The organism is Streptomyces sp. HUAS 31 (genome assembly GCF_028198125.1).
GTDB classification, from domain to species: Bacteria; Actinomycetota; Actinomycetes; order Streptomycetales; family Streptomycetaceae; genus Streptomyces; species Streptomyces chartreusis.
The window spans coordinates 2448102-2505027 of the sequence record NZ_CP116353.1; the positions used below are offsets into that span (position 1 = coordinate 2448102).

Here is a 56926-nt window from a genome sequence, read left to right on the forward strand (position 1 = left end):
CGGGTGCGTCATGAGAACCGGGAGCGGATCGTCGTCGTCAAGCGCCTCATCCGCAAGCGGGTCGGCGCCCCGGTCGCGGCCCAGTGCTACGCCGACAACTCGCCCCCTCCGCCGCCGCGCGAGGCCGTCGCCCCGGCCGGCATCCGCGACCGCGGCACCGGCCGCCCCACCAAGCGGGACCGCCGCGACATGGAACGCCTGCGCGGGATGATCGGCGGCGGCGCGGAACGGCCACGCGAACGCTGACGTGCGTCGATGGCGTCGCGTGAGAGCTCGGGGCTCCGGGTTTCGGCGGCGGGTGCGGGCCGCACGTGGCTGATCGCGCAGTTCCCCGCGCCCCTGGGGTGGCCTGAGGACCGCCGTTCCAGGGGCGCGGGGAACTGCGCGAACGGCTCACGCGCGTCGTCGCACCAGCCGCAGCAGATCCGCGTTCGAACTGCGCCGGGCCCAGGCGATCAGGGCGAGCGGGACGATGAGGATGAGCGGTGTCGCCGCGTTCTCGCCGCCGAAGGCGGTGATCGTGACGATGAACGCGCCGACCATCAGGGCGCTCAGCGCCATCGCCGCAACCGACTGGAGCACCGGGATCAACAGCGCGATCGCACCGGCCAGTTCGAGCGCGCCGATGGTGTACATCCCGGCGCTGCCCCAGCCGAGCTCGTCGAAGCCCTCGGCGGCCGAGGGGTGCGCGATCAGCTTGGGCAGCGCGCTGGCGATCGCGTAGAAGAGGGCGAGCAGGATCTGCAGGCCGCGCAGGGCGATCCGGGCGCGGCGGCCGCGCGGGGTCGCGGACTCGGCGATGACGGTGCGGGAGTTGCCGGTGGCTACGGAGGCGGTGGTCTCGGACATCAGGTTCTCCTGTGTTCAGCGGTCCGTGGTGCTGTCACAGGGGTAGACCGGCACTCGCTCCCGAACTCATCGGCGTACGAACGGAATTTCAGCCGTTCTTCTCGAACGGCAGCCACCCGTGCCCGATGTACCAGTGTCCGCCCGCCCGCAGATGGTCCCCGACGGCCCGCTCCACGGCCGTGCCGCGCGGCAGGCTCTCGATCGGCAACTCCGGGTCGCCGAAGACGAATTGGACGGGCTCGGTGTCAGCCGGCTCCCGGTCCTCACGGGCGATGCGGAACCGCTCCTGGAAGTGGACGATGTTGGAGTCGTCGGGAAGGTACTTCTTGAGCTGCTCGTCCAGCAGCCAGGAGTGACAGGTCGCCACCCGGTACCGCTCCAGCGGGAAGTGCAGCGCGAAGAACTCCCTGGCCAGCGCCAGCGAACGGTCCACCGCCGAGGGGGACATCGGGCCACGGAAGTCGGGGATGTGCACATTGAGGCAGAGGGAGTCAGGGCCCACGTCGAAGCCCGCCGCCGCGAGCCGCGTCCCGGCGCGCTGTCCGAGCCGTGCCCGTTCGAACTGCAACCGGCCCAGCTGGTACAGCTCGCCGCGGAAGTGATGGATGAGCCACCACGGCGCCTGCACGCCCGCCCGGCCGTGCCGCCTGCGGTGCACGGCCATGTTCCGCCCGAGGTCGGCGAGGGTGTGCCGGGAGACGTCGGCCGGTATGCCGCGCTCGCGGTGGTAGGCGCGGGTGTACGGCAGCGCGGCGACGAACACGTACACGGAGAAGCAGCGCTGCAGGGGGCCCGAGGCCCAGTCGAGGTCGGGCAGGTCGACCGGGCCGCCGACCTCGCCCATCCCCCGGACGAGCTCGTCGACGGACCGCTCCAGGAATCCCCGCAGCTCCGGGTCGTCCGTCACCCGGCGGCCCATCCGTACGAGGTCGTTGACGTCCTCATGGGGTACGGAAAGGTCGAGCAGCACTTCTGCGAGTTCATCGGTGTCCGGCAGCACTGAGCCCCCTGCGGCAAGAACGAGGAGTACGTTTCAAGAAGGAGTGGTGATCCGATGCGTACAGGCAGTGAGCCTACGACGGCACGCAGTGCACTGCGGGTCCGTTTCTGGCTGTGCGTGTGGGGTGTGCTCTGGGCGATCTTCGGCACCGCCGCGTTCGCCCTGGCGGGACGCCCCGGCTGGGCCGCCGCCTGTGGCGTGCTGTGGCTGGTGATCACGATCGACATGACCATGATCCTGCGGCACATCCGCCAGGGGCCCCACTACCAGCCGGGCCGCGACGTACCGCCGTACCTTCCGCCCGAGGACCGCCCCTATCGCCCGCCCCGGCAACCGCCCGGAACACCTCCTGCGCCGCCGACGCAGAGGCACCCGGACCGCCCGCCGCCGTAGACCTGCCGGAGTGGCTCCGCCCTCGGCCGCGCCGGAAGCCTCGCTCACGCGTCGAACCGCGCCGCCTTCAGATACTGCGGGTTCGGGTCGAGCGCGGCCGCCAGCCGGAAGTGCCGCTTGGCCTGGCCGGCCCGGCCCTGGCGCTCGTAGGTGCGGGCGAGTGCGAAGTGGGCGAACGCGTTGTCCGGTTCGCGCTCCAGGACGATCGTGAACTCCAGCTCGGCGGGCCGTAGTTGCGCGGCGGCGAAGAAGGCACGCGCCCGCAGCAGCCGGGCGGCGGTGTTCTCCGGGTGGGCGGCGATGACCTCGTCGAGCAGCTTCACCGCACCCCGCGGGTCCCGCGCGGCGAGCAGTTGCTCGGCGGCGCGGAAGTCGATGACATGCGTCTCCGGAGTACGTCCGGTCGAACCGCTGGTCTCGGGCACGGCAGAGTCCTTCCCTCACTGCGAGGGTTCAACGCGCGAACGCAGCAGGGCTATTCCTGTGCCGAACGGGACGACGGGTCCTCCTGGGCCCCGTGCGCCCGTCGCACGAGCTCGTCCCATACGTCCTTCACGCGCCGCTGAAGCTCCTCCAGTGGTACGTCGTTGTCGATGACGATGTCCGCGATCTCCAGGCGCTGTGCACGCGTCGCCTGCGCGGCCATGCGCGCGCGTGCGTCCTCCTCGGTCATGCCGCGCAGCCGGACCAGGCGGTCGAGCTGGGTGTCCGGGGCGGTGTCCACGACGACCACGAGGTCGTACAGCGCCGCCAGGCCGTTCTCCGTGAGGAGCGGGACGTCGTGGATCACGACCGCGTCCTCGGCGGCGGCTTCCTCCAGCTCGCGGGAGCGGGCGCCGACCAGGGGGTGCACGATCGAGTTGAGCACGCCGAGTCGTTCTGCGTCCGCGAAGACGATCGAGCCGAGCTTCGGCCGGTCCAGGCTGCCGTCCGCGGCGAGCACGTCCTCGCCGAACGCCTCCACGACGGCGGCGAGACCGGGTGTGCCGGGCGCGACGACCTCCCGGGCGATCCGGTCCGCGTCGATCAGCACGGCTCCGTGTTCCACGAGCAGCCGTGACACCTCGCTCTTACCGGCGCCGATACCGCCGGTCAGGCCCACCTTCAGCATGACCGACAGCTTAGGTCCTGCCACTGACCGCGCACCGGGCAGGACCGGTCCTCGCTGCCGGCCGTCCGCTCAGCCGTCGCCCTCGCGCTCGGCCAGGAACCGCTCGAACTCCCGGCCGATCTCGTCCGCCGACGGGATGTCCACCGGCTCGGCGAGCATGTTGCCTCGGCTCTCGGCACCGGCGACGGCGTCGTACTGGTGCTCCAGGCCCTCGACGAGGTTGGTGAGCTCCTCGTCGCCCTCACGGATCTGGCGGTCGATCTCGTTCTGTGTGCGGTGGGCGTCGGTGCGCAGGGAGTGCGCGATTCCGGGCAGCACCAGTCCGGTGGCCGCGGTGACGGCCTCCAGGACGGTCAGGGCGGCGTCCGGGTACGGGGAGCGGGCGATGTAGTGAGGCACGTGCGCGGCGACGCCCAGCACGTCGTGCCCGGCTTCCATGAGCCGGTACTCGATGAGGGACTCGGCGCTGCCGGGCACCTGCGCCTCGTCGAAGGGGCTGCTGTGGCCGGGGACGAGGTCGGTGCGGTTGCCGTGCGGGGTGAGGCCGACCGGGCGGGTGTGCGGGACGCCCATGGGGATGCCGTGGAAGTTCACCGACAGGCGCACCCCGAGCCGCTCCACGATCTCCTTGACGGCGGCGGCGAAGCGCTCCCACTCCACGTCCGGCTCGGGCCCGGACAGCAGCAGGAAGGGGGCTCCGGTGGCGTCCTGGACGAGTCGTACCTCGATGGAGGGCACCTCGTAGTCGGCCCAGCGGTCGCGCTTGAACGTCAGCAGCGGCCGGCGGGCGCGGTAGTCCACCAGCCGGTCGTGGTCGAATCGGGCGACGACCTGGTGGGGCAGTGAGTCGAGGAGCCCGTCGACGATCTGGTCGCCGGTCTCACCCGCGTCGATGTATCCGTCGAAGTGGTAGAGCATGACAAGACCGGCCGACTCCTGGGCGAGCGCCATGTCCACCACGGCGAGGCCCTTCGGCTCCCATGCGTACAAACCCTGCGGATCAAGCACTGTGACCGCTCCTCCTCGTGTCCATACGTGACAACACCCTTACGGGCGGCGGCATTCCCGGAGGAGGAGGCCAAGATCATGAGAAGGCGGGCGGCAACACCGCCCGTTTTTCAGGGGCGCGGGGAACTGCGCGACAAGCCACGACGGCGCCGCGGACGAACGACACAGGGGCCGTACCCCGAAAGGTACGGCCCCTGCATTAAGAGCTACTGCTCAGTGGGCGTTCAGCTCTGCCCACCCGCCAGCTTCTCCCGCAGCGCGGCCAGCGCCTCGTCCGAGGCAAGCGCACCGCTGTTGTCGGCGCCCTCGGAGGAGTACGAACCGCCACCGGACGCGGCCGGAGCCGCACCCGCGCTGTCGCCACCCTCGGCAGCGGCAGCAGCGTCGGCCTCGCGGCTCTTGATGACCTGCTGCTGGTGCTGCTCGAAGCGGGTCTGCGCCTCGGCGTACTGGTTCTCCCAGACCTCACGCTGCGACTCGAAGCCCTCGAGCCAGTCGTTGGTCTCGGGGTCGAAGCCCTCGGGGTAGATGTAGTTGCCCTGGTCGTCGTACGACGCGGCCATGCCGTACAGGGTCGGGTCGAACTCGACCGTCGCCGGGTCGGCACCGAAGGCCTCGTTGGCCTGCTTCAGCGAGAGGCTGATGCGACGGCGCTCGAGGTCGATGTCGATGACCTTGACGAAGATCTCGTCGTTGACCTGGACGACCTGCTCCGGGATCTCCACGTGGCGCTCGGCCAGCTCGGAGATGTGGACCAGACCCTCGATGCCCTCGTCCACGCGGACGAACGCACCGAACGGAACCAGCTTCGTGACCTTGCCGGGCACGACCTGGCCGATCTGGTGGGTGCGGGCGAACTGCTGCCACGGGTCTTCCTGCGTCGCCTTCAGCGACAGGGAGACACGCTCGCGGTCCATGTCGACGTCGAGGACCTCGACGGTGACTTCCTGGCCGACCTCGACAACCTCGGACGGGTGGTCGATGTGCTTCCAGGACAGTTCGGAGACGTGGACCAGACCGTCGACGCCACCCAGGTCCACGAAGGCACCGAAGTTGACGATCGAGGAGACGACGCCGGAACGGACCTGACCCTTCTGGAGGGTCGTGAGGAACGTCTGGCGGACCTCGGACTGGGTCTGCTCCAGCCAGGCACGGCGGGACAGGACCACGTTGTTGCGGTTCTTGTCCAGCTCGATGATCTTGGCCTCGAGCTCCTTGCCGACGTACGGCTGGAGGTCGCGAACACGGCGCATCTCGACCAGGGAGGCCGGGAGGAAGCCGCGGAGGCCGATGTCGAGGATGAGACCACCCTTGACGACCTCGATGACGGTACCGGTGACGATGCCGTCCTCTTCCTTGATCTTCTCGATGGTGCCCCAGGCACGCTCGTACTGGGCGCGCTTCTTCGAGAGGATCAGGCGGCCTTCCTTGTCCTCCTTCTGGAGAACAAGGGCTTCGATCTCGTCACCGACGGCGACGACCTCGTTGGGGTCGACGTCGTGCTTGATCGAGAGCTCACGGCTCGGGATGACACCTTCGGTCTTGTAACCGATGTCGAGCAGGACCTCGTCCCGGTCGACCTTCACGATGACGCCGTCGACGATGTCGCCGTCGTTGAAGTACTTGATCGTCTCGTCGATCGCGGCGAGGAAGGCTTCCTCGTTACCGATGTCGTTGACCGCAACCTGCGGGGTGGTGGCGGTGGTCTCGGTGCTGCTCGTCATGTGGGAAAGGGCTCCGGTACGGACATTGAGTCGTAGGTACTGCTACGCCGGGAGCCCGTATCGCTCTGAAGAAGCCGGACAGCCAAGGAAGCGCCACACAAATCGTGGGGCGCCTCGAAAACCGAGGGGACATACAACAGATGCGAGCGCAGCCTGCTACGTCTGAGGTGCGCAGGCCCGCAGCGCAACTTGTAGCATACGGGGGCAGCCGGACAGGGTCAATGCGCGAAGCCGCACACCCGGGGCGGATCGCCTCATACCCGGCACAAAACCTGTCTCTTGAGGCCACGCGGGCCTTGGGCAGTCCCTTTCGTGACACCGCCGGGAGGGGCCGCGCCATTCAGGTGACGGAAGAGTACGACGAGGGAGCCGATCATCCAAGAGTCCGTATCGCCCGAGATCGAGTCCGCCGAGCCGGAGGCCACTCGGCGTCAGGCCGACGTCGCCGAGAGTTCCCGCGCCAACCGCGGCTGGTGGGACCGCAACGCCGACGAGTACCAGATCGAGCACGGCACCTTCCTCGGCGACGACCGCTTCGTCTGGGGTCCCGAGGGCCTGGACGAGGTGGAGGCCGAGCTGCTCGGACCGCCGGAGGACCTCAAGGGCAAGGACGTCCTGGAGATCGGCGCCGGCGCCGCGCAGTGCTCGCGCTGGCTGGCCGAGCAGGGGGCCCGTCCGGTCGCCCTGGACATCTCGCACCGCCAGCTCCAGCACTCGTTGCGCATCGGGGGCGCGTTCCCTCTGGTGTGCGCCGACGCGGGCGCTCTTCCCTTCGCCGACGGCTCCTTCGACCTGGCGTGCTCGGCGTACGGCGCGCTGCCGTTCGTCGCGGACCCGGTGCGGGTGCTGCGCGAGGTGGGCCGGGTGCTGCGGCCGGGCGGCCGTTTCGTCTTCTCGGTCACCCACCCGATCCGCTGGGCCTTCCCCGACGAGCCCGGCCCGGAGGGCCTGTCCGTCGCCGCCTCCTACTTCGACCGCACCCCATATGTGGAGCAGGACGACGAGGGCCGCGCGGTCTACGTCGAGCACCACCGCACCATCGGCGACCGGGTGCGCGACATCGTGGCCGGAGGGTTCCGGCTGGTGGACCTGGTCGAGCCGGAGTGGCCGGCCTGGAACACCTCCGAGTGGGGCGGCTGGTCCCCGCTGCGCGGGAACCTGATCCCGGGGACTGCGATCTTCGTGTGCGAGCGAAGCCGGCCGGGGGCGTCCCCGGCCTGAGTCCGGGGGAGAGACTGAGCAGGTGATCCGTTACGACGCCCTGGACGCGCTGCCCGTACGCGGTGCCCTGCCCGGTCTGACCGACGCCCTGGACGGGCACGGCACGGCGGTACTCGTCGCGCCGCCCGGCACGGGCAAGACGACGCTGGTGCCGCCGGCTCTGGCGGGCCTGCTCGGCGAGGGGCCGGCGCGGCGGGTGGTCGTGGCGGAGCCGCGACGGATCGCCGCCCGGGCCGCCGCGCGGCGGATGGCTTGGCTACTGGGCGAGAAGGTCGGCGAGAGCGTCGGCTACACCGTGCGCGGGGAGCGGGTCGTCGGGCGGCACGCGCGCGTGGAGGTCGTCACGACCGGTGTGCTGCTCCAGCGGTTGCAGCGCGACCAGGAGCTCGCGGGTGTGGACGTCGTCGTCCTCGACGAGTGCCACGAGCGGCACCTGGACGCGGACACGGTGGCGGCGTTCCTGTGGGACGTGCGGCAGGCGTTGCGGCCGGAGCTGCGGCTGGTAGCCGCGTCGGCGACGACGGACGCGCAGGGGTGGGCGCGGCTGCTGGGCGACGCGCCGGTCGTCGAGGCCGAGGGCACGGCGCACCCCGTGGACGTGGTCTGGGCGCCGCCGACACGTCCTATACGGCCGCCGCACGGGATGCGGGTCGACCCGGCGCTGCTGACGCATGTGGCGTCGGTGGTACGGCGGGCGCTGGCCGAGCGGGCCGGCGACGTGCTGTGTTTCCTGCCGGGCACGGGCGAGATCGCTCGGGTGGCGGGGCAGCTGGGGGATCTCGGGGACGTCGAGGTGCTCCAGGTGCACGGGCGGGCGCCGGCGGCCGTGCAGGACGCGGTGCTGGCCGGCGGGGAGCGGCGGCGGGTGGTGCTGGCGACGTCCGTGGCGGAGTCGTCCCTGACGGTTCCCGGGGTGCGGGTGGTCGTCGACTCCGGGCTGGCACGGGAGCCCCGCGTGGATCACGCACGCGGGCTGAGCGCGCTGACGACGGTACGGGCCTCGCAGGCGGCCGGCCGGCAGCGGGCGGGGCGGGCCGGGCGTGAGGCCCCGGGCGCGGTGTACCGCTGCTGGGCGGAGGCCGAGGACGTCCGGCTCCCCCGCTTCCCGTCCCCGGAGATAAAGGTGGCCGACCTGACGGCCTTCGCCTTGCAGGCGGCGTGCTGGGGCGACCCGCAGGCGACGGGGCTGGCCCTGCTGGACCCGCCGCCGGGCGGTGCGATGGCGGCGGCGAGAAGCGTCCTCGCGGCCATCGGCGCCGTGGACACCGACGGCCGCGCCACACTGCGCGGCACCGCCCTGGCCCGCCTGGGGCTGCATCCCCGTCTGGGCCGGGCGCTCCTGGACACGTCCGGCTCGGGCGCCGAGGTGGTCGCGCTGCTGAGCGAGGAGCCCCCGAGAGAGTACGGCGACGACCTGGCCGCAGCGCTACGGACGGCCCGTCGCGGCGGCGACGCGTATGCGGCGCGCTGGCGCACGGAGGTGCGTCGGCTGCGGGCGAACGGCGGGGGCGCGCGGGCGCGGGGCGCGGGCGACAGCGCGGTGGGGCAGGGCGGGAGTGCCCGCACGACCGCGCGCAGCGGGGAGGAGCACACCTCGGCGCATGGCGGAGCCGCGCGCACCGCGGCAGAAGGTGGTGGCGAGCGGACCCCGGCGGCCGGCAGGAACGACCGTCCCGCCGCGCACGGCGGTGACGAGGGGACCGCCGGGATCGTCGCCGCCCTCGCCTTCCCCGAGCGGGTCGCCAAGGCCGACGGTGGTTCCTATCTGATGGCCTCCGGGACGCGGGCCGAGTTGCGGGACGGGAGTCCGTTGCGGGGTGCGCCGTGGATCGCGGTGGCCGTGGCGGACCGGCCCGTGGGCAAGGGGCATGCGCGGGTGCAGCTCGCCGCCGCGGTGGACGAGGACACGGCACGCTCGGCGGCGGCCCCGCTGTATCACTCGGGCCAGGAGGTGCACTGGGCCGACGGGGACGTCGTCGCCCGGCGGGTCGAGCGGCTCGGGGCGATCGAGCTGGCGGTGCGGCCCCTGAAGGACGCCGACCCCGTTCTCGTACGCGAGGCGCTGCTCGAAGGGCTGCGGCAGGAAGGGTTCGGTCTGTTGCGGTGGTCCGCCGACGCCGGCGTGCTGCGGCAGCGGCTCGCCTTTCTGCGGCTGCATCTGGGGGAGCCGTGGCCCGATGTCTGTGACGACGCGCTGCACGCGCGCGTGGACGAGTGGCTGGAGCCCGAGCTCGGGCGGGCGCGGCGGCGGGGCGACCTGGCGCGGATCGACGCCGGGGAGGCGCTCGCGCGGCTGCTGCCGTGGGCCTCGGGGGACGCGGGGCGACTGGACGAGCTGGCCCCGGAGCGGATCGCCGTGCCCAGTGGGTCCCGGATCAGGATCGACTACGGCAATCCGGAGCAGCCCGTCCTCGCCGTGAAGTTGCAGGAGATGTTCGGTCTGCACGAGTCGCCGGCGGTGGCCGGGGTGCCGCTCCTGGTCCATCTCCTCTCCCCCGCCGGGCGGCCCGCGGCAGTCACCGCCGACCTCGCCTCCTTCTGGAGGGACGGCTACAAGGGCGTACGGGCGGAGCTGCGCGGTCGCTATCCGAAGCACCCGTGGCCCGAGGACCCGGCCGGCGCCGAGCCGACCCGGCACACCAACGCCCGGCTCAGGCGGTGACCGGCTCCGGCTCGGTGTCCCTCGTCGGTTCCGGGTCGCCGGGGCGGCGGCCGCGCGCCTCCAGGTAGAGGGAGAGCGCGAGGAGGAGGACGCCCAGGGTCAAAAAGCCCCAGGGCAGGTACGACGTCAGCAGCAGGACCAGGGTGCGGTTGGAGCTGACGAGGTCGACGGTGTGCTCGATGTAGTCCTCGCGCATCTTCACGTGGCCCGCGAACGCCGTCACCTTGTCGCGGCCGCCGAGCAGGGTGCCGCCGCGCAGTTCCTCCTTGTGGATCTCCTCGCCGTAGACGGGGGCGCCGGTGAGGGGTTCGACCCAGAACTTGCGGACGGTGGTGTACCAGCGGGTGGTGCCGGTCTTGGCGACGGACTCCGGCGTGATGCCCTCGACCGGCATCGTCTTCGGGAACGCCACCTTAGTCCACGGGATGGTCTGCTCGAAGTAGTAGACCTCGACGCCGCGGAAGTCCTGGGTGCCCTTGTAATGGATGGGGGCGGTGATCCGTGCCTGGGCGTCGAAGTACTCGTAGTCCCGCTTCTCCGTGAGGAAGGGCCACTTGAACTCGATGCCCTGCCGTTTGACCGGATCGCCGTCGACCGCCTCGCCGGTGGCGTGCACGGGTTCCTGGCTGTGGGCGTCGAAGATGTAGCGCTCGGGGATCTTGGAGACCATCTTGCCGTCCGGTCCCACGACATAGGACAGGCCGTCCCAGACGACGACGTCCTTGCCGGCCGTCCGCTCGATCTTCTCCGACTCCTCGACGTTGCCCTTCAGCGTCTGCACGATGGTGACCTTGGGGACCTTGCGGGCCTTCATCGTGCCGTAGTCGAGGAGGGTCGCGTCCTTCGCCTCCAGGACCATGTCCTGGTACTGGTTCGCCGGGATCTTCGCCAGGCGCGGGAAGGCGTACCAGCGCAGCAGCGGGGACAGGGCCGCGAAGAACACGGCGAGGGCGAGCAGGATCAGACTGGCCTTGCGGCGCATCTCGGCCTCCCTCCCGGACGGGACGGTTACGGGTGTGCGGGCACCGTCGTCAGCAGTGGCTTCGGTGAGGTCTCGCCCGCCGGTGAGCCCATCGCGGTGAGCGCGAGGACCAGGGCGAGCGCGACGGCGAGACCGGTCGCGGCGGCGATCAGGGCGCGCATACGGGCCTCCCGGAACCCCGGAACTGATTCGGCATTCATCTGATACGGCGTCAGGTCCGGCACCGTAGCAACGCTCGGGCGAGATGAGAACACGTTGCACACACAGACGAAGGGCGCCCTGTCCGCCGGAGCGGAAGAGCGCCCTTCGTACGGGTGCCGGTGGTGCTACACGCTGGGGCTCGGGCTCGCCGAGTCCGTGCCGGACGCCGGCTCCGAGGGGGTCGGGCTGGGCGACGTGTCGGCCGCCGCCACCTTGAGCTCGACGGTCAGGGTCGCGCCGCCCGCGGTGTTGATGCGGAGCAGGAACGTGCCGGTGGTGTCGTCGGCGTACAGCTTGGGCAGCTTGAGCAGGCCCTTGGCGTCCGTCGTCAGACCGGTGAGGGTGCGCACCGGTTTGCCGTCGGCGTCCTTGAAGTAGGGACCCTTGTCGTTCTCGGTCGCGTCGTCAGCCGACTTGATGAGCGTGGCGGTGGCCGCCACCTTGTCCGCGACGGCGCCCTTGTAGGTCGCCTTCACCTCGACCTGGTCGGCGAACTCGCCGCCCGGGGTGCAGGTCAGGGCGTCCTCGCCGGTACGGGCGAGGGTGTCGGCGGCGCGCTCGGTGACGGTGGCCGTGTAGTCGAGTCCGCTGACGGTGCGGCCGACGACGGTGGTGCGTACGACGAACTCGCCGGTGTTCTCGCCCGCCTTGAGCGCGGGCGCCACCGCTTCACCGATGCTGTTGGTGAGGACCGTGGCGTACTTCTCGCCGGTGCTGAACGCGGCGTCGGTGGCGCCGATGATCGCGAAGCGGACGCGGACCTTCGGGACCGCCTTGCCGGCCTTGGTCTCGGCACGGGCGGTGATCTTCTCGGTGAAGGCGTCGCCCGCCATCGCGCTGAGCTTGGCGGTCCCCGCGTCCTCCAGGTGGTGGACGGTGTCGGTGGGGGTGGGCGTCGGCGTGGCGGGCGGCGTCGTGCTCGGCGGCGGGGTGGGCTTCGGGCTCGTGGAGCCGCCGTCGCCGCCGCCGGGCTTGGGGGTGCTCGGCGATGACGGTGCGGTCGGTGTGGTGGGGCTGCCGGGCGTCGTCGGCGTGGGGCTCGCGCCCGCCGTGTCGTCGCTGCGGTCGGAGGGGAGGGTGCCCGTGCCGTCCGGGATCTCGTGCGTGCCCTTGCGGTAGTACTCCAGCCACCTCAGGACGAGGTTCAGATAGTCCTGCGAGTTGTTGTAGCTGAGGATCGCGCTGTCGAGGTCGCCCTTGGTGGACAGGTCCCAGCCGAAGCGGCAGAGGTAGTGGCCGGCGGCGAGTGCGGCGTCGTAGACGTTGTTGGGGTCCTTCTTGCCGTCGCCGTTGCCGTCGCGGCCGGCCCACTCCCAGGTGGAGGGGATGAACTGCATCGGGCCGACGGCACGGTCGTAGGAGCTGTCGCCGTCGTAGGCGCCGCCGTCGGTGTCGCTGATGCTCGCGAAGCCGTTGCCGTTGAGCTGCGGGCCGAGAATCCTGGAGAGCGTGTCGCCGTTCGCGTCGACCCGGCCGCCGCGGGCCTGGCCCGACTCGACCTTGCCGATGGCGGCGAGCAGCTCCCAGGGGAGGTTGCAGCCGGGCTTGGACTCCTGGAGCGCGGTCGCGGCCTTCTTGTAGGCGTCGAGAACGGTCGCGGGTATGCCCGCCTCGCTCGTGCCCTGGGTGACCGGCGTGCCGGTGGTGGGCGAGGGGTTGGGGCTGTTGAGTGGAGGCAGGTCCGTGTAGTACGGGGAGTTGCCGGTCGCGCTGTTCTCGGCGGGCGTGTCCGGGGACGGCTGGGTGCCGGTGGTGACCTTTCTGCCGGCGTCGTCGGTCGTCACTCCCGGAGCCTGGGACGCGGCCAGTGCCGCGACCACTACCGCGGCGACCGTGGTGTTCACCGCGCCCTTGCGGAGCCTGCCGAATTGCGCCGCCATGAAATGGACCCCTCCCGCGGACGCCCGAGCGCCCATCTCTGTCTGCCGGGCAGCCGTGCCCGCCCTTGTAGTGACGATCGACCGGCCGCGACAGTTGCCCTCGCGGCACACCTTCGTCGCTGTTCATCTGTTCGACCGCATGACGCTGCCGCGGCAACCCAGGCGACCCTACGACAACTTCCTTTGCAGGGTCACCCGTTGGCGTCCGATTTTTACCCCTTGGCCATATGAGAGACGGCCGTCGTACGCCCCGCATACTGGCTACTCCGACGACCTGGGTGGGACCGGTCCCACAACACCCCGCACAAGGAGCCCCGTTGCCGTTCACGCTCAGCCACGCGGCCGCCGTACTGCCGGCTGTCCGCACCGATGGAACCGGCCGCGGCACGCTCGTACCGGCCATGCTGGTGGCGGGTTCGTTCTCTCCCGACATGACCTATTACGCGGCGAGTGTCCTGCCCCAGGCGATGGAATTCGGCGACGTCACGCACTCGTTCGCGGGCGTGTTCACCGTCGACGTGGTGGTCGCCCTGGCGCTGGTGGGCCTGTGGCTCCTGCTGCGCGAACCGCTCGTGGCGCTGCTGCCCGCGCGACGCCAGGCACGCGTGGCCACGCTGCTGCGCTGCGGGGCGCCACGCGCGCGGGTGCGGCCGTCGGTGGCGGCGCGCTGGTACGTCTCGGCCGTGCTCGGCTCGCTGACGCATGTCGTGTGGGACGCCTTCACCCATCTCGACCGCTGGGGGATGCGGCTGTTCCCCGTGCTGGGCGAGGAGATCGCGGGCTCCCCGCTGTACTGGTACCTCCAGTACGGCGGTTCGGCGGTGGCCGCGGTCGCCATCGCCGCGTTCGTGGTCGTGGCGCTGCGGCGGACTGCGCCGGCCACGCCGGTCGGGGTCGCGGCGCTCTCGGTACGGGACCGGTGGTGGGCCTGTGCCGTGATCGGCGGCCTGGCCGCGGTTGCCGCGGTGCAGCGGGCGTCGCGGTGGTGGGCGTACTGGGGGTCGACCGCCAAGTACTGGGAGCTGATTCCCACGCTGTGCTTCGGTGCGGGCGCGGGGCTCGTCCTCGGGCTGGTGCTGTACGCCCTCGGGGTCAGAGTGTGGCGTCCGGTTCCGCGCCCGGGCAGTGCGGGTGCCGGTGGGGCGGGGCGGGAGCCGAGCCGTCCAGCTGCTCGCTGAGGGCGCGGGCCGTCGCGACGAACAGCTTGACGGTGCGCAGGGGCTGCCGGCGCGCGAGTGCGGTGCGGGTGAGGGCGAGCCTGGCGCGGAGGGTGGCCGCCGTCGCCGCCGTCCGCCGCAGGGGGGCGATCAGGTCGGCCGGGATGCGGGCGGTGCTCGCGTCGGCGGCGAAGAACGGGACCTTGGGCGGCTTTGTGGAGGGGGTGTCCTGGCTGTCCACGTTCGCCGGTGCCGGGGCCGTCCGGCGGTGGAGCGTGCGTATACCCATGCCCGCATCCTTACGGGCGGGGGGTGGCGGGAGCGTGTTTGCGGGGGCCACGTGGGTGACGGGCCCTCCGGGGGTCGGGCCGGGGCCGGTGCGTCTGCCGGGTCACTGTTCGTCTGGGGCTGCGGGTCCGTCGTGGCTGGTCGCGCAGTTCCCCGCGCCCCTCAAAACTGCCGCCTCATCTGCCGGGTCGCGGTTCTTTCGGGGCTGCGGGTCCGTGGTGGCTGGTCGCGCAGTTCCCCGCGCCCCTGAAAAACGCCGCCTCGCCCCCCCGGGTCGCGGTTCGTCTGGAGCTGCCGGTCCGTCGTGGCCGAGCGCGCAGTTCCCCGCGCCCCTTCAGGGCGCTGACGCGCCCCTCGTGCGATGAGTACCGGGGCGGTGGAAGACCGGCCCGGCACTCATCCCGCTCGAACGCCGGAGGCGCTAGTGCGCTGCCGACTCCCAGTCCGAGCCGTCGCCGACCGAGACTCCCAGGGGGACGTTGAGGTGGACGGCGTCGGACATTTCGCGGCGGACCAGGGCCTCGGCCGCCTCGCGTTCGCCGGGGGCGATCTCCAGGACGATTTCGTCGTGGACCTGGAGGAGCATGCGGGAGGTGAGGTTCTCCTCGCGCAGGGCCCGGTCCACGTTCAGCATGGCGATCTTGACGATGTCCGCCGCCGTGCCCTGGATGGGGGCGTTGAGAGCCATGCGCTCGGCGGCCTCGCGCCGCTGGCGGTTGTCGCTGTTGAGGTCGGGCAGGTAGCGGCGGCGCCCGAAGAGCGTCGCCGTATAGCCGGTCGCCCGTGCCTCGTCGACCGCGCGGCGGAGGTAGTCCCGTACGCCTCCGAAGCGCTCGAAGTAGGCGTCCATCAGGGCACGGGCCTCACCCGCGTCGATGTTCAGCTGCTGCGAGAGGCCGAAGGCCGACAGACCGTACGCCAGGCCGTAGGACATGGCCTTGATCTTGCGGCGCATCTCCGCGTCCACCGCGGAAGGCTCCACGGCGAACACCTGTGAGGCGGCCGTGGTGTGCAGGTCCTCGCCCGAGGTGAACGCCTCGATCAGGCCCTCGTCCTCGGACAGGTGGGCCATCACGCGCAGCTCGATCTGGCTGTAGTCGGCGGTCATCAGGGACTCGAAGCCCTCGCCGACCACGAAGCCCCGGCGGATCGCCCGGCCCTCGTCGGTGCGGACCGGGATGTTCTGGAGGTTCGGGTCCGTGGAGGACAGCCGGCCGGTCGCCGCGACCGTCTGGTTGAAGGTGGTGTGGATCCGGCCGTCCGCGGCGATCGTCTTGATCAGGCCCTCGACGGTGACGCGCAGCTTCGCCTGCTCGCGGTGGCGCAGCATGATGACCGGCAGTTCGTTGTCGGTCTGGCCGGCCAGCCAGGCGAGGGCGTCGGCGTCCGTGGTGTAGCCGGTCTTCGTCTTCTTCGTCTTGGGCAGCGCCAGTTCGCCGAAGAGGACTTCCTGGAGCTGCTTGGGCGAGCCCAGGTTGAACTCGTGGCCGGCCGCAGCGTGCGCCTCCTTCACGGCCTGCTGCACGGCGCCCGCGAACATCTGCTCCATGGATTCCAGGTGCGCCCGGTCGGCCGCGATGCCGTGCCGCTCCATGCGGGCCAGCAGGGCGGAGGTGGGCAGCTCCATGTCCCGCAGCAGGTCCGCGGCGCCGACCTCCTCCAGGCGGGCGTCGAAGGCCTCGCCCAGGTCGAGGACCGCGCGGGCCTGGATCATCAGCGCCTCGGCCTCGGCGCCGTCGTCCGCGCCGAAGGCGAGCTGGCCGTCGGCCGCGGCGGCCGGGGCGAGCTCGCGGTGGAGGTATTCCAGGGACAGCGCGTCCAGGTCGAAGGAGCGCCGGCCCGGCTTGACGAGGTAGGCGGCGAGCGCGGTGTCCATGCGGACGCCGTCGATGCTCCAGCCGTGCTCGGCGAAGACGCGCATCGCGCCCTTGGCGTTGTGGAAGACCTTCGGTTTGGCGGCGTCGGCCAGCCAGGCCGCGAACGCCTTCTCGTCGGCCTCGTCCAGCTGCGCCGGGTCGAACCAGCCGGCCGCGCCGTCGCCCGCCGCGAGCGCCACCTCGGCGACCGAGCCGGTGCCCAGCGCCCAGGTGTCTACGGTGGCGACACCGAGGACGTCGCCCGCGTGCTCCGCCAGCCAGGGCGCCAGCTCGCCGGTGCCGAGCACCGCACCGTCGATCTCCACGCCCTCGGCGGTGATCGGGGTGGCCTCGGCCTCCTCGGCGCCGGGGTCGACGCCGAAGAGCCGCTCGCGCAGGGACGGGTTCCTGATCTCCAGGGTGTCCAGGACCAGGGAGACGGCCTTGCGGTCGTACGGCTCGCGCGCGAGCTCGGTGACGGTCTTGGGCAGCTCGACCTGGCGCTCCAGCTCGGTGAGGCGGCGGTTGAGCTTGACCGCGTCCAGGTGGTCGCGGAGGTTCTGGCCGGCCTTGCCCTTGACCTCCTCCACGCGCTCGACCAGCTCCGCGAACGAGCCGAACTGGTTGATCCACTTCGCGGCGGTCTTCTCGCCGACGCCCGGGATGCCCGGCAGGTTGTCGGACGGGTCGCCGCGCAGGGCCGCGAAGTCGGGGTACTGGGCGGGCGTCAGGCCGTACTTCTCGAAGACCTTCTCCGGGGTGAAGCGGGTCAGCTCGGAGACGCCCTTCGTCGGGTACAGGACCGTGGTGTGGTCGCTGACCAGCTGGAAGGAGTCGCGGTCGCCGGTGACGATCAGCACCTCGAAGCCGTCGGCCTCGGCCTGGGTGGCGAGGGTGGCGATCACGTCGTCGGCCTCGAAGCCGTCGACGGCGAAGCGCGAGACGTGCATCGCGTCGAGGAGCTCGCCGATCAGCTCGACCTGGCCCTTGAACTCGTCGGGGGTCTTGGAGCGGTTCGCCTTGTACTCCGTGAACTCCGCGGAGCGCCAGGTCTTGCGGGACACGTCGAAGGCCACGGCGAAGTGCGTGGGCGCCTCGTCGCGCAGTGTGTTGGCCAGCATCGACGCGAAGCCGTAGATCGCGTTCGTCGGCTGGCCCGTCGCGGTCGTGAAATTCTCCGCGGGGAGCGCGAAGAACGCGCGGTAGGCCAGCGAGTGCCCGTCCATGAGCATCAGGCGGGGCCGGCTGCCCCCGGGGTTGCTGTCGGTCTTCTTCGATGCTGTCTCTGCCACGCCCCCGATCCTGCCACGCCCCACTGACACTCGGTCCCCATCGGGGGTGCGGCCCTGTGGAGGGGATGTGCGGGCCCATGGGGCAACGGGTCCAGGTGCCGGGACCCCCCACCGCGTTGTCGGTACCGCATGCGAGGATCGGCGACGTAGCTCACACGTGTACGTGAAGAGGAGTGCGCGATGGCATCCAAGCCGCCCAAGGGTGATCCGGTTCAGGACGCGCCGCAGGTCGCCGAGCCGCAGCATGCGGCGGCGGGTCTGCCTGCCATCGGGCACACCCTGCGCATCGCGCAGCAGCAGATGGGCGTGAAGCGGACCATGTTGACGCTGCTCAGCGTCAACCAGAAGAACGGCTTCGACTGCCCCGGCTGCGCCTGGCCGGAGCCGGACCACAGGCACAAGGCGGAGTTCTGCGAGAACGGCGCGAAGGCGGTGGCCGAGGAGGCGACCCTTCGCCGGGTCACCCCGGAGTTCTTCGCCGCGCACTCCGTCGCCGACCTCGCGACCCGCAGTGGGTACTGGCTGGGGCAGCAGGGCCGGCTGACCAACCCCATGTACCTCCCGGAGGGCGGCACGCACTACGAGCCGGTCACCTGGGAGCGGGCCTTCGACATAGTCGCCGAGGACGTAGCCGCCCTCGACTCCCCCGACGAGGCCGTCTTCTACACCTCCGGGCGCACCAGCAACGAGGCCGCGTTCCTCTATCAGCTCTTCGCGCGCGAGCTCGGCACGAACAACCTGCCGGACTGCTCCAACATGTGCCACGAGTCGTCCGGCTCGGCGCTCTCCGAGACCATCGGCATCGGCAAGGGCAGCGTCCTGCTCGACGACCTGTACAAGGCCGAGCTGATCATCGTCGCCGGGCAGAACCCCGGGACGAACCACCCGCGCATGCTGTCCGCCCTGGAGAAGGCCAAGGCGAACGGCGCGCGGATCATCACCGTCAACCCGCTGCCCGAGGCGGGCCTGGAGCGCTTCAAGAACCCGCAGACCCCGCAGGGCATGCTCAAGGGCGCGGCCCTCACGGATCTGTTCCTCCAGATCCGCATCGGTGGCGACCAGGCCCTGTTCCGCCTCTTCAACAAGCTGATACTGGAGACCGAGGGCGCGGTCGACGAGGAGTTCGTGCGCGAGCACACCCACGGCTACGAGGAGTTCGCCGAGGCCGCGCGCGCCGCCGACTGGGACGAGACGCTGACGGCGACGGGCCTGGCGCGCGAGGACATCGACAGGGCCATGGAGATGGTCCTGGCCTCGCGGCGCACGATCGTGTGCTGGGCGATGGGCCTGACCCAGCACAAGCATTCGGTGCCGACGATCCGTGAGGTCGTCAACTTCCTTCTGCTGCGCGGCGACATCGGCCGCCCGGGCTCGGGCGTGTGCCCGGTGCGCGGTCACTCCAACGTGCAGGGCGACCGCACGATGGGCATCTTCGAGCGGCCGGCCCCGGCCTTCCTGGACGCCTTGGAGAAGGAGTTCGGCTTCGCGCCCCCGCGCGAGCACGGCTTCGACGTCGTGCGGGCGATCCGGGCGATGCGCGACGGCGAGGCGAAGGTCTTCTTCGCGATGGGCGGCAATTTCGTGGCCGCCACGCCCGACACCGACGTCACCGAGGCGGCCGTGCGGCGCGCCCGGCTGACCGTGCACGTGTCGACGAAGCTCAACCGCAGCCATGTCGTCACGGGCGCCCGCGCGCTGATCCTGCCGACGCTGGGCCGCACCGAGCGCGACCTCCAGGGCAGCGGCGAGCAGTTCGTGACCGTCGAGGACTCGATGGGCATGGTGCACGCCTCCCGCGGCCGTCTGGACCCGGCGAGCGGACACCTGCTGTCGGAGCCGGCGATCGTGTGCCGTCTGGCGCGGCGGGTGCTGGGCGAGGGCAGCCGCACGTCGTGGGAGGAGTTCGAGAAGGACTACGCGACGATCCGCGACCGCATCGCGCGCGTGATCCCCGGCTTCGAGGACTTCAACGCGCGCGTGGCCCGCCCCGGCGGCTTCACGCTCCCGCACGCCCCGCGTGACGAGCGCCGCTTCCCGACGGCGACGGGCAAGGCCAACTTCACGGCGGCCCCGGTCGAGTACCCGGAGGTCCCCGAGGGACGGCTGCTGCTTCAGACCCTGCGGTCGCACGACCAGTACAACACCACGATCTACGGCCTCGACGACCGTTACCGGGGCATCCGGAACGGCCGCCGGGTGGTCATGATCAACCCCGAGGACGCACAGCGCCTGAAGATCGCCGACGGCTCGTACGTCGACCTGGTCGGCGAGTGGAAGGACGGCGTCGAGCGGCGCGCGCCCGGCTTCCGGGTCGTGCACTATCCGACGGCCCGCGGCTGCGCGGCCGCGTACTACCCGGAGACCAATGTCCTGGTCCCGCTGGACGCCACCGCGGACACCAGCAACACCCCGGCCAGCAAGTCCGTGGTCGTCCGTCTGGAACAATCGGCGACCGACTGAGCGTTTGCTCAGTCGTCTTGACGCGACTGAGCACCACGAACGGAGCCGACCCCATGGGCGAGCAGCAGCACGTGAAGTTCCCGCAAGAGGTCATCGACGAGTACGCCGCGCTCGGCGTCGATCTGCCGGCCCTGTTCTCCGCCGGGCACCTCGGTACGCGGATGGGCGTGCAGATCCTGGAGGCGTCCGCGGAGCGGGTCGTCGGGACCATGCCGGTGGAGGGGAACACCCAGCCGTACGGGCTGCTGCACGGCGGCGCCTCGGCGGTGCTCGCCGAGACGCTGGGGTCGGTGGGGTCGATGCTGCACGGCGGGAGCTCCAAGATCGCGGTCGGTGTCGACCTCAACTGCACCCATCACCGGGGTGCGCGCTCCGGCCTCGTGACGGGCGTGGCCACGCCGCTGCACCAGGGCCGCTCGACGGCGACGTACGAGATCGTGATCAGTGACGAGCAGGGGCGGCGGGTGTGCACCGCGCGGCTCACCTGTCTGCTGCGGGACGTGAACCCGGGCGACGGGGAGCACCTCCGCCCGGCGAACTGACGCCGACTCCCTGACGACGACGATGTGACCACAAACCCCTTGCGCCCGCGGACCGTTGAAACCCCGGCGCCCGACGGCATAACGTCGGGGGCATGACGACGGGAGGGCCCCGCCGCAAGGGGGCCGCGCTCGGACTGGCGCTGCTGGCCGCCGTATCGGTGGCCGGCTGCGGCGACCCCGGCGCCGGGAGCGACGCTCCCGAGTCCAGGGCGGGCGCCAACTCCCCCTCCCCGTCGGCGACTCCGCCCGCGCGGCTGTGCGCGAACCTCATCGGATACTGGGCGCGCCGGTCGCTGACCGGCGACACCTACGGCGACTACCAGTCAATGGGCCTGTCCGACGGCCAGTACGAGATCCTGCGCAAGGTCGTGGACGGCGCGCGGGCCGAGCGGGAGCGCGCGGACGAGCGGTCGGCGGACCGCCTGATCGACCGCAGGGCACGGGAGTTGTGCACGGAGCGGTACCGCGAGGGCGAGCCGACCGGGGGTCCATGGGGCTGAGCGAGGCATTCGTAATTCCAATTTCGGTGCCCCATGCACGAAAAAACCGGAGCGCCGGACACCTTTCACATTCGTAACGCTGCGTAATACGGGTGCAATGCGAACCAACAGCTCCCCTGCGGTGATCACCTTTCGCACAAGGCACCCAAGACCCTCTGGTCGCCTCCAGCAACGACCCCGGTAATCACCAAAACGTGCGAACACTCGTGAAGAAGCTACGCGCGAACGCTGCGAGTTCTCACAATGTGGACAGGGCGAATCGGCCGGAAATCCGCTCTTCCCCCCACGGAGTACCGCTCTGTGTTACCCCGTGTCATAACAAGAGCGTCACAGCATTGGTCAGAGCCTCCTCCATGTTCCCCACCCCCGCTTAGAGTCACCGCCAGTCACCGCGCCATCGGATTCGAAGTCACTTCGGCCCAGCGCTCGACTCGGCGAGTTCCATGGGGAGCCGCCGTGCCAGGGAAAGGACCTGATTCGTGCGTCAACGTTCGATCATCGCCATAACCGCCGCGCTCGCGGCGGGATCGCTGACACTCACGGCTTGTGGGTCGCGTGACGACGACGGCGGCAGCAGCAACGGCGACAAGACCACGGTTGTGATCGGTGTCGACGCCCCGCTGACCGGCGACCTGTCGGCCCTCGGCCTCGGCATCAAGAACTCCGCCGACCTGGCCGCGAAGGTGGCCAACAAGAAGGAGTACGTCAAGGGCGTCGAGTTCAAGATCGAAGCCCTCGACGACCAGGCGCAGCCCACCGTCGGCCAGCAGAACGCCGTCAAGTTCATCAACAACAAGGACATCCTCGGCGTCGTCGGCCCGCTGAACTCCAGCGTCTCGCAGCAGATGCAGAAGCCGTTCAACGACGCCGGCCTCACCCAGATCTCCCCGGCCAACACCGGTACGGAGCTGACCCAGGGCGACGGCTGGAAGACCGGCGACTCGGTCCGCCAGTTCAAGACCTTCTTCCGTACGGCCACCACGGACGAGATCCAGGGCGCCTTCGCAGCGGACTACCTGTACAACCAGGCGAAGCTGAAGAAGGTCTACCTGATCGACGACCAGAAGACCTACGGCGCGGGCCTCGCCGCGTCCTTCAAGGCGAACTTCACCAAGTTCGGTGGTCAGATCGTGGGCACCGACCACGTGAACCCCGACGACCGTGACTTCAACGCCGTGGTCGCCAAGATCAAGAAGACCGGTGCCCAGGCCCTCTACTACGGCGGCGAGTACCCGGCCGCCGGTCCGCTGAGCCAGCAGCTCAAGGACAGCGGCCAGAACATCCCGCTCATGGGCGGCGACGGCATCTACTCCGGTGAGTTCCCGAAGCTGAACAAGAAGGCCGAGGGTGACCTCGCGACCTCCGTGGGCAAGCCGGTCGAGCAGCTCGACTCCGCCAAGACGTTCATCAAGGACTACGAGGCGGCGGGCTACGAGGACGCCTACGAGGCGTACGGCGGCCTCACCTACGACGCCACCTGGTCGATCATCGAGGCCGTGAAGCTGGCGGTCGAGGGCAACGACGGCAAGGTTCCGTCCGACGGCCGCAAGGCTGTCCTGGACGCCATGGCCAAGGTCAAGTTCGACGGCGTCACCGGCACCATCTCGTACGACGAGTTCGGCGACACCACGAACCACACCATGACCGCGTACAAGGTCAAGAGCAACGCCTGGGCGCCGGAGTTCAGCGGCGAACCCAAGCTCGGCTGACGAGGGACGAGTAGAGACTCCCCACTCACACATTGATCCAGGCCGCGCGGGAAGCGTCCATCGGCGCTCCCGCGCGGCGCCATATCCGAACCACTCCACGGAGGCCCTGCGGTGAACGAACTGCCGCAACAGCTGGCCAATGGACTCATCCTCGGCGCGATGTACGGACTCATCGCGATCGGCTACACGATGGTCTACGGCATCGTCCAGCTCATCAACTTCGCCCACGGCGAGATCTTCATGGTCGGGGGCTTCGGGGCCCTCACCGTCTGGTTGGTACTCCCCGAGGGCTTCGGCCTCGGGGCAGCAGTCCCCCTCATGATCATCGGTGGCGTCCTCGTCTCGGTCGCCGTCGGCACAGCGGCGGAACGGTTCGCCTACCGTCCGCTGCGCTCCGCGCCACGACTGGCGCCCCTCATCACCGCCATCGGTCTGTCCATCGTCCTCCAGCAGGCCGTGTGGATGTGGTACCCGGACGCGAAGAAGGACCACCCCTTCCCGCAGTTCCACGGCGGCCCCGTCGAGATCCTCGGCGCCAACATCCAGCGTGGTGACCTCTTCGTCCTCATAGCCGCCCCGCTGTGCATGCTCGCCCTCGGCTTCTTCGTCACGAAGACGCGCTCCGGTCGCGGCATGCAGGCCACCGCCCAGGACCCGGACACGGCCAAGCTGATGGGCATCAACACCGACCGCATCATCGTCATGGCGTTCGCCATCGGTGCCGCGTTCGCCGCCGTCGCCGCCGTCGCCTACGGGCTCAAGAACGGCCAGGTCGGCTTCCGTATGGGCTTCCTGATGGGCCTGAAGGCCTTCACTGCGGCCGTGCTCGGCGGTATCGGCAACATCTACGGCGCCATGCTCGGCGGCGTGGTCCTCGGCGTCGCCGAGTCCCTCGCCACCGGCTACATAGGCGACATCCCCGGCATGGACCTCTTCGGCGGCGGCGCCTGGAAGGACGTGTGGGCGTTCGCTCTGCTCATCCTCGTACTGCTGTTCAGGCCACAAGGTCTGCTCGGCGAACGCGTCGCGGATCGGGCGTGATACCCATGACCACCGAGATCCCCATGGACAAGACCTCCGACACCACCAAGGTGTCCAGCGTGGAGGCCACTCCCATCATCCCGCTGCCGCAAGCCGTGGCTCGCGGGCTGGCGGTCGGCGGCTCCGCCCTCGCCCTCATAGGCACCTTCCTCGCCTGGACCTGGACCGATGAGTTCCCGGGCAACCTGACCGTCACCGGCTACCCGGGCGGCCTTCAGGTCCTCACCCTCTTCGGTTCCCTGCTGACGCTGCTGTTCGCCCTCGCCGGCTACGGCATCCGCGGCCTGGGGTGGCTCACCCCCGGCGGCAAGAACAGCCCCGTCCTGCTCGCCGCCCTCGGCGTGTTCGCGACCACGGGCTACGCCATCGGCGCGATCACCCAGGAGCTCGGCGGCCTGGTCAACCTCGAGCCCGGCGCCTGGGTCTCCGGCATCGGCGCGCTCGTCGCCGTGATCGGCGCCCTCGGCCTCCCGGTCGACCAGCCCTACGACGCGTCGGACCCGACCCCGAACCTCTGGGGCCGTATCCGTCACTCGCTCACCGCGCCCGACCCCGGCCGCGCCAAGGAACTGCCCAACTGGGTCGAGATCCTCATCATCGCCGCCGGCTTCGGCGTCGGTCTGTACGTCTTCACCTACGGCATCGCCACCGAGTACTCCGAGCTGTTCATCGGCTTCCTGATCGTCGCGGCGTTCGGCTTCACCGCCGTCACCCGCGCCGGTCTGCTGAAGCGGCTGTCCGCGCTGACCGCCAAGCACCGCAACGTCACCCTCGGGGCGGCGTTCGCGGCGGCGATCTGCTTCCCCTTCACCCAGTCCAACGACCAGTTCGCCCTGATCGGCGCGAACATCCTGATCTTCGCCACGGTCGCCCTGGGTCTGAACGTCGTCGTCGGCCTCGCCGGTCTGCTCGACCTCGGTTACGTCGCCTTCCTCGGCGTCGGCGCCTACGCCGCCGCCCTGGTCTCCGGCTCCCCGTCGTCGACCATCGGCGTCCAATTCCCGTTCTGGGCAGCCGTTCTCACCGGCGCCGCCGCCTCGCTGATCTTCGGCGTGGTGATCGGTGCCCCGACCCTGCGACTGCGCGGCGACTACCTCGCCATCGTGACGCTCGGCTTCGGTGAGATCTTCCGCATCACCATGAACAACCTGAACGGCAACAGCGGCCCGGACGTCACCAACGGCTCCAACGGCATCCCGCAGATCCCCGACCTGGAGATCCTCGGGTTCAACCTCGGAGTCCCGCACGACGTCCTCGGCCACGAGCTGACCCGCTCGGCCAACTACTACCTGCTGATGCTGGTGTTCACGGCGATCGTCGTGATGGTCTTCCGCCGCTCGGCGGAGTCCCGCATCGGCCGTGCGTGGGTGGCCATCCGCGAGGACGAGACGGCCGCGACCGCGATGGGCATCAACGGCTTCCGTCTGAAGCTCCTCGCCTTCGCGCTCGGCGCTTCCCTCGCCGGTCTCGCCGGCACCGTCCAGGCGCACGTGTCCTACAGCGTCACCCCCGAGCAGTACCAGTTCGCCGGCTCCGTGCCGCCGAACTCGGCCTTCCTGCTCGCCGCCGTCATCCTCGGCGGCATGGGCACCATCAGCGGCCCGCTGATCGGCGCCGCGCTGCTCTACCTGATCCCGGCCAAGCTCCAGTTCATGGCGGAGTACCAGCTGCTGCTCTTCGGCTTCGCGCTGATGCTGCTGATGCGCTTCCGTCCCGAGGGCCTGGTCGCCGACCGCAGGAAGCAGCTCGAATTCCACGAGACCGGACAGCTCGACGTACCGGAGGACAAGCCATTGCCCGAAGGCGCGACCGGCGTCGCGAAGGCAGGGGCGTGACCGCCATGACGACCACCACGACAGCACCCAGCACGACCAAGGTGCTCGACGCGAGCGGTGTCACCATGCGCTTCGGCGGTCTGACCGCCGTCCGCGACGTGGACCTCACCGTGAACACCGGAGAGATCGTCGGACTGATCGGCCCCAACGGCGCCGGCAAGACGACCTTCTTCAACTGCCTCACCGGTCTGTACGTGCCGACCGAGGGCAAGGTCGCCTACAAGGGCACCGTCCTGCCGCCCAAGCCGCACCTGGTCACCCAGGCCGGCATCGCCCGTACGTTCCAGAACATCCGGCTCTTCGCCAACATGACCGTTCTGGAGAACGTGCTGGTCGGACGGCACACCCGGACCAAGGAGGGCCTCTGGTCGGCGCTCCTGCGCCTGCCCGGCTTCAAGAAGGCCGAGGACGCCTCCCGGGCCCGTGCCATGGAGCTCCTGGAGTTCACCGGTCTGGCCGCCAAGGCCGACCACCTCGCCCGCAACCTGCCCTACGGTGAGCAGCGCAAGCTGGAGATCGCCCGGGCGCTGGCGAGCGAGCCGGGTCTGCTCCTCCTCGACGAGCCGACCGCCGGTATGAACCCGCAGGAGACCCGGGCGGCCGAGGAGCTCATCTTCGCCATCCGGGACCAGGGCATCGCCGTCCTCGTCATCGAGCACGACATCCGGTTCATCATGAACCTCTGCGACCGGGTCGCCGTGCTGGTCCAGGGCGAGAAGATCGTCGAGGGCCCCGCCGAGGTCGTCCAGGCCGACGAGCGCGTCATCGCCGCCTACCTCGGCACCCCGTTCGAGGGTGCGCCGGGTGCGGCGGAAGCCGCCGAGGTCGAGGCTGCGGAGGCTGACGCGCAGAGCACCACGGAAGGGGACGACAAGTGACCGCACTGCTCGAGGTCGAGGACCTCAGGGTCGCTTACGGCAAGATCGAGGCCGTCAAGGGCATCTCGTTCAAGGTGGACGCGGGCGAGGTCGTCACCCTCATCGGCACCAACGGCGCCGGCAAGACCACGACCCTGCGCACCCTGTCGGGTCTGCTCCAGCCGCTGTCCGGCGAGATCAAGTTCGACGGCAAGTCGCTGAAGAAGGTCCCCGCGCACAAGGTCGTCTCGCTGGGGCTCGCCCACTCCCCCGAGGGGCGGCACATCTTCCCCCGCATGACGATCGAGGACAACCTCCGCCTCGGAGCGTTCCTGCGCTCCGACAAGGAGGGCATCGAGAAGGACATCCAGCGCGCCTACGACCTGTTCCCCATCCTCGGGGAGCGTCGTAAGCAGGCCGCGGGCACCCTGTCCGGCGGTGAGCAGCAGATGCTCGCCATGGGACGGGCGCTGATGTCCCGGCCGAAGCTGCTCATGCTCGACGAGCCCTCCATGGGTCTGTCGCCGATCATGATGCAGAAGATCATGGCCACCATCCAGGAGCTCAAGGCGGCGGGCACCACCATTCTGCTCATCGAGCAGAACGCCCAGGCCGCGCTCTCCCTGGCCGACCACGGCCATGTGATGGAGGTCGGCAAGATCGTCCTCTCCGGCTCCGGGCAGGACCTCCTGCACGACGAGTCGGTGCGCAAGGCGTACCTCGGCGAGGACTGATCACCCGGCTGATCAGCCGCACGAACGAGGCCCGTGCCCCCCGGTCAGGGGCACGGGCCTCGTTCGTGTTCGCGGGTGCGTCAGCCCTTGGCGGCCTTCTTCTCGTCGGCGTCCTGGATGACGGCCTCGGCGACCTGCTGCATCGACATGCGGCGGTCCATCGACGTCTTCTGGATCCACCGGAACGCGGCCGGCTCGGTCAGCCCGTACTCGGTCTGGAGGATGGACTTCGCGCGGTCGACCAGCTTGCGGGTCTCCAGGCGCAGGGTGAGGTCGGCGACCTCCTTCTCCAGTTCCTTCAGCTCCGTGAAGCGGGAGACGGCCATCTCGATGGCCGGCACGACGTCGCTCTTGCTGAACGGCTTGACCAGGTAGGCCATGGCGCCGGCGTCCCGGGCCCGCTCGACGAGGTCGCGCTGCGAGAACGCGGTCAGCATCAGCACCGGGGCGATGCTCTCCTCGGCGATCTTCTCGGCCGCCGAAATGCCGTCCAGCTTCGGCATCTTGACGTCCAGGATGACGAGGTCGGGCCGGTGCTCGCGGGCCAGCTCCACGGCCTGCTCGCCGTCACCGGCCTCGCCGACGACGGTGTACCCCTCTTCCTCGAGCATCTCTTTGAGATCGAGCCGGATCAGCGCCTCGTCCTCGGCGATGACGACGCGGGTCGTCAGCGGAGGCACGTGCGACTTGTCGTCGTCGGGCGCGTCTACGGGCTGGGGCGACTCGGGGGCGGTCACGAAGGCTCCTCGTTCAGGGGCATGGGTGCTGCTGACAAGAGCCTACCTAGCTACGGTAAGGTGGACGCGCGGAGGGTCGGGGGAAACCTTGGATTCTTCGAGCCCCGGTAGCCCAATTGGCAGCAGGCAACGGATTCAAAACCCGTACAGTGTCGGTTCGAGTCCGACCCGGGGCACTTTTCCTTCGATTTCAAGGTCGCATTTAGGGCCCCTCATGGATGAGGGGCCCTAAAGCTTTTCCGGGATTTTCTACTTGGGGCTGTCGTCCTCGCCGATGTGGTGGACGCGGACCAGGTTCGTCGAACCGGAAACCCCGGGCGGCGATCCGGCGGTGATGACGACGGTGTCGCCCTTCTGGCAGCGGCCGTATTTCAGGAGCAGTTCGTCGACCTGGTCGACCATCGCGTCAGTGGAGTCCACGTGCGGGCCAAGGAACGTCTCCACGCCCCACGTCAGATTGAGCTGCGAGCGGGTGGCCGGCTCCGGGGTGAAGGCCAGCAGCGGGATGGGCGAGCGGTAGCGGGACAGCCGGCGGGCCGTGTCGCCGGACTGGGTGAAGGCGACCAGGAACCGCGCGCCCAGGAAGTCGCCGATCTCGGCCGCGGCGCGGGCCACCGCGCCGGCCTGGGTGCGGGGCTTGTTGCGCTCGGTCAGCGGCGGCAGACCCTTGGCGAGCAGGTCCTCCTCGGCGGCCTCGACGATCTTCGCCATCGTGCGGACGGTCTCGATCGGGTACTTGCCGACGCTGGTCTCGCCGGACAGCATCACCGCGTCGGTGCCGTCGATGACCGCGTTGGCCACGTCGCTGGCCTCGGCGCGGGTCGGGCGGGAGTTGTCGATCATCGAGTCGAGCATCTGGGTGGCGACGATGACCGGCTTGGCGTTGCGCTTGGCGAGCTTGATGGCGCGCTTCTGGACGATCGGGACCTGCTCCAGCGGCATCTCCACACCGAGGTCGCCGCGGGCCACCATGATGCCGTCGAAGGCGGCCACGATGTCGTCGATCGCGTCGACGGCCTGCGGCTTCTCCACCTTGGCGATCACCGGGAGGCGGCGGCCCTCCTCGTCCATGATGCGGTGGACGTCCTCGATGTCGCGCCCGCTGCGCACGAAGGACAGGGCGATGACGTCGAAGCCGGTGCGCAGCGCCCAGCGCAGGTCCGCCTCGTCCTTCTCGGAGAGAGCGGGGACGGAGACGGCGACGCCGGGGAGGTTCAGGCCCTTGCTGTCGGAGACCATGCCGCCCTCGACGACGGCGGTGTGCACGCGGGGGCCGTCGACGGAGGTGACCTCCAGACAGACCTTGCCGTCGTCGACGAGGATGCGCTCACCGGGAGAGACGTCGGCGGCGAGGCCCGAGTAGGTGGTGCCGCACTGGTGGCGGTCGCCCTCCGCGCCCTCCTCGACGGTGATGACGAACGAGTCGCCGCGTTCAAGGAGTACAGGTCCTTCGGTGAAGCGGCCGAGCCGGATCTTCGGGCCTTGAAGGTCGGCGAGCACGCCGACGCTGCGGCCGGTCTCGTCGGAGGCCTTCCGCACGCGCTGGTAGCGCTCCTCGTGATCGGCGTGGTCGCCGTGGCTGAGGTTGAAGCGGGCGACGTCCATTCCGGCGTCGACCAGTGCCTTTATCTGGTCGTACGAGTCGGTGGCGGGGCCCAGGGTGCAGACGATCTTTGCTCGGCGCATGTTTCGACTCTATGACTTACCGGCGGGTAGAGAATTGGCCCGGCATGACTACTCAACAACCTTTACGTGAAGGGCTATTGACAAGTGTTGAATTGTGCGGCGGGGCGCTCCGATGAGCGTTCGAAAGGCCCGCCGGGCAATTCAGAGTTGCGGCGGCGTCATGGTGAAGCGGGCATTGACCTGGGCGTGGACGTGCTGGCGCTGGGGCTCCAGGTCGAGCGGGGCCGCCGCGTCCTCCGCCGCCCCGTAGGCCATGGAGCGCATCCGGCCGCCGGGCGCCTGTGGATAGGGCGGTGGGGCGTTCTCCGCTCCGATGTCGGCGAGCTCCACCAGCGCCGCCAGGGACGAACCGAGCGCCTCCGCGTACTCCCGCGCCCGCTGCACGGCCTCCCGCACCGCCTGCTGGCGCGCCTGACGGTGTGCCGGCGAGTCGGGGCGCAGGGCCCACCAGGGGCCGTCCACGCGTGTGAGATCCAAGTCGGCCAGACGAGTGGTCAGTTCGCCCAGCGCGGTGAAGTCCGTGAGGACGGCGGTGATGTGGACGCGGCCGTGGTAGGCGTGGACGCGCTCGCCGCGGCCCTTGTCCTTGAGCTCCGGGCTGATGGAGAAGGCGCCGGTCTCCAGGCGCTCGACCGCGTCGCCGTAGGTCTTGACGAGGTCGAGGACGGCGGTGTTGCGGCGGGTCAGGTCGTCGAGGGCGGCGCGCCGGTCCTTGCCGCGGGAGGCGACGGTGACGCCGATGCGGGCGATCTCGGGGTCGACCTCCAGACGGGCCTCACCGCGCACGGCGATGCGCGGGGCGTCGGGGGTGCCGTAGGGGACGGCCTGCGGAAGTTCCTCTGATGGCACGGTCATACGTCCCACTCTGTCATCGCTTGCTCGGGTACGGAGCCCCCGGGTCACCAGATCGAAACCTCACGGGTCTGTTGCCGCCCGCCATGAGCAGGTCAGAATCTACGCGCGTTGTCGACCATTCCCACGGGAGAAGCACTCATGCCGTTGAACCGCCGGAAGTTCCTGAAGAAGTCCGCCGTGACCGGAGCGGGGGTGGCACTGGCCGGGGCGGCGGCGCCGACGGCACAGGCGGCGGAGGCAGAGGCCATGACGGCGAAGAAGTGCGAGAAGCGGTACTCGCTGACGGTGATGGGCACGACCGACCTGCACGGTCACGTCTTCAACTGGGACTACTTCAAGAACGCGGACTACACCGACGCCAAGGGCAACGCGCAGGGCCTGGCCCGGGTGTCGACGCTGGTGGACCGGATCCGTGCGGAGCGGGGCCGGCGCAACACGCTGCTGATCGACGCGGGCGACACGATCCAGGGCACCCCGCTGACGTACTACTACGCCAAGGTCGACCCGATCACCGCCAAGGGCGGCCCGGTGCACCCGATGGCGCTGGCGATGAACGCCATCGGCTACGACGCGGTCGCGCTCGGCAACCACGAGTTCAACTACGGCATCGAGACGCTGCGCAAGTTCGAGGAACAGTGCCGCTTCCCGCTCCTCGGTGCCAACGCGCTGGACGCGAAGACGCTGAAGCCCGCCTTCCCGCCGTACTTCATCAAGAGCTTCCGGGTGCAGGGCGCCCCGCCGGTGAAGGTCGCCGTCCTCGGTCTGACCAACCCCGGCATCGCGATCTGGGACAAGGCCTATGTGCAGGGCAAGCTGACCTTCCCGGGCCTGGAGGAGCAGGCCGCCAAGTGGGTGCCCAAGCTGAAGGCGATGGGCGCGGACGTGGTGATCGTCTCGGCGCACTCCGGTTCCTCGGGCACCTCCTCCTACGGTGACCAGCTGCCGTACGTCGAGAACTCCGCGGCCCTCGTCGCGCAGCAGGTGCCGGGCATCGACGCGATCCTGGTCGGCCACGCGCACGTGGAGATCCCGGAGCTGCGGGTCACCAACGCCAAGACCGGCAAGGACGTCGTGCTGTCGGAGCCGCTGTGCTTCGCCGAGCGGCTGTCGCTGTTCGACATCGAGCTGACCTTCGCCAAGGGCCGCTGGACGGTCGAGAAGGTCGCCGCGTCGGTCCTCAACTCCAACACGGTCGCCGACGACCCGAAGATCACCAAGCTGCTCTCCGAAGAGCACGAGAAGGTCGTCGCGTACGTCAACCAGGTCGTCGGCACCGCCACCGCGACGCTGACCACGGTCGACGCCCGCTACAAGGACGCCCCGATCATCGACCTGATCACCAAGGTCCAGGAGGACGTCGTCAAGGCGGCCCTGGCGAGCACGGAGTACGCCGCGCTGCCCGTCATCGCCCAGGCGTCCCCGTTCTCGCGCACCTCGGAGATCCCGGCCGGCGAGGTGACGATCCGGGACCTGTCGAGCCTGTACGTGTACGACAACACGCTGGTCGCGAAGCTGATGACGGGCGCGCAGCTCAAGGCGTACCTGGAGTACTCGGCCGAGTACTTCGTGCAGACCGCCCCCGACGCCGCCGTCGACGTGGAGAAGCTGACGAACGCGGGCAACCGTCCCGACTACAACTACGACTACGTCTCCGGGCTTTCGTACGACATCGACATCGCGCAGGCGGCCGGTTCGCGGATCAAGAACGTCACCTACAACGGTGCCGCTCTCGACGACGCGCAGAAGTTCGTGTTCGCGGTGAACAACTACCGGGCCAACGGCGGTGGCGCGTTCCCGCATGTGGCGGCGGCGCAGGAGCTGTGGTCGGAGTCGACGGAGATCCGCACCCGGATCGCGGAGTGGGTGACCGCGAAGGGCGTGCTGGACCCGAAGGACTTCGCGTCCGTGGACTGGAAGCTGACGCGCAACGGCACGCCCGTCTTCTAGGGGCGGGCAAGGGAAGGCCGACGGCCGCCTTTTTCGAGCCGTCGGCCTTCCCGTCCGTTCAGAACAGGCTCGTCACGCTGTCCTGGATGGCCGCCACATCGCCCGCGACGGCGGCCGTGGCCGCCACACCGGGGGCGAGGAAGCCGAGCCAGCGCAGCAGGACGCCCCGGCGGGGCTCGTCCTCGGCGAGTTCGGCCTCGACGCGCTCGGCGGCGTCGACGAGTTCCTCGCCGTCCTCGTACTCGTCCTGATGGCTGCGTACCTGTTCGAGCAGCAGCCGTGCGGCGGCGCGCAGTTCGGCGACGGCGGCCTCTCGGTCGGCCGCGGCCGGGGCGCCGGTGGTCGCGGTCGAGCGGTTGACGGCGACCGCGCTGCCGTCGATGCGGATGTCGCCGCCGGCCTGGATGCCGCTGTTGTCACCGGCACCGGTCCCTGTCATGCGGTCACCTTCCTCGGTTGGCGGGCGGGGCGGGGGCCGCAGGTGTGGCGGGCGCCGGTTGCCCGGCCGCACCCGCTGCCTGGCCGCGCTTGAAGACTCCGGCGATGCTGCCGCCGACGCCGACGGCGGAGCCGTTCAGGGTCACGTCGCCGCCCGCGTACAAGCCGGTGTTGTAGATGGTGGTCTGACGCTGGATCAGTTCGTTGGTGTCGATGTCGTGGTCCTCCAGGAACTCCACCAGGGCGTCCAGTACGCGGTGTTCGACGGTCTTGGCGTACAACTCCCGGTCGAGCTGCTGGAAGTAGCGGTAGTAGAGTTTGTCGCTGGCCGCGTCCCTGATGCTGAAGGACGCCCCGTAGTTGAAGGTGCGGTGGCGGATCTCCTGGGCCTGACGTCGTTGCTTGCCGTGCTGGTTGAACGGCGCGAACAGGCCCGCGGCCACCGAGAAGGGCGAGCCGACCAGCAGGAGCGGCGCCCGCAGACCGGCCTGGGCGACCAGGGTCGAGAACTGCCGGAAGGTCGGCGTGTCCAGCAGCTGGTCCGCGATGCGGTAGCGCTCGCGCACCGGGGCGAGCAGGGAGCTGCTGCCCTCGATGAAGAGCATCTTGCGGTCGGACAGCAGGGCGCACCGCAGGAAGAAGGTGATCGCGAGTTCACCGCTCCAGCCGGTGACCCGGATGGCCAGATAGGGGCGGGCCCGGCCCTTGCCGTCCTCGCGCAGCGCGTCCAGGAGCTCCGGCGAGACTCTCGCGCTGGGTGGTCCGGCGGGGTTCGGCAGCAGTTCGGAGCGGGTGCGGCCGTCCACCTCGTACTGGAGGTCCTTGCCGTTGACCAGCAGCAGGTCCTCGACGTGCACGCCGGGCAGCTTCAGGTCCCCGACACGGGCCGCGAGATGGTCGTTGAGTTCGTGCACGGTGAACGGCACGACCTGCTTGCCCTCTTCGGGGCGGGCCGTGTCGAGCGCGAAGGACCAGGTGCTCGTCGTCTCTCCGTAGCCGACGAAGGGCGCGTACATCGACGAGACCACGACGTTGCCGCGGTCGCGCCGCTCGATCTCCTGGATGCGCCGCCGGGCCTCCGAACTGACCGGATCAGGTGCCTTGTCCGGGGCGAAGTTCGCCCGGCTGAGCTGTTTGGCGACCACGCCGTAGTGCACCAGCAGGGACTCGACGGCGACGATGATCCAGGCGACGAGCCAGCCCAGGACGACCGCCGAGCCGAAGCCGTTCGGCAGCATGATCACCACGATCAGCAGCAGCACGGCGAGCAGGACGTCCCGCCCCACCTGGCGGCGCCGGGCCGCGAGGGCGTGCCGCAGCACGCAGCCGAGGTCGACGCCGGGCGAGGAGGCGACCGCGCGGCGCGGCTCCTCCACGATCTGCTCGACGGCCTTGCGGGCGAACTTGGTGTCCGTGTGGACGGCGGTGCACAGGTACCGGGTGATGTCGGGGGCGAAGCGGGTGCTCCGGTCCGACCCGGGGGCGTGGGCCGGCGGGGCGGGGGCGGCGCGCCGGGCGCCGGCGGGAGGCTGCGTCGGTACGGCGGGGACGGTGGGCGGCGCCGGGTCCGGACTCTTCGTCGGGTCGGCGCCGCGTAACAGGCCGCAGTTGGCGCAGGCGGTGTAGCCGCGATCGTTGTCCGCCTGGCAGCGCGGGCATTTGAGGGTGGGAGTGGTCATGGCTCTGTTTCCTCCTCTCGGTTTTCGCGCTCAGGTCGTGCCCGTCCGTTTCGAAATCGGCGGTGTCATTCGGATTCGGACGGCGATGAGAATCAGCCATTTCCGGTGATCGGAAACGCGCTCGCGGAAAAGGCGGCGAGAGATACGGCCGGGGCGGGACACCGCGCCTGGAGCAGCGGGGTTGCCGAGGCCGGCGGCATCAGAAGGTCGACCCTCGATCGAAAGAATCGTTTCCCGGATCGGACGCCCCCGTTGCCGCCGCATGAACCGGAAGATAGCAGCGCGCCCGGACGGATGGGAGGGACACGGGATATTCAAGTGGCCTTTTCCGCGCCCCCTTCCGCGATTCTTCACCCCTCCCCCGTTTTCACCGCCTCTCGACCAGCGGGGTGAGCACCGGTGCCTTGCGCGCGGCCGGGATGAGGGGCTGCTGTTCGAGGCCGAAGGTGGTGAACGCGGTGCGGCCGGGCAGGGCGTAGGTCTCCTTGCCGGTGACGGAGTTGAGGATGCCGGCGCTGCGCCAGGCCGCGAGGCCGAGGTCCGGGGTGCCGATGCCGTGGGTGTGGCGCTCGGCGTTCTGGACGTACACATGGCAGCCGGCGCCGGTGACGGCCGGGTCCATGACCAGGCGGTACCGGTCGTCGACCCGGGGGCGTTCCCGGCTGTCGCGGCGCATGTAGGGGTCGAGGCCGGCGAGGATGCGGTCGAGGGAGCGCTCCCGGTAGCCGGTGGCCAGGACGACCGCGTCGGTGGTCAGCCGTGAGCGGGTGTTCTGCTGGATGTGCTCCAGGTGCAGCTCGACCTTGGTCGTGGCGAGCCGGCCGGCGGTGCGCACGCGGACGCCCGGGGTGAGGACGGTGTCGGGCCAGCCGCCGTGCATGGTGCGGCCGTAGAGCTCGTCGTGGATGGCGGCGAGGGTGGCGGCGTCGATGCCCTTGTGGAGCTGCCACTGGGAGTCGAGGAGCCGGTCGCGGACCGGTTCGGCGAGGGCGTGGAAGTAGCGGGTGTAGTCGGGGGTGAAGTGCTCCAGGCCGAGCTTGGAGTACTCCATCGGCGCGAACGCCTCGGTGCGGCCGAGCCAGTGCAGCTTCTCGCGGCCGACGGGGCGGTGCCGGAGCAGGTCCAGGAAGATCTCGGCGCCCGACTGTCCGGAGCCGATGACGGTGATGTGCTCGGCGGCGAGCAGGGTCTCGCGGTGGGCGAGGTAGTCGGTGGCGTGGATGACGGGCACGGCGGGCGCCTCGACCAGGGGCCGCAGCGGGTCGGGGACGTACGGCTCGGTGCCGATGCCGAGGACGATGTTGCGGGCGTAGGTGCGCCCGAGCGCCTCGGCCTCCCCGTCGGGGGCGATCTGGGTGAAGTCGACCTCGAAGACGTCGCGTTCGGGGTTGAAGCGGACCGCGTCGACCTGGTGGCCGAAGCGCAGCCCGGTGAGGTTCTCGCAGACCCAGCGGCAGTAGGCGTCGTACTCGGCGCGCTGGATGTGGAAGCGCTCGGCGAAGTAGAAGGGGAAGAGCCGGTCGCGGTGCCTGAGGTAGTTCAGGAACGACCAGGGGCTGGCGGGGTCGGCGAGCGTCACCAGGTCGGCGAGGAAGGGCACTTGGAGCCGGGAGCCGTCGATGAGCAGCCCCGGGTGCCAGGAGAAGGCGGTGCGCTGTTCGTAGAAGACGGCGTCGAGTTCGGCGAGCGGCTGGGCGAGGGCGGCCAGCGAGAGGTTGAAGGGGCCGATGCCGATGCCGACCAGGTCTCGGGGCGTGTCGGCGTCCTGGCCCGGGGGGTTGGGGTGCGGGTCGGCAGCGGGGTTCGACTGCGGGCTCATCGGGGGGTGTTTCCTTCCACCAGTGTCAGGAGGGCGGCCAGGTCGTCCGGGCGCGTACGGGGGTTGAGGAGGGTCACCTTCAACCACAGGCGCCCGTCCGCGCGGGCCCGGCCGAGGACGGCTCGGCCGTCGGTGAGGAGCGTTCGCCGTACGGCCGCGACGTCGTCGTCGGCGGCGTGTGCGGGCCGGAACAGGACCGTGCTGAGGGTGGGCCGGTCGTGGAGCTCGAAGCCGGGGTGCTCGTGGACGAGGGCGGCGAACTCGCGGGCGCCGTCGCAGACCTGCTCGACCAGCCGGCCGAGGCCGCTGCGGCCGAGGGTCTTGAGGGTGACGGCGATCTTGAGGGCGTCGGGCCTGCGGCTGGTGTGCAGGGAGCGGCCGAGCAGATCGGGCAGGCCCGCTTCGGTGTCGTCGCCGGCGTTGAGGTAGTCGGCGCGGTGGTGGAGCACGGCGAGATCGGCCGCGTCACGGACGGCGAGGAGACCCGCGGCGACGGGCTGCCAGCCGAGTTTGTGCAGGTCGAGGGTGACGCTGTCGGCGGCGTCCAGGCCGGCCAGCAGATCGCGGTAGCGGTCGCTGAAGAGCAGGCCACCGCCGTAGGCGGCGTCCACGTGGAGCCGTGCGCCGTGCGCCGCGCACACGGCCGCGATCTCGGGGAGGGGGTCGATCATCCCGGCGTCGGTGGTGCCTGCGGTGGCGGCGACGAGGTGCGGGCCGGGCAGCGCGGTGAGGGCCTCGTCCAGGGCGGCGGGGTCGAGGACACCGGCCGGGGCGGGCACGACGACGGGCTCGGCGAGTCCGAGCAGCCAGGCGGCGCGCGGCAGCGAGTGGTGCGCGTTGGCGCCGTGCACCAGCCGTACCCCCGCGCCGCGCGCCTCCCGGGCGAGCAGCAGGGCGACCTGGTTGGACTCGGTGCCGCCGGTGGTGATCAGGGCCGTGTGCACCTGCCGGGCCGCGATACCGCCTCGGCCCCCGGTCCCGGGGTCGAAGACCTCCCGCGCGAGCGCCCCCGTCACCAGCGCCTCCAGCTCCGAGGCTCCCGGGGCCTGGTCCCAGGAGTCGAGGGAGGGGTTCAGGGCGGAGACGGCGAGGTCGGCCGCGGTGGCGAGGGCGAGGGGCGGGCAGTGGAGGTGGGCGGTACAGAAGGGGTCGGCGGGGTCGGCTGCGGTCTCCGCGAGGGCGCGGACGACGGTGTGCAGGGCGTTCGGCTCGCCCTGGTCCGGCAGTACGTCCCCGACCGCGGCCCGCATCCGCGCCGCCACCGCGTCCGGCCCGCCCGCGGGCAGGGGCCCCTGGCGCAGCAGCGCGCCCTCGCTCAGCGCGTGGAGCACGGTGTCCAGCAACGGCCGCAGGGCGTGGGGACCTTCGGGGCCTGACGCGAGCGACGCAGGCGTGCTCATCGTGTCCTCCCGGGCGCTGGGCGAGAAGGACTTCCAGCTTGTACCCGGATGGACGACGCCGCCCGAAAAGCCCAACGACCGGAACCCGAAAGGGGGTACTTCCGTGCGAGGAAAGCGTGTCGGACTCGGTGTGCGGACTTCGGCGGAGTAAGGGGCGCCCGCAGGGACGGCGCCCCCTACGTCGCACGTACTAGTGCGTCCGGCCCTCCCGCACCCTCAACGCCCTTGCCAGGTCGTCGAGTTGGTCGGCGAGCCGACGTCGCAGGGCCGGGATCGGATCGCCGTCGCGCAGGCACTCCTCCCCCAGCCTGAGGGCCTCGGCGTCCACGGCGTGCACCGGGAAGGCGTAGCGGCCGGCGGCTTCCGCGATGGCGGGGCCGCGGCGGGCGGCGAGGGCGACGGAGTCCTTGTAGAAGCGCGCCACGTACGGGCTCACCAGGTCGGCCTGTTCGGGCTGCCAGAAGCCCATGGCGGTCGCGGTGAAGAGGTAGTTGGACAGGTCGCTGCTCTCGTCGGTGGTGAACAGCGCCTCCCACGCCCTGGCCTTGGCCTCCTCGTCGGGCAGGGCGGCCCGGCAGCGGGCGGCGCCCTCCTGCCCGCTGGCGCTCTGGTCGCGCTCCAGCTCGGCGGCGATGGCGGCCTCGTCGACGGCACCGAGGACGGCGAGGCGGCCCATGACCCGCCAGCGCAGCTCGGGGTCGAGCTCGGGTCCGCCGGGCACCGTGCCGTCGGCGAGCCAGGCGGCGATCGTGTCGGGGTGCGCGGCCACGGAGATGAAGTGGCGTACGGCGACCAGCCGCAGGCCGGGGTTGTCGCCGTCCTCGGTGCGCCGGATCAGGTCGCGGCACAGGGCGGACAGGGTGGCCAGGGCGGCGGGCCGCTCCGCTGCGGGCAGGTAGCGGTCGGTTACCTGGCCGACGGCGAAGGCCAGGACGCCCTGCACGATGGCGAGGTCCGTCTCGCGGGGCAGGTGGGCGCGGGCGGCCTCCAGATAGGCGGTGGCGGCCAGTTCGCCGTCGCGGACCGCGTCACGCAGGGCGTTCCAGACGACCGCGCGGGTGAGCGGGTCGGGCAGCCCCGAGAGGCGCTCGCGCAGGGTCGTGAAGGACTCGGCGTCGAAGCGGACCTTGGCGTAGGTCAGGTCGCCGTCGTTGAGCACCAGCAGGGCCGGGCGCTTGCCGATGGGCAGCGGCGTGCTCTGCGGGACGTCGATCTCCAGGCGCCGGCGCAGGGTGAGGTGGCGGCCCTCGTCGTCGCCCAGATCCTGGTCGTACAGGCCGACGGCGACGCGGTGCGGGCGGCTGCCCGCGTGGTCGACGGTGAGGCTGTAGGTGCCGTTGTCGCCGGGTGCGATCTGCGGGGTGAGGGTGTCGACGCCGGTCGTGCGCAGCCAGCTGTCGGCCCAGGCGTGGACGTCGCGGTCGGTCGCGGAGGCCAGGGAGTCGATGAAGTCGGCGAGGGTGGCGTTGGCGAACTTGTGCCTCTCGAAGTGGGTGTTGATGCCGGCGAGGAAGTCCTTCTCGCCGAGCCAGGCCACCAGCTGGCGCAGCGCGGAGGCGCCCTTGGCGTAGGAGATGCCGTCGAAGTTGAGCATGGCGGAGGCCGTGTCGTGGACGTTCTCGGGGGCCACGGGGTGGGTGGAGGGCCGCTGGTCGGCTTCGTAGCCCCAGGCCTTTCGGGCGACGCCGAAGTCGACCCAGGTGTCGGTGAAGCGGGTGGCCTCGACGAGGGTCTGGTAGCCCATGTACTCGGCGAACGACTCGTTCAGCCAGATGTCGTCCCACCAGCGGAGGGTGACGAGGTCGCCGAACCACATGTGGGCCATCTCGTGGGCGATGACCATGGCGCGGGTCTGCCGCTCGGTGTCGGTGACGGCGGAGCGGTAGACGAACTCGTCGCGGAAGGTGACCAGTCCGGGGTTCTCCATGGCGCCGGCGTTGAACTCTGGGACGAACGCCTGGTCGTAGGAGTCGAAGGGGTAGGGCTCGTCGAACTTCTCGTGGAAGCGGTCGAAGCACTGCCGGGTGACCTGGAGGAGCTCGTCGGCGTCCGTGTCCAGGTAGGGGGCGAGCGAGCGGCGGCAGTGGAGGCCGAAGGGCAGGTCGCGGTGCTCGGTGCGCACCGAGTGCCAGGGGCCGGCCGCGACCGCGACGAGGTACGTGGAGATCAGCGGGGTGGGCGTGGCCTGCCAGCGGCCGTCGCCGGTGTGCTCGGTGCGGCCGTTGGCCAGCACGCTCCAGCCCTCGGGGGCGGTCACGGACAGCTCGAAGACGGCCTTGAGGTCGGGCTGGTCGAAGGCGGCGAAGACGCGCTGGACGTCCTCCATGAACAGCTGGGTGTAGACGTAGGTCTCGCCGTCGGTGGGGTCGGTGAAGCGGTGCATGCCCTCGCCGGTGCGGGAGTAGCGCATGGCCGCGTCGACGCGCAGCTCGTGGTCACCGGCGGCCAGGCCCTTCAGGGGCAGTCTGTTCCCGTCCAGGGTCTCCGGGTCCAGGGGCCTGCCGTCCAGCGTCACGGAGCGCAGCTCGGCCGGCTTGACCTCGACGAAGGTGTCCGCGCCGGTGCGCGCGGTGAACGCGATGACGGTGCGGGAGTCGAAGGTCTCGTCCCCGGTCGTCAGGTCGAGCTCGATGGAGTAGCGATGGACGTCGAGGAGCTGGGCACGAGTCTGCGCTTCGTCGCGCGTGAGTACGGACATGCACGACATGCTGCCTGATGCCGCTGACCAGGCACAGGGGTGGATCAGTACGTGCGCTATGTCCGGTTCTTCGCGGCGGGGCCCTCGCGCTGGGGCGGGACGCGCGTGTCGGGGTGCGGCAGCGCCGGGCGCCCGGGGCGCTTCGGGGTGTCGGCGTGGCCCTTGACCAGGGCCCGTAACTCGCGGACCTCCTCCTCCAGGGCCCGGTGGCGCCGGTAGGCGTCGTACAGGTAGCGGACCTTGGTGCGCAGTACCCAGGGGTCGATGGGCTTCATCACGAGGTCGGCGACGCCGAGCCCGAAGGCGGCGGCCGTCAGTTCCTGGTCCGCGCCGAAGCCCGTGAGGAGGATGACCGGAATGTTCTGGGTCTGTTCCACGCGCCGCATGTACCGCACCACGTCCAGGCCGCTGACGCCCGGCATGCGGACGTCCAGGAGCAGGAGGCCGACCTGGCCGCGGAGCACCTGCTTGAGCGCCTCGTCTCCGCTGGTGGCGCGGGCCAGCCGGTAGCCCAGCGGGGCCAGGGCGCTCTCCAGGGCGTACAGCGTCTCCTCGTGGTCGTCGACGATGAGGATCTTGGCATCCGACGGCATGGCCCGACGTCCCTCCCGCGTGGACATACCGGGTATGTCCGGGGGTGCTGACGCAGCGTGCTCGTCAGCTGGCATGCGGTGCACAGCGCAGCATGCCCCGCGCGGGCCGCCCTGTCACCCCCCGGGCCGGCCGGCAGGCGTCAGTTCGCCGTGGGCGCAGCGCCGTTGACGGTGTCCTCGGCGATGCTCTCGTGGTGCCTGATCACCTCGGCGATGATGAAGTTCAGGAACTTCTCGGCGAACGCCGGGTCGAGCTTGGCGTTCTCGGCGAGGGTGCGCAGCCGGGCGATCTGGCGGGCCTCCCGGTCCGGGTCGGCCGGCGGGAGCTGGTGGCGAGCCTTGAGGTGGCCGACCTGCTGGGTGCACTTGAAGCGTTCGGCGAGCATGTGGACGACGGCCGCGTCGATGTTGTCGATGCTGTCGCGCAGCCGGGCGAGCTCCTCGCGGACGGCGGGGTCGACGTCGCCTGGGGACGTGTTGCTGGTCATGAGCGCTCAGCCTACGGGGCCGTCTCGCCCGTCGTTCGGCCGATCACGGGTGGATCGGCGGGATCGGGTACCTGGTTGCTCCAGCCGCCGGGCACGGCGCGGCCCTGCTGCGCGCGGAAGCGGACCGGTGCCATGCCGACCCGGCGGGTGAACAGGCGGGAGAAGTAGGCGGGGTCGTCGTAGCCGACGCGGCGGGCGACGGCGGCGACGGGCAGGTCGGTGGCGGCGAGGAGTTCCTTGGCGCGGCCCAGGCGGATGCCGAGCAGATAGTCCTTGGGGCTGCATCCGGCGCCCATGCGGACGGCCGCGCGCAGTTCGGCGGGGGTCATGCCGTGCCGGGCGGCATGGTCGGCGACGGTCAACGGCAGACAGGCGTCGCGGGCCAGGGCCTTGAGGACCGCCTCGCCGTCGGGGGCTAGGTCGGCGCGGGCGCGGCGCAGGGCGACGAGGAGCTCGTGCACGGCGGCGCCGGTCTCCACCTCCAGCAGGGGGTTGTCGCGGCGCGCGGCGCGGGCCATGCGCCCGATGACGGCACGCGGTCCCGCGGCGTCGGAGAGGGCCACGACGGGGCGGTCCGGCTCGATGTAGCCGAGTTCGGTGTACGAGGCGGCGGCGGGCCCGGTGAAGTCGACGAAGCCCTCGTCCCAGCCGGTGCCCGCATCGGGCGCGTAGTGGTGCGGGACGCCGGGGGTGAGCCACAGCAGCGCGGGCGCGGTGACGGGCGTACGGCGGCCGTCGGGGTCGGCGTACCACCCGGCGCCGTTGCTGATGACGACGGCGACATGGTGGTCCAGGACCCGGGGGCCGACGGTGGGCAGGGCGCCGTACTGGAGGCCGACGCCGAGACATGCGAGGCCGAGGCGGTGGTGGGCGGGGCCGGGCGTGAAGAACCGCATCCAGGTGTGGTACATGCCCGTACCTCCTGTCCGGCTCTTCGGTCCAAGCAGCGCCGATCTTTGTCCATGGACCCTGACCTGCGCCAGAGGCGAGGGTGGGCGCATGAGCGAGTTCACGGTGGGGGACGAAGACTTTCTGCTGGACGGGCGGCCGGTGCGGGTGCTGTCCGGCGCGCTGCACTACTTCCGGGTGCACGAGGCGCAGTGGGGTCACCGCCTTGCGATGCTGCGGGCGATGGGCCTGAACTGCGTGGAGACGTACGTGCCGTGGAACCTCCACGAGCCGGCGCCGGGGCGGACCCGGGACGTGGCCGCGCTCGGCCGGTTCCTGGACGCGGCCCGGGACGCGGGCCTGTGGGCGATCGTGCGTCCGGGGCCGTACATCTGCGCCGAGTGGGAGAACGGCGGGCTGCCGTACTGGCTGACGGCCGAGGTCGGCGCACGCGCGCGTACCCGTGACGAGCGCTATATGGGGCCCGTGTCGGACTGGTTCGCGCGGCTGCTGCCGGAGATCGTGCCCCGGCAGATCGACCGCGGCGGGCCGGTGATCATGGTGCAGGTCGAGAACGAGTACGGCAGCTACGGCTCGGACGCGGCCTATCTGCGCCGTCTCGCCGACCTGCTGCACGAACTGGGCGTCACGGTCCCGCTGTTCACCTCGGACGGCCCCGAGGACCACATGCTCTCCGGCGGCTCGGTCCCGGGAGTCCTGGCGACGGTGAACTTCGGCTCGCACGCGCGCGTGGCGTTCGAGACGCTGCGCCGGCACCGCCCCGCGGGGCCGCTGATGTGCATGGAGTTCTGGTGCGGCTGGTTCGACCACTGGGGCGGCGAGCACGCCGTACGGGATGCCCGGGACGCGGCGGCGGCGCTGCGGGAGATCCTTCGGTGCGGGGCCTCGGTCAACCTGTACATGGCGCACGGCGGCACGAACTTCGCCGGCTGGGCGGGCGCCAACCGGGGCGGCGGCGCGCTGCACGACGGGCCGCTGGAGCCCGATGTGACGTCGTACGACTACGACGCCCCGATCGACGAGTGCGGCCGCCCCACCGCGAAGTTCCGGGCCTTCCGCGAGGTCCTCGCCGAGTACGCCGACGGCCCGCTGGCCGAAGTCCCGCCCGCGCCCGCGCCGTTGGGAGCGCCGGCCGAGGCCGTCCTGACCGGCTGGGCGCCCCTGACGGACGTACTGGAGACGCTGGGCGGCCCGGAGGTCTCCGGTCCCCTCCCGGCCACCTTCGAGGAACTGGGCGTCGAACGGGGCCTGGTGCGCTACGAGGTGACGGTGCCGGGGCCGCGCGAGCCGTATCCGCTGACGGTGCGCGGGCTGCGGGACCTCGCCGTGGTGTACGTCGACGGGGAGCGGGCCGGGGTGCTGACCGAGGAGTACCCGTGTCTGAAGGAGCCCGTCGCCGGGCACGCGCGCGTGGAGCTGTGGGTGGAGTCCCTGGGCAGGGTCAACTACGGGCCGCGGCTGGGCGAGTCCAAGGGGATCACCGGGGGCGTCCTGCACGAGCGGCAGTTCCTGCACGGCGTACGCGCGCGTGGGCTGCGGCTGGAGGCGCTGGAGGACGCCGGGGCGGTGCGGGCGGTGCCGTGCCGGGAGCTGCCCGGGGACGGTGCCCCGGGGCTCTACCGGGGCACCGTCACGGTGCGGGGCGCCGGTGACGCCCGTCTGGAGCTGCCGTGCTGGACCCGCGGGTTCGTGTGGATCAACGGCTTCGGTCTGGGCCGTTACTGGTCCGCGGGCCCGCAGCGCACCCTGTTCGTGCCGGGGCCCGTGCTGCGCGAGGGCGACAACGAACTGTGGGTGCTGGAGCTGGAAGGGACGGCCCGGACCGGGTCCGGCGAGGCCGGAACTCCGGTCCTGCGGGCCGTCTGACGACCTCGCCGCGGCGGCTGCCTACAGCGCGGCCGCCGCGCGGGCGATGTCGCTCGCGAAGTGGCTGACCTCCGTGTAGACGCCGGGCACCCCGGCACGGGCGCAGCCGTCGCCCCAGCTGACGATGCCGACCTGGATCATCTTGCCCGCGTCGTCCTTGCGGAACATGGGACCGCCGGAGTCGCCCTGGCAGGTGTCGATGCCGCCGCTCTGCCAGCCGGCGCACAGTTCCTCCTTCGACACGAGCCGGTTGCCGTAGTGGCGCTTGCACACGCGGTCGGCGACGAAGGGAACGCTGGCCTTACGGAGCTTGGTCGTGCCCGTGTTGGCCCCCTCCTCGGTGTCGCCCCAGCCCGCGATCGTGAACGTGCCGCGGTTGTACTGGTCCGTCGTGGCGATCTTCAGCGTCGGCTTGTCGATGGGCCGGGCGAGCTTGATCAGCGCCCAGTCCTTGCCGTTGCCGTCGTAGCCCGGGGCGACCTTGACCTTCTTCGACTTCACCTTGATGGCGGCCGAGGAGTTGAGGTCGTTGACACCGGCGGTGACGGTGATGCTGGTGTTGTTGCCGGAGCCCGACATGCAGTGGGCCGCGGTCAGCACCACGTCCTTCTTGTAGAGCGCCCCGCCGCAGCCCATGGAGAGGTGGACCATGAAGGGGAACTCGTTCTGCGCGGCAGTCGTTCCACCGACGATACGGGTGGACGCGGCCTGCGCGCTGACCGGCTGGAGGGAGGCGACGGCGAGCGCGACGGCGCCGACCGCGGCGGCTCTCTTCGCCAGGGAGATGCCGGTTCTCCGGGATATGTGATGGCTCAACATTCGTCCTTTCGTGGGGGGTTGAGCGATCCCGGAGTATGAAGATCAAGGGGCGTCCATGACAAGGACGGATCTCACGTCCCGGGCATGGAACCCCACCAGGGAAAATCCCCTCACATCCCCGTAGAGTGGAATCGGTTTCCAGGCGTCTTGGGGGTACCGGCGTGGCGAACGGCGGACCGGTCCAGCACGGCTTCCCGCATCTGGAGACGGTGCGGGCCTCGATCACCGCGCTCTACAGGCGGCTGTCGTACGACACCGTCCAGACCTTCGCGACCAGCGTGGCCCCTGCCGACGTGGCGTTCTGCGACACCGACGACCTGCATCTGGGCGCGCAGCGGGTGGCCCGCGAGCTGGTGCGGCACTACCGGCTGCCGGACGCCCGGCTGATCGTCGGCTTCCGGGAGATGAGCCACGCGGCGAACGTCGAACTCGCCGCCGGGCCCGAGTACTTCGTCGAGCTGAACGACCGCTTCCGCACCCATCGCCGGGACATCGGGGCGGCCCTCGCCCACGAGGTGACGCATGTGTATCTGCACCGCCTCGGCCTGTCCTTCCCGGGCACCCGCGACAACGAGATCCTCACGGACACGGTGACGACGTATCTGGGCGCGGGCTGGCTGCTGCTCGACGCGTACCGGGAGGACTCGGCGTCCTCGCAGAAGCTGGGGTATCTGACGCCGGAGGAGTTCGGCTACGTCCTCGCCAAGCGGGCGCAGGTCTTCGCCGAGGACCCGTCGATCTGGTTCACCAGCCCGCAGGCGTACACGGCGTACGGCAAGGGTGTGGCGCAGGCCCGGCACGACGAGCAGCAGCCTCCGCTGACGGCGGCCGGCTGGGCGGGGCGGCGGCGCTACGCCCGGGACCGGCGGCATGCGCAGGAGCATCAGGGGGCCGGTCCGGCCGGTCCCCGGGCGGGGGTTCCCTATACGTTCACGCCGGACGGGCATGGGCCGTTGCGGGTGTCGTTTCCGTGTCCTACGTGTCAGCAGCGGATCCGGGTGCCGGTGAAGGGGCGGGTTCGGGCGCGGTGCGGGCTGTGCCGGACGGTGCTCGAATGTGATACGTGAGCGCCTAGTGGGGTGCCGCGTCGTGATGTCGGGCGGCTGCGGGTCGTTCGGGGCTTGTCGCGCAGTTCCCCGCGCCCCTGGAGGGGCATCCCGGTCAAGCTCCGTACACCTGTCCCGGTGTCTCCGCCTCCCCCAGCAACTTCCGTGCCGCCTCTCCCACCTCCCCCGGCGTCCACCTCGCCCCCTGGTCCGCACTCGGGCCCGGCCGCCACCCCTCCATCACCGTGATCCGGCCGCCCTCAGTCTCGAAGACGCGACCCGTGACGCCGGCGCTCGGTTCCGCGCCCAGCCAGACGACCAGCGGGGAGACGTTCTCCGGGGCCATGGCGTCGAAGCCGGAGTCGGGGGCGGTCATCGTGTCGGCGAAGGTGTGCTCCGTCATACGGGTGCGGGCCGCCGGGGCGATCGCGTTGACCTGGACGCCGTAGCGGGCCAGTTCGGCCGCCGCGACCAGGGTGAGACCGACGATCCCGGCCTTCGCGGCGCTGTAGTTCGACTGCCCGACCGAGCCCAGCAGCCCTGCCCCGCTGCTCGTGTTGACGATCCGGGCGGCCGGGGCGCGGCCCGCCTTGGCCTCCGCCCGCCAGTGCGCGGCGGCGTGCTTCAGGGGGAGGAAGTGGCCCTTGAGGTGGACGCGTACGACGGCGTCCCAGTCGTCCTCGTCGAGGTTGACCAGCATCCGGTCGCGCAGGAACCCGGCGTTGTTGACGAGGGTGTCGAGTCGGCCGTACGTGTCCAGCGCGGCCGCCACCAGGGACGCGGCCCCGGCGCTCGTCGCCACGTCGCCGCCGTGCGCGATCGCTTCACCGCCCGCCGCGCGGATCTCCTCGACCACGTGCAGCGAGGGGCCGTCGGCGCCCGGTGTGCCGTCGAGGCCGACACCGAGGTCGTTGACGACGACCTTCGCCCCCTCGGCGGCGAACGCGAGCGCGTGCGCACGGCCGAGCCCCCGGCCCGCCCCGGTGACGACGACGACCCGTCCTTCGCACATCCGGCTCATGTCAAACCTCCTTGTTGGCCGTTGCGGCGTCCAGGAACGCGGGCCGTTCGCCCCCGCCGTGCACATGCAGGCTCGCCCCGCTGATGTAGGCGGCGGCCTCGGAGGCGAGGAAGACGGCGGCCGCGCCGATGTCGGACGGTTCGGCGAGGCGGCCGAGCGGGACGGTGCGCGAGACGGAGGCGATGCCCTCCTCGCCGCCGTAGTGCAGGTGGGACAGTTCGGTGCGGACCATGCCGACGACGAGCGTGTTGACGCGCACCCGCGGCGCCCACTCCACCGCCATCGAGCGGGCCAGGTTCTCCAGGCCCGCCTTGGCCGCCCCGTACGCCGCCGAGCCGGGCGAGGGCCGCCCGCCGCTGACGCTGCCGATCATCACGACGGACCCTCGCGACCGCTCCAGGTGCTCGTACGCGGCGAGCGACGCCGTCAGCGGGGCCACGAGGTTCAGTTCGATGACGCGCGCGTGCCGCTCGGCGTCCGCGTCCGTCAACCTCCGGTACGGCGTGCCACCCGCGTTGTTGACGAGTACGTCCAGCCGGGGCAGAGCCGCGAAGAAGCCCTGTACGGCAGCCGGGTCGCGCAGGTCCAGCGGCCTGAACTCGACGCCCGGGAGCGGGACTTCGGGGGGTCTGCGGGCGCAGATCACGACCTGCGCGCCGGCTTCGGCGAAGGCCCTCGTCACCCCCGCGCCGACGCCGCGCGTACCCCCTGTGACGACAACGACCTTCCCGTCCAGCCCCATTGGCGGCTACCCTTCCACCTAACAAACGTTTGGTGGAAAGGTAGCTGATGCGGCCATGGGTGTCTCCACCTCGTCCCCGGAAAAGGGGTCCGAAGAAGAAGGAATCGCGGTCGTCACGGTCGACTTCCCACCGGTGAACGCCCTGCCGGTGACCGGCTGGTTCGCCCTGGCCGACGCGGTGCGGGAAGCGGGCCGCGATCCGGAGGTCCGGTGTGTCGTCCTCGCGGCGGAGGGGCGCGGGTTCAACGCCGGTGTGGACATCAAGGAGCTCCAGCGGGGCGGGAGCGACGCGCTGATCGGCGTCAACCACGGCTGCGCGGAAGCCTTCGCGGCCGTGTACGAGTGCGAGGTGCCCGTGGTGGCGGCGGTGCACGGCTTCTGTCTGGGCGGCGGCATCGGTCTGGTGGGCAACGCGGACGCGATCGTGGCGAGCGAGGACGCCACCTTCGGGCTGCCGGAGCTGGACCGGGGCGCCCTGGGCGCGGCCACCCATCTGGCCCGCCTGGTCCCCCAGCACCTGATGCGTGCCCTGTACTACACCTCGCGCACCGCGACCGCGGCCGAGCTGCACGCGCACGGCTCGGTGTGGCGGGTCGTGCCGCGCGAGGAACTGCACGCCCGCGCCATGGAGTTGGCGCGCGAGATCGCCGCGAAGGACGGGCGGCTGCTGCGCCTGGCCAAGGCCGCGATCAACGGCATCGACCCGGTCGACGTCCGCCGCAGCTACCGCTTCGAGCAGGGCTTCACCTTCGAGGCGGGCCTCAGCGGGGTGGCCGACCGGGTCCGGGACACCTTCGGAAGGGACGGTGGCTGAGTGAGCGACAAGACGACGACCGCGGACGAGGTCGCATCGCGGCTGCGCAGCGGCATGACGCTCGGCATCGGCGGCTGGGGCTCGCGCCGCAAGCCGATGGCCCTGGTCCGCGCGCTGCTGCGCTCCGACGTCACGGACCTCACGGTCGTCTCGTACGGCGGCCCGGACGTCGGGATGCTGGCCGCCGCGGGACGGATCCGCAAGCTGGTCGCCCCCTTCGTCACCCTCGACTCGATCCCGCTGGAACCGCACTACCGCGCGGCCCGCGAGCGCGGCGCCTTCGAGCTCATGGAGATCGACGAGGCGATGTTCATGTGGGGCCTGCACGCCGCCGCGAACCGGCTGCCGTTCCTGCCGGTGCGGGCGGGGCTGGGTTCGGACGTCATGCGGGTCAACCCCGGCCTGCGGACGGTGACTTCGCCGTACGACGACGGGGAGACGTTCGTGGCCGTGCCCGCCCTGCGGCTGGATGCGGCCCTGGTCCACGTGGGCCGCGCCGACCGGCAGGGCAACGGCCGGTATCTGGGGCCCGACCCCTACTTCGACGACCTCTTCTGCGAGGCCGCGGAGACGGCGTACCTCTCCTGCGAACGGATCGTCGACACGGCCGAGCTGACGAAGGAGGCCGCCCCGCAGTCGCTGCTGATCAAGCGGCACACGGTGACGGGGGTCGTCGAGGCCCCGAACGGCGCGCACTTCACGTCCTGCGCCCCCGACTACGGCCGCGACGAGGCCTTCCAGAAGGCGTACGCGACGACGCCCTGGACGGACTTCGCAGCGCGGTTCCTCGGCGGGGACGAGCAGGCGTACCAGTCGGCGGTCAGGGAGGGGGAATGGACGTCATGACCGAGGCCACCCGTGCCGAGTACTGCGTGATCGCCTGCGCCGAGGCCTGGCGCGACGCCGGGGAGGTGCTGGCGAGCCCGATGGGCCTGATCCCGTCCGTCGGGGCCCGGCTGGCGCGCCTGACCTTCTCGCCGGACCTGCTGCTGACCGACGGCGAGGCGCTGCTGGTCACCCCGGACGGCACCGTGGAGGGCTGGCTGCCGTACCGGCAGCACCTCGCCCTGGTCACCGGGGGCAGGCGGCACGTGATGATGGGCGCGAGCCAGATCGACCGGTACGGCAACCAGAACATCTCGTGCATCGGCGACTGGGAGCGGCCGAAGAGGCAGCTGCTCGGGGTGCGGGGCGCCCCGGTCAACACCCTCAACAACCCGACCAGTTACTGGATCCCCAGGCACTCCCGGCGGGTCTTCGTCGAGAAGGTCGACATGGTGTGCGGGGTCGGATACGACCACGCGGCCGGCGCCCGGTACCACCGGATCCCCCGTGTCGTCTCCGACCTGGGTGTCTTCGACTTCGACACGCCCGACCGGTCGATGCGGCCGGCCACGCTCCACCCGGGCGTCACAGTGGAGCAGGTCAGGGAGGCGACGTCCTTCGAACTGGCCGTCCCGGACGACGTGCCGCGGACCCGGCCGCCCACCGCCGAGGAGCTTCGGCTCATCCGCGAGGTGATCGACCCGGGGAACACCCGCGCCAGGGAGGTCGGCGCGTGATGGAGACGCCGCTGACCCGGCTGGTCGGGGTGCGCCGTCCGATCGTGCAGACGGGGATGGGCTGGGTGGCCGGTCCCCGGCTGGTCTCCGCGACGGCGAACGCGGGGGCGCTGGGCATCCTGGCCTCCGCGACGATGACGATCGACGGGCTGCGTGCGGCGATACGGGAGGTGAAGTCCCGTACGGACGCGCCGTTCGGGGTGAATCTGCGGGCGGACGCCTCGGACGCCGGCGACCGGGTCCGCGTGATGATCGACGAGGGGGTGCGGGTCGCGTCCTTCGCGCTCGCGCCGTCAGTTGAGCTGATGGCCGAGCTCAAGGACGCCGGCGTGGTCGTGATCCCCTCGATCGGTGCCCGGCGGCATGCCGAGAAGGTCGCGGCCTGGGGTGCGGACGCGGTGATCGTGCAGGGCGGGGAGGGCGGCGGGCACACCGGCGAGGTGGCGACGACCGTGCTGTTGCCGCAGGTGGTGGACGCCGTGGAGATACCGGTCGTGGCAGCCGGCGGCTTCTTCGACGGGCGGGGGCTGGTCGCCGCGCTGTCCTACGGGGCGGCCGGCATCGCCATGGGCACGCGGTTCCTGCTGACGTCGGACTCGACGGTGCCGGACGCGGTGAAGGCGCGGTATCTGGCGGCGACCGTACGGGATGTCACGGTCACCACGGCCGTGGACGGCCTGCCCCACCGCATGCTGCGCACCGACCTGGTCGACGCGCTGGAGCGCTCCGGCCGCACGCGGGCGTTCCTCCAGGCGGTCCGCCGGGCGGCGGGCTACCGCAAGCTGTCCGGCACGACCTGGCGCCGCATGCTCCACGACGGCCGGGCACTGCGGCACGGCAAGGACCTGACCTGGAGCCAGGTCCTGCTCGCCGCGAACACCCCGATGCTGCTCAGGGCGTCCATGGTGGACGGTCGCACGGACCTGGGCGTGATGGCCTCCGGACAGGTCGCCGGCGTGATCGACGACCTGCCGTCGTGCGCGGAACTGGTGGACCGGATCATGAAGGAGGCCGAGGACACCTGTCGGCGTCTCACACCCTCTCGATGATCGTCACGTTCGCCTGTCCCCCGCCCTCGCACATCGTCTGGAGCCCGAACCGGCCGCCGGTGCGCTCCAGTTCGTGCAGCAGGGTCGTCATCAGCTTCACGCCCGTCGCGCCCAGCGGATGCCCCAGGGCGATCGCGCCGCCGTTGACGTTGACCTTGTCGGGGTCCGCGCCGGTCTCCTTCAGCCAGGCCAGGACGACCGGCGCGAAGGCCTCGTTGATCTCGACGAGGTCGATGTCGTCGATCGACAGACCCGTCTTCTTCAGGGCGTGGGCGGTGGCGGGTATCGGGGCGGTGAGCATGCGGATGGGATCCTCGCCGCGCACCGAGAGGTGGTGCACCCGGGCCCGGGGCGTGAGGCCATGCTCGCGCACCGCCCGCTCCGAGGCCAGCAGCATCGCCGCCGCGCCGTCGGAGACCTGCGAGGAGCACGCGGCGGTGATCGTGCCGCCGTCGACGACCGGCTTCAGCCCGGCCATCTTCTCCAGCGAGGTGTCCCGGCGCGGCCCCTCGTCGACGCCGACCCGGCCGTACGCCACGGTCTCCCGCTCGAAGCGGCCCTCGTCGATCGCGCGCAGCGCCCGCCGGTGCGAGCGCAGGGCGAACTCCTCCTGGTCCTGCCGGGTGATCCCCCATTTGCCGGCGATCATCTCGGCGCCGACGAACTGATTGACCGGCTTCTCCCCGTACCGCGCCCGCCACCCCTCGCTGCCCGCGAAGGGCCCCGCGGTCAGCCCGAGCGGCTCGGCGGCCTGCCGGGTGGCGAAGGCGATGGGGATCATCGACATGTTCTGCACGCCGCCCGCGACCACCAGGTCCTGGGTGCCGGACAGCACGCCCTGCGCGGCGAAGTGCACGGCCTGCTGCGAGGACCCGCACTGCCGGTCCACGGTCACGCCCGGCACCTCCTCGGGCAGCCCGGCGGCCAGCCAGCAGGTCCGCGCGATGTCCCCGGCCTGCGGCCCGACGGCGTCCAGACAGCCGAAGACGACGTCCTCGACGGCCGCCGGGTCCATGCCCGCGCGCTGCACCAGCGCCTTGAGGACATGCGCGCCCAGGTCGGCCGGATGGACCCCGCTGAGTCCTCCTCCGCGCCGCCCGACGGGCGTACGGACCGCTTCGACGATGTAGGCCTCGGCCATGGCAACTCCCCGGTGGGAACAGTGGGTTATGTGCGTACGGCGATCCCGTCCAGCACCATCGACAGGTACTGCCGGGCGATCTCCTCGGGGCTGTGCTGTCCGCCGGGCCGGTACCAGGACGCGGCGACCCACACCGTGTCGCGCACGAACCGGTAGGTCAGCCGGACGTCGAGGTCGGACCGGAACACCCCGGCCGCGACCCCGCGCTCCAGCGTGGACAGCCAAGCCTTCTCGAACTTGCGCTGCGACTCGGCGAGAAACGAGAACCGCTCCTGCGCGACGAGCTGCCGGTTCTCCTTCTGGTAGATCGCGACGGCGGCGCGGTGCCGGTCGATCTCCCGGAACGACTCGGTGACCAGCGCCTCCAGCGTCTCGCGGGGGCCCAGCTCGGCTTCCAGGACGGCGTCGTAGCCGCTCCACAGCTCGTCGAGGAAGGTCCGCAGGATCTCTTCGAGCATCGACTCCTTGGAGTCGAAGTGGTAGTAGAGGCTGCCCGCGAGCATGCCCGCGTGGTCGGCGATCTTGCGTACGGTGGTGGCGTTGTAGCCCTGCTCGGCGAAGACCTCGGCGGCGGTTTCGAGGAGTTCGCGACGCCGAGCGGCCGCGGCGGTCACCTGGGTCTTCTTCTTGGTCGGCACGGGTCCATTGTCGTCCTAGGCGTGCTGGCTGCTGACGGGGACGATCTCCCCGGTCATGTACGAGGAGTAGTCCGAGGCCAGGAAGACGATCACGTTGGCCACCTCCCAGGGCTCGGCGTACCGCCCGAACGCCTCCCGCGCGGTCAGCTCCTGGAGCAGTTCGGGGGTCGTCACCTTCGCGAGGTGCGGGTGCATGGCGAGGGACGGCGAGACCGCGTTGACCCGCACGCCGTACTCGGCGGCCTCGATCGCCGCGCACCGGGTCAGCGCCATCACGCCCGCCTTGGCGGCCGCGTAGTGCGCCTGTCCGGCCTGGGCGCGCCAGCCGACGACGGAGGCGTTGTTGACGATCACGCCGCCGCCGGTGTCCCGCATCCGGCGCAGGGCGGCCCGGGTGCATCTGAAGGTGCCGTTCAAGGTGACGTCTAGGACCTTCGACCACTGTTCGTCGGTCATGTCGGCGAGCGGAGAAGTCCCGCCGAGGCCGGCGTTGTTGACGACGACGTCGAGCCGGCCGTGCTCCCGCACGGCGGTGTCGAACAGCGCGCGCACCTGTGTCTCGTCGGTGACGTCGCACACCGCGGAGCTGACCGCGCCCTCGAACTCCCGGGCCAGTTCGGCCTCGTGCTCCTTCAGCCGCCGTGCGTGCGCGTCGCTGATCAGCACGCGCGCGCCCTCTTCGAGGAAGCGGCGGGCGGTCGACCCGCCGATGCCGGCACCGGCCGCCGCGGTGATGACGGCGGTGCGCCCACGGAGCAGTCCGTGCCCGGGAACGTACGTCGGTGCCTCGACGTTTGTCATGGCAGCACGCTAACCTACCAAACACTTGTTAGGGAAGACCGGTAAGCCCGCAGGGAGGGAGCGCGACCGTGGATCTGCGTCACTCGGCCGGGGACGAGGCGTTCCGCGCCGAGGCCCGTGCCTGGCTGCACGCGCATGTGCCGCCCGATCCGCTCCCCTCCCTGGAGACCGAGGAGGGTTTCGCGGCGCACCGGGTCTGGGAGGCCGAACTCGCCGCGGACCGCTGGTCGGTGGTGAACTGGCCGGCCGAGTACGGCGGCCGGGACGCCTCACTGATGCGCTGGCTGCTGTTCGAGGAGGAGTACTACGCGGCGGGGGCGCCCGGCCGCGTCGGTCAGAACGGCGTCAGCCTGCTGGCCCCGACCCTCTTCGACCACGGCACCGAGGAGCAACGCGCGCGCGTGCTCCCGTCCATGGCCACCGGCGAGGTGATCTGGGCGCAGGCGTGGTCGGAGCCGGAGGCGGGCTCCGACCTCGCCTCACTGAGGTCCAGGGGCGTGCGCACGGACGGCGGCTGGCTGCTCAGCGGCCAGAAGACGTGGTCCTCGCGGGCCGCCTTCGCCGACCGCGCGTTCGGCCTGTTCCGCACCGACCCGGACACCCCGAAGCCCCACCAGGGCCTGACCTACCTGATGTTCGACCTGCGCGCCCCCGGGGTCACGGTCCGCCCCATCGCGCGTCTCGACGGCAAGCCCGCCTTCGCCGAGCTGTTCCTGGACGAGGTGTTCGTGCCCGACGAGGACGTCATCGGCGGGCCCGGCCAGGGCTGGCGGATCGCGATGGCGGCGGCGGGCAACGAACGCGGTCTGATGCTGCGCTCCCCCGGCCGTTTCCTCGCGGGCGCCGACCGGTTGCACCGCCTCTGGCAGTCCCAGGGCAGCCCCGGGTACGCACGTGACCGGGTGGCCGACGCCCTGATCGGCGCCCGCGCCTACCAGCTCTTCACCTACGCCGCCGCCTCCCGCTTCCTCGACGGCGGTGGGGGTCCCCCCGCGCGAGCGGATTCGAGCGTGGGGGAGATCGGCACGGAGTCCAGCCTGAACAAGGTCTTCTGGTCGGAGTACGACATCGCGCTGCACGAGACGGCCCTCGATCTCCTGGGCGCCGACGGCGAGCTGGCCGACTCCGACTGGTCCGAGCGCTATGTCTTCTCCCTGGCCGGGCCCATCTACGCCGGGACGAACGAGATCCAGCGCGACATCATCGCCGAGCGGCTGCTCGGCCTGCCGAAGGGGCGCCGCTGATGAGGTTCCTCCTCGACGCCGAGCAGCGCGCCTTCACCGGCTCCCTGGACGCGATGCTGACGGCGGCGGACACACCGTCGGTGGTGCGGGAGTGGAGCCGGGGCGAGCACGCGAGTGGCCGGTCGCTGTGGTCGCGGGTCGCCGATGCGGGGGTGTTCGCGCTGGCGGTGCCCGAGGTTCACGAAGGGCTGGGCGTGCGGCCCGTGGAACTCGTCGTCGCCTTCGTGGAGTTGGGCCGTCACGCGGTGCCGGGGCCGCTGGTGGAGACGGTCGCGGCGGCGGCACTGCTCTCCGGCCTGCCGGACCCCGGCCCGGCCAAGCGGCTGCTGCCGGCGCTGGCGGCGGGGGACGCCATGGCGACGCTGGCGTGGCGGACGCCGTACGCCCTGGACGGCGACGTGGCCGCGACACGCCTCGCGCTCACCGCCGAGGGCCTGCGCCTCGCCCCCGGCCACGGCCCGGTGCGGGCCTCCCTGGACCCGGCCCGCCGCCTCACCCCGCTGGACCCCGGCGGCGAACTCCTCGCCACCGACCCGCCCACCGCCGAAGCCCTCAAGTGGGCCCGTCTGGCCACGGCGGCCCAGGCCCTCGGTGTCGGCCTCACCCTGCTCGACCGGACCGTCACCCACGTCAAGCAGCGCACCCAGTTCGGTGTCCCCGTGGGCTCCTTCCAGGCCGTCAAGCACCGCCTGGCGGACGCGAAGGTGGCGCTGGAGTTCGCCCGGCCCCTGCTGTTCGGCGCCGCCCTCACCATGGACCCGGCCGACGTCGCCGCCGCCAAGGTCACGGCCTGCGAGGCCGCGTACGCCGCCGCCCGGACCGCGCTCCAGTTGCACGGCGCGATCGGCTACACCGCGGAGTACGACCTGTCGCTGTGGCTGACCAAGGCCCGCGTCCTGCGCACCGCGTGGGGCGGCCCGCAGGAGTGCCGGGCCGAGGTGCTCAGTGGCGGTGCTCGCCGCTGGTGACCTCGCGGTACTCCTCCACCGTCGGCTTCTCGATCCGCGACGCGGACCCGAACATCGCCCGCGCCAGCCGGGCCCGCACCCGCTGGGAGGGGGTGACCCGGCGCCGGACGCCGTTCGCGTCGACCGTCGGCCCGATCTCGTACGGCGGATGCTGTTCGTGCTGGGTCAGGGTGTGCAGCTGACCTTGCGTGAGCGGCTCGTGGACCTCGATGTACTCGCCGTGCGGCAGCCGTTTGATGGTGCCCGTCTCCCGGCCGTGCAGCACGTTGTCCCGGTCCCGGCGTTGCAGCCCGAGACAGATCCGCTTGGTCACGACATAGGTCAGCACCGGCACCACGAACACCGCGATCCGCACGAACCAGGTGATCACGTTGATGGACAGATGCAGATGCGTGGCCACGATGTCGTTGCCGCCGCCGATCAGCAGCACCGCGTACAGGCTCAGCCAGGCCGCGCCGAGCCCGGTGCGCACGGGCACGTTGCGCGGCCGGTCGAGGATGTGGTGCTCCCGTCTGTCGCCGGTGACCCATGCCTCCAGGAAGGGATAGAGGCCGAGCGCGAGCAGGATCAGCGGGAAGAGCGAGAAGGGGATGAAGACGCCCAGTTCCAGGGTGTGGCCCCAGGCGTTGAGCTCCCATCCCGGCATCACCCGGATCAGGCCCTC

General features: G+C 71.0%; 51 protein-coding genes and 1 tRNA gene (2 of these 52 only partly in view). 23 read left to right on the forward strand and 29 right to left on the reverse strand.

Annotated elements, in window-relative coordinates; translation table 11 throughout:
* Positions 1–246 carry the end of an RNA-binding S4 domain-containing protein gene (locus tag PGH47_RS10800; protein WP_271663244.1) on the forward strand. Its footprint begins 315 nt before the window's first position, so 246 of the gene's 561 nt are visible here — the last part of the coding sequence; its start codon lies off the left edge, out of view; the stop codon is at positions 244–246.
* Positions 247–393: 147 nt separating this feature from the next.
* Here the strand turns inward: PGH47_RS10800 and PGH47_RS10805 are convergent, their stop codons facing one another.
* Positions 394–849, reverse strand: a complete 456-nt coding sequence (locus PGH47_RS10805; RefSeq protein WP_126903092.1) for a DoxX family protein — start codon at positions 847–849, stop codon at positions 394–396.
* 88 nt (positions 850–937) lie between these two features.
* Entirely contained in the window at positions 938–1849 is a 912-nt protein-coding gene (locus tag PGH47_RS10810) for an acyltransferase domain-containing protein (protein WP_271663245.1), read from the reverse strand.
* Between the two features lie 54 nt (positions 1850–1903).
* Here PGH47_RS10810 and PGH47_RS10815 point away from each other — a divergent pair, with 54 nt between their 5' ends.
* Positions 1904–2242 carry a DUF6343 family protein gene (locus PGH47_RS10815; protein WP_150503556.1) on the forward strand — a complete coding sequence of 113 codons (339 nt, stop codon included), beginning with the start codon at positions 1904–1906 and terminating at the stop codon, positions 2240–2242.
* Between the two features lie 44 nt (positions 2243–2286).
* Here the strand turns inward: PGH47_RS10815 and PGH47_RS10820 are convergent, their stop codons facing one another.
* The 4 genes from PGH47_RS10820 to rpsA form a co-directional block, all read right to left on the reverse strand.
* Positions 2287–2667 carry a tetratricopeptide repeat protein gene (locus PGH47_RS10820; protein WP_030952659.1) on the reverse strand — a complete coding sequence of 127 codons (381 nt, stop codon included), beginning with the start codon at positions 2665–2667 and terminating at the stop codon, positions 2287–2289.
* A 50-nt stretch (positions 2668–2717) separates the two neighbouring features.
* The gene (coaE, locus tag PGH47_RS10825) at positions 2718–3353 is read right to left on the reverse strand and encodes a dephospho-CoA kinase (protein ID WP_271663246.1); all 636 of its coding nucleotides are present in this window, start codon (positions 3351–3353) and stop codon (positions 2718–2720) included.
* A gap of 69 nt (positions 3354–3422) precedes the next feature.
* Positions 3423–4361 carry a PAC2 family protein gene (locus PGH47_RS10830; RefSeq protein ID WP_030952655.1) on the reverse strand — a complete coding sequence of 313 codons (939 nt, stop codon included), beginning with the start codon at positions 4359–4361 and terminating at the stop codon, positions 3423–3425.
* Between the two features lie 224 nt (positions 4362–4585).
* Positions 4586–6085: a 30S ribosomal protein S1 gene (rpsA, locus tag PGH47_RS10835; protein WP_030952653.1), complete on the reverse strand. Its 1500-nt coding sequence runs from the start codon at positions 6083–6085 to the stop codon at positions 4586–4588.
* A 372-nt stretch (positions 6086–6457) separates the two neighbouring features.
* Here rpsA and PGH47_RS10840 point away from each other — a divergent pair, with 372 nt between their 5' ends.
* Both PGH47_RS10840 and PGH47_RS10845 read left to right on the forward strand, forming a co-directional pair.
* Positions 6458–7306 (forward strand): class I SAM-dependent methyltransferase, encoded by an 849-nt coding sequence (locus PGH47_RS10840; RefSeq protein WP_271668024.1) that lies wholly within the window; start codon positions 6458–6460, stop codon positions 7304–7306.
* Between the two features lie 22 nt (positions 7307–7328).
* Entirely contained in the window at positions 7329–9968 is a 2640-nt protein-coding gene (locus PGH47_RS10845; protein WP_271663247.1) for an ATP-dependent RNA helicase, read from the forward strand.
* Here PGH47_RS10845 and PGH47_RS10850 read toward each other — a convergent pair.
* The 3 genes from PGH47_RS10850 to PGH47_RS10860 form a co-directional block, all read right to left on the reverse strand.
* Positions 9958–10950 (reverse strand): DUF3068 domain-containing protein, encoded by a 993-nt coding sequence (locus PGH47_RS10850; RefSeq protein ID WP_271663248.1) that lies wholly within the window; start codon positions 10948–10950, stop codon positions 9958–9960. The genes PGH47_RS10845 and PGH47_RS10850 overlap by 11 nt on opposite strands.
* Before the next feature lie 26 nt (positions 10951–10976).
* Positions 10977–11111 carry an SPW_0924 family protein gene (locus PGH47_RS10855; protein ID WP_107438846.1) on the reverse strand — a complete coding sequence of 45 codons (135 nt, stop codon included), beginning with the start codon at positions 11109–11111 and terminating at the stop codon, positions 10977–10979.
* Between the two features lie 165 nt (positions 11112–11276).
* Positions 11277–13031: a lytic transglycosylase domain-containing protein gene (locus tag PGH47_RS10860; protein WP_271663249.1), complete on the reverse strand. Its 1755-nt coding sequence runs from the start codon at positions 13029–13031 to the stop codon at positions 11277–11279.
* Between the two features lie 317 nt (positions 13032–13348).
* Here PGH47_RS10860 and PGH47_RS10865 point away from each other — a divergent pair, with 317 nt between their 5' ends.
* Positions 13349–14209, forward strand: a complete 861-nt coding sequence (locus tag PGH47_RS10865; RefSeq protein WP_271663250.1) for a DUF4184 family protein — start codon at positions 13349–13351, stop codon at positions 14207–14209.
* On the opposite strand, the gene PGH47_RS10870 is transcribed toward PGH47_RS10865, so the two are convergent.
* A complete protein-coding gene (locus tag PGH47_RS10870) occupies positions 14124–14477 on the reverse strand; it encodes a hypothetical protein (protein ID WP_271663251.1) in 354 nt (117 codons plus the stop codon). The genes PGH47_RS10865 and PGH47_RS10870 overlap by 86 nt on opposite strands.
* Before the next feature lie 420 nt (positions 14478–14897).
* Positions 14898–17624, reverse strand: a complete 2727-nt coding sequence (gene polA / locus PGH47_RS10875) for a DNA polymerase I (RefSeq protein WP_271663252.1) — start codon at positions 17622–17624, stop codon at positions 14898–14900.
* A gap of 180 nt (positions 17625–17804) precedes the next feature.
* Between polA and PGH47_RS10880 the strand changes: the two genes are divergently transcribed.
* The 8 genes from PGH47_RS10880 (at position 17805) to PGH47_RS10915 (ending at position 27302) form a co-directional block, all read left to right on the forward strand.
* Entirely contained in the window at positions 17805–20084 is a 2280-nt protein-coding gene (locus PGH47_RS10880) for an FdhF/YdeP family oxidoreductase (protein ID WP_271663253.1), read from the forward strand.
* Between the two features lie 53 nt (positions 20085–20137).
* Positions 20138–20626, forward strand: coding sequence for a hotdog fold thioesterase (locus PGH47_RS10885; RefSeq protein ID WP_107907115.1), 489 nt, complete (start codon positions 20138–20140; stop codon positions 20624–20626).
* 92 nt (positions 20627–20718) lie between these two features.
* Entirely contained in the window at positions 20719–21126 is a 408-nt protein-coding gene (locus PGH47_RS10890; RefSeq protein ID WP_271663254.1) for a hypothetical protein, read from the forward strand.
* 479 nt (positions 21127–21605) lie between these two features.
* The gene (locus tag PGH47_RS10895; RefSeq protein ID WP_376060482.1) at positions 21606–22835 is read left to right on the forward strand and encodes a branched-chain amino acid ABC transporter substrate-binding protein; all 1230 of its coding nucleotides are present in this window, start codon (positions 21606–21608) and stop codon (positions 22833–22835) included.
* Between the two features lie 111 nt (positions 22836–22946).
* Positions 22947–23876 carry a branched-chain amino acid ABC transporter permease gene (locus tag PGH47_RS10900; protein ID WP_176577535.1) on the forward strand — a complete coding sequence of 310 codons (930 nt, stop codon included), beginning with the start codon at positions 22947–22949 and terminating at the stop codon, positions 23874–23876.
* A 23-nt stretch (positions 23877–23899) separates the two neighbouring features.
* Positions 23900–25711, forward strand: a complete 1812-nt coding sequence (locus PGH47_RS10905; RefSeq protein WP_271668026.1) for a branched-chain amino acid ABC transporter permease — start codon at positions 23900–23902, stop codon at positions 25709–25711.
* A 5-nt stretch (positions 25712–25716) separates the two neighbouring features.
* Positions 25717–26589, forward strand: coding sequence for an ABC transporter ATP-binding protein (locus PGH47_RS10910; RefSeq protein WP_125527694.1), 873 nt, complete (start codon positions 25717–25719; stop codon positions 26587–26589).
* Positions 26586–27302 carry an ABC transporter ATP-binding protein gene (locus PGH47_RS10915; protein ID WP_030949404.1) on the forward strand — a complete coding sequence of 239 codons (717 nt, stop codon included), beginning with the start codon at positions 26586–26588 and terminating at the stop codon, positions 27300–27302. The genes PGH47_RS10910 and PGH47_RS10915 overlap by 4 nt, the downstream gene beginning before the upstream one ends.
* 80 nt (positions 27303–27382) lie before the next feature.
* Here the strand turns inward: PGH47_RS10915 and PGH47_RS10920 are convergent, their stop codons facing one another.
* Positions 27383–28039 carry an ANTAR domain-containing response regulator gene (locus tag PGH47_RS10920; protein WP_030949406.1) on the reverse strand — a complete coding sequence of 219 codons (657 nt, stop codon included), beginning with the start codon at positions 28037–28039 and terminating at the stop codon, positions 27383–27385.
* Positions 28040–28140: 101 nt separating this feature from the next.
* On the opposite strand from PGH47_RS10920, the gene PGH47_RS10925 reads away from it, so the two are divergent.
* Positions 28141–28215, forward strand: a tRNA-Leu gene (locus tag PGH47_RS10925).
* Between the two features lie 73 nt (positions 28216–28288).
* Here the strand turns inward: PGH47_RS10925 and pyk are convergent.
* A complete protein-coding gene (gene pyk, locus PGH47_RS10930; RefSeq protein WP_271663255.1) occupies positions 28289–29725 on the reverse strand; it encodes a pyruvate kinase in 1437 nt (478 codons plus the stop codon).
* Positions 29726–29866: 141 nt separating this feature from the next.
* Positions 29867–30580 carry an SIMPL domain-containing protein gene (locus tag PGH47_RS10935; protein WP_271663256.1) on the reverse strand — a complete coding sequence of 238 codons (714 nt, stop codon included), beginning with the start codon at positions 30578–30580 and terminating at the stop codon, positions 29867–29869.
* A gap of 138 nt (positions 30581–30718) precedes the next feature.
* On the opposite strand from PGH47_RS10935, the gene PGH47_RS10940 reads away from it, so the two are divergent.
* Positions 30719–32527 (forward strand): bifunctional metallophosphatase/5'-nucleotidase, encoded by a 1809-nt coding sequence (locus tag PGH47_RS10940; RefSeq protein ID WP_271663257.1) that lies wholly within the window; start codon positions 30719–30721, stop codon positions 32525–32527.
* A gap of 58 nt (positions 32528–32585) precedes the next feature.
* On the opposite strand, the gene PGH47_RS10945 is transcribed toward PGH47_RS10940, so the two are convergent.
* From PGH47_RS10945 to PGH47_RS10980, 8 genes are all read right to left on the reverse strand, one after another.
* Positions 32586–32966: a hypothetical protein gene (locus PGH47_RS10945; protein ID WP_107907110.1), complete on the reverse strand. Its 381-nt coding sequence runs from the start codon at positions 32964–32966 to the stop codon at positions 32586–32588.
* Positions 32967–32970: 4 nt separating this feature from the next.
* Positions 32971–34644 (reverse strand): hypothetical protein, encoded by a 1674-nt coding sequence (locus tag PGH47_RS10950; RefSeq protein ID WP_271663258.1) that lies wholly within the window; start codon positions 34642–34644, stop codon positions 32971–32973.
* Between the two features lie 367 nt (positions 34645–35011).
* A complete protein-coding gene (locus PGH47_RS10955; RefSeq protein ID WP_271663259.1) occupies positions 35012–36463 on the reverse strand; it encodes a lysine N(6)-hydroxylase/L-ornithine N(5)-oxygenase family protein in 1452 nt (483 codons plus the stop codon).
* The gene (locus PGH47_RS10960; RefSeq protein WP_271663260.1) at positions 36460–37863 is read right to left on the reverse strand and encodes a pyridoxal phosphate-dependent decarboxylase family protein; all 1404 of its coding nucleotides are present in this window, start codon (positions 37861–37863) and stop codon (positions 36460–36462) included. The genes PGH47_RS10955 and PGH47_RS10960 overlap by 4 nt, the downstream gene beginning before the upstream one ends.
* 190 nt (positions 37864–38053) lie before the next feature.
* Positions 38054–40561, reverse strand: a complete 2508-nt coding sequence (gene pepN / locus PGH47_RS10965; protein ID WP_271663261.1) for an aminopeptidase N — start codon at positions 40559–40561, stop codon at positions 38054–38056.
* Between the two features lie 56 nt (positions 40562–40617).
* Positions 40618–41154: a response regulator gene (locus PGH47_RS10970; RefSeq protein ID WP_271663262.1), complete on the reverse strand. Its 537-nt coding sequence runs from the start codon at positions 41152–41154 to the stop codon at positions 40618–40620.
* A gap of 140 nt (positions 41155–41294) precedes the next feature.
* Positions 41295–41642: a chorismate mutase gene (locus PGH47_RS10975; RefSeq protein WP_269641549.1), complete on the reverse strand. Its 348-nt coding sequence runs from the start codon at positions 41640–41642 to the stop codon at positions 41295–41297.
* A gap of 11 nt (positions 41643–41653) precedes the next feature.
* The gene (locus PGH47_RS10980; protein WP_271663263.1) at positions 41654–42553 is read right to left on the reverse strand and encodes a helix-turn-helix domain-containing protein; all 900 of its coding nucleotides are present in this window, start codon (positions 42551–42553) and stop codon (positions 41654–41656) included.
* Positions 42554–42641: 88 nt separating this feature from the next.
* On the opposite strand from PGH47_RS10980, the gene PGH47_RS10985 reads away from it, so the two are divergent.
* Complete coding sequence (locus PGH47_RS10985; protein WP_271663264.1) at positions 42642–44417, forward strand: glycoside hydrolase family 35 protein; 1776 nt, start codon at positions 42642–42644, stop codon at positions 44415–44417.
* A gap of 21 nt (positions 44418–44438) precedes the next feature.
* On the opposite strand, the gene PGH47_RS10990 is transcribed toward PGH47_RS10985, so the two are convergent.
* Complete coding sequence (locus PGH47_RS10990) at positions 44439–45236, reverse strand: S1 family peptidase (protein ID WP_271663265.1); 798 nt, start codon at positions 45234–45236, stop codon at positions 44439–44441.
* Positions 45237–45397: 161 nt separating this feature from the next.
* Here PGH47_RS10990 and PGH47_RS10995 point away from each other — a divergent pair, with 161 nt between their 5' ends.
* On the forward strand, positions 45398–46303 hold the full coding sequence (locus tag PGH47_RS10995) for a hypothetical protein (protein ID WP_271663266.1): 906 nt from the start codon (positions 45398–45400) through the stop codon (positions 46301–46303).
* A 94-nt stretch (positions 46304–46397) separates the two neighbouring features.
* Here the strand turns inward: PGH47_RS10995 and PGH47_RS11000 are convergent, their stop codons facing one another.
* Both PGH47_RS11000 and PGH47_RS11005 read right to left on the reverse strand, forming a co-directional pair.
* Positions 46398–47303 (reverse strand): SDR family oxidoreductase, encoded by a 906-nt coding sequence (locus PGH47_RS11000; RefSeq protein ID WP_271663267.1) that lies wholly within the window; start codon positions 47301–47303, stop codon positions 46398–46400.
* Between the two features lies 1 nt (position 47304).
* Complete coding sequence (locus PGH47_RS11005) at positions 47305–48045, reverse strand: SDR family oxidoreductase (protein WP_271663268.1); 741 nt, start codon at positions 48043–48045, stop codon at positions 47305–47307.
* A 55-nt stretch (positions 48046–48100) separates the two neighbouring features.
* On the opposite strand from PGH47_RS11005, the gene PGH47_RS11010 reads away from it, so the two are divergent.
* From PGH47_RS11010 to PGH47_RS11025, 4 genes are read left to right on the forward strand one after another with little or no spacing between them, the layout of a single operon-like run.
* Positions 48101–48859, forward strand: coding sequence for an enoyl-CoA hydratase family protein (locus PGH47_RS11010; RefSeq protein WP_271663269.1), 759 nt, complete (start codon positions 48101–48103; stop codon positions 48857–48859).
* Positions 48860–49705, forward strand: a complete 846-nt coding sequence (locus tag PGH47_RS11015; protein WP_271663270.1) for a CoA transferase subunit A — start codon at positions 48860–48862, stop codon at positions 49703–49705.
* Positions 49702–50421, forward strand: coding sequence for a CoA-transferase subunit beta (locus PGH47_RS11020; RefSeq protein ID WP_271668027.1), 720 nt, complete (start codon positions 49702–49704; stop codon positions 50419–50421). Before PGH47_RS11015 ends, PGH47_RS11020 begins: the two co-directional genes overlap by 4 nt.
* Positions 50421–51470, forward strand: a complete 1050-nt coding sequence (locus PGH47_RS11025) for an NAD(P)H-dependent flavin oxidoreductase (RefSeq protein WP_271663271.1) — start codon at positions 50421–50423, stop codon at positions 51468–51470. The genes PGH47_RS11020 and PGH47_RS11025 overlap by 1 nt, the downstream gene beginning before the upstream one ends.
* Here PGH47_RS11025 and PGH47_RS11030 read toward each other — a convergent pair.
* From PGH47_RS11030 to PGH47_RS11040, 3 genes are read right to left on the reverse strand one after another with little or no spacing between them, the layout of a single operon-like run.
* Positions 51454–52611, reverse strand: a complete 1158-nt coding sequence (locus PGH47_RS11030) for an acetyl-CoA C-acetyltransferase (RefSeq protein ID WP_271663272.1) — start codon at positions 52609–52611, stop codon at positions 51454–51456. The genes PGH47_RS11025 and PGH47_RS11030 overlap by 17 nt on opposite strands.
* A 26-nt stretch (positions 52612–52637) precedes the next feature.
* Positions 52638–53249, reverse strand: a complete 612-nt coding sequence (locus PGH47_RS11035; RefSeq protein WP_271663273.1) for a TetR/AcrR family transcriptional regulator — start codon at positions 53247–53249, stop codon at positions 52638–52640.
* A gap of 15 nt (positions 53250–53264) precedes the next feature.
* On the reverse strand, positions 53265–54050 hold the full coding sequence (locus PGH47_RS11040; protein WP_271663274.1) for an SDR family oxidoreductase: 786 nt from the start codon (positions 54048–54050) through the stop codon (positions 53265–53267).
* 68 nt (positions 54051–54118) lie between these two features.
* Here PGH47_RS11040 and PGH47_RS11045 point away from each other — a divergent pair, with 68 nt between their 5' ends.
* Positions 54119–55294, forward strand: a complete 1176-nt coding sequence (locus tag PGH47_RS11045; protein ID WP_271663275.1) for an acyl-CoA dehydrogenase family protein — start codon at positions 54119–54121, stop codon at positions 55292–55294.
* Complete coding sequence (locus tag PGH47_RS11050; protein ID WP_271663276.1) at positions 55294–56262, forward strand: acyl-CoA dehydrogenase family protein; 969 nt, start codon at positions 55294–55296, stop codon at positions 56260–56262. The genes PGH47_RS11045 and PGH47_RS11050 overlap by 1 nt, the downstream gene beginning before the upstream one ends.
* On the opposite strand, the gene qcrB is transcribed toward PGH47_RS11050, so the two are convergent.
* Positions 56237–56926, reverse strand: partial view of a cytochrome bc1 complex cytochrome b subunit gene (qcrB, locus tag PGH47_RS11055; protein WP_271663277.1) — the final stretch only. Its footprint extends 960 nt past the window's final position; the window shows 690 of its 1650 coding nt (coding positions 961–1650); its start codon lies beyond the right edge, outside the window; it ends in the stop codon at positions 56237–56239. The genes PGH47_RS11050 and qcrB overlap by 26 nt on opposite strands.

Coding starts and splice junctions, on each gene's coding strand:
- PGH47_RS10805 (WP_126903092.1), bottom strand. CDS start 849: ATGTCCGAGACCACCGCCTCCGTAGCCACCGGCAACTCCCGCACCGTC.
- PGH47_RS10815 (WP_150503556.1), top strand. CDS start 1,904: ATGCGTACAGGCAGTGAGCCTACGACGGCACGCAGTGCACTGCGGGTC.
- coaE (WP_271663246.1), bottom strand. CDS start 3,353: ATGCTGAAGGTGGGCCTGACCGGCGGTATCGGCGCCGGTAAGAGCGAG.
- rpsA (WP_030952653.1), bottom strand. CDS start 6,085: ATGACGAGCAGCACCGAGACCACCGCCACCACCCCGCAGGTTGCGGTC.
- PGH47_RS10850 (WP_271663248.1), bottom strand. CDS start 10,950: ATGCGCCGCAAGGCCAGTCTGATCCTGCTCGCCCTCGCCGTGTTCTTC.
- PGH47_RS10855 (WP_107438846.1), bottom strand. CDS start 11,111: ATGCGCGCCCTGATCGCCGCCGCGACCGGTCTCGCCGTCGCGCTCGCC.
- PGH47_RS10860 (WP_271663249.1), bottom strand. CDS start 13,031: ATGGCGGCGCAATTCGGCAGGCTCCGCAAGGGCGCGGTGAACACCACG.
- PGH47_RS10870 (WP_271663251.1), bottom strand. CDS start 14,477: ATGGGTATACGCACGCTCCACCGCCGGACGGCCCCGGCACCGGCGAAC.
- PGH47_RS10880 (WP_271663253.1), top strand. CDS start 17,805: ATGGCATCCAAGCCGCCCAAGGGTGATCCGGTTCAGGACGCGCCGCAG.
- PGH47_RS10885 (WP_107907115.1), top strand. CDS start 20,138: ATGGGCGAGCAGCAGCACGTGAAGTTCCCGCAAGAGGTCATCGACGAG.
- PGH47_RS10890 (WP_271663254.1), top strand. CDS start 20,719: ATGACGACGGGAGGGCCCCGCCGCAAGGGGGCCGCGCTCGGACTGGCG.
- PGH47_RS10905 (WP_271668026.1), top strand. CDS start 23,900: ATGGACAAGACCTCCGACACCACCAAGGTGTCCAGCGTGGAGGCCACT.
- PGH47_RS10910 (WP_125527694.1), top strand. CDS start 25,717: ATGACGACCACCACGACAGCACCCAGCACGACCAAGGTGCTCGACGCG.
- pyk (WP_271663255.1), bottom strand. CDS start 29,725: ATGCGCCGAGCAAAGATCGTCTGCACCCTGGGCCCCGCCACCGACTCG.
- PGH47_RS10935 (WP_271663256.1), bottom strand. CDS start 30,580: ATGACCGTGCCATCAGAGGAACTTCCGCAGGCCGTCCCCTACGGCACC.
- PGH47_RS10940 (WP_271663257.1), top strand. CDS start 30,719: ATGCCGTTGAACCGCCGGAAGTTCCTGAAGAAGTCCGCCGTGACCGGA.
- PGH47_RS10945 (WP_107907110.1), bottom strand. CDS start 32,966: ATGACAGGGACCGGTGCCGGTGACAACAGCGGCATCCAGGCCGGCGGC.
- PGH47_RS10950 (WP_271663258.1), bottom strand. CDS start 34,644: ATGACCACTCCCACCCTCAAATGCCCGCGCTGCCAGGCGGACAACGAT.
- PGH47_RS10955 (WP_271663259.1), bottom strand. CDS start 36,463: ATGAGCCCGCAGTCGAACCCCGCTGCCGACCCGCACCCCAACCCCCCG.
- PGH47_RS10960 (WP_271663260.1), bottom strand. CDS start 37,863: ATGAGCACGCCTGCGTCGCTCGCGTCAGGCCCCGAAGGTCCCCACGCC.
- pepN (WP_271663261.1), bottom strand. CDS start 40,561: ATGTCCGTACTCACGCGCGACGAAGCGCAGACTCGTGCCCAGCTCCTC.
- PGH47_RS10970 (WP_271663262.1), bottom strand. CDS start 41,154: ATGCCGTCGGATGCCAAGATCCTCATCGTCGACGACCACGAGGAGACG.
- PGH47_RS10975 (WP_269641549.1), bottom strand. CDS start 41,642: ATGACCAGCAACACGTCCCCAGGCGACGTCGACCCCGCCGTCCGCGAG.
- PGH47_RS10980 (WP_271663263.1), bottom strand. CDS start 42,553: ATGTACCACACCTGGATGCGGTTCTTCACGCCCGGCCCCGCCCACCAC.
- PGH47_RS10985 (WP_271663264.1), top strand. CDS start 42,642: ATGAGCGAGTTCACGGTGGGGGACGAAGACTTTCTGCTGGACGGGCGG.
- PGH47_RS10990 (WP_271663265.1), bottom strand. CDS start 45,236: ATGTTGAGCCATCACATATCCCGGAGAACCGGCATCTCCCTGGCGAAG.
- PGH47_RS11000 (WP_271663267.1), bottom strand. CDS start 47,303: ATGAGCCGGATGTGCGAAGGACGGGTCGTCGTCGTCACCGGGGCGGGC.
- PGH47_RS11005 (WP_271663268.1), bottom strand. CDS start 48,045: ATGGGGCTGGACGGGAAGGTCGTTGTCGTCACAGGGGGTACGCGCGGC.
- PGH47_RS11010 (WP_271663269.1), top strand. CDS start 48,101: ATGGGTGTCTCCACCTCGTCCCCGGAAAAGGGGTCCGAAGAAGAAGGA.
- PGH47_RS11020 (WP_271668027.1), top strand. CDS start 49,702: ATGACCGAGGCCACCCGTGCCGAGTACTGCGTGATCGCCTGCGCCGAG.
- PGH47_RS11025 (WP_271663271.1), top strand. CDS start 50,421: ATGGAGACGCCGCTGACCCGGCTGGTCGGGGTGCGCCGTCCGATCGTG.
- PGH47_RS11030 (WP_271663272.1), bottom strand. CDS start 52,611: ATGGCCGAGGCCTACATCGTCGAAGCGGTCCGTACGCCCGTCGGGCGG.
- PGH47_RS11040 (WP_271663274.1), bottom strand. CDS start 54,050: ATGACAAACGTCGAGGCACCGACGTACGTTCCCGGGCACGGACTGCTC.
- PGH47_RS11050 (WP_271663276.1), top strand. CDS start 55,294: ATGAGGTTCCTCCTCGACGCCGAGCAGCGCGCCTTCACCGGCTCCCTG.